A 44,391-nucleotide genomic window follows, 5' to 3' on the forward strand; every position below is an offset into this window, starting at 1 on the left:
CGCTACACCGTCTCCCTCGCCCGCGACGAGGAGGATGTCCGGGCCGCGCAGCGGCTGCGCCACGACGTGTTCGCCGGCGAGATGGGCGCCCTGCTGGCCACCCCGCAGCCGGGCCTCGACGTCGACGCCTTCGACGCCTACTGCGACCACCTGCTGGTCCGGGACACGCTCACGGACGAGGTCGTCGGCACCTACCGGCTGCTGCCGCCGGAGCGGGCCGCGATCGCCGGACGCCTCTACTCCGAGGGCGAGTTCGACCTCGACCCGCTCGCCGGGATCCGCGCCGGCCTCGTCGAGGTGGGCCGCTCCTGCGTCCACCCCGACCACCGTGACGGCGCGGTCATCAGCCTCATCTGGGCGGGTATCGCCCGCTACATGGTCGATGGCGGCCACGAATGGCTGGCCGGCTGCTGCTCCCTGCCGCTCGCCGACGGCGGGGCCCTCGCCGCGGCCACCTGGCAACGGGTCCAGGCCAAGCACCTGGCGCCCGAGGAGTTCCGGGTACGACCGCTGCTGCCCTGGGAACCGCAGATCCCGGCTCCGCAGGGGCACACCGAACTGCCTCCCCTGCTGCGCGGCTACCTCCGCCTCGGCGCCTGGGTGTGCGGGGAGCCCGCCCACGACCCGGACTTCGGCGTCGCCGACCTGTACGTGCTGCTGTCGATGCGCCGGGTCAACCCGCGCTATCTGCGGCACTTCCTCTCCCTCGTCCCCGCCTGATGGCCACCGTCGGCCCGGGCGCACTTCGGACGGCCGCGCCCAGTGTCTGGCTGCCCAGCGCACCCTGCACCCCGCAGACCTGTGTGGACGGCGCCCCCTCGTGGACATCCGCACCACGGGCGGTCGCCAGGCTGGTGACGGTGCTGACCCTGATCGTCCTGGGCGTGCTGCTGATGCCGCTCGTCGCCCGCGCGTCGATGACGGCCCGGGAGCGCCTGGTCCGATTCTGGTGCCGGGCGATCGTACGGGCCGCCGGGGTCCGGCTACGGATCACGGGTGAGACCCCGGCCACGGGCGGCGCGCTGCTCGTGGCCAACCACATCTCCTGGCTGGACGTCCCGCTGCTCGCCGCGGTCCGTCCGGCCCGGATGCTCGCCAAGACGGAGGTCGGCGACTGGCCGGTGGCGGGTGCGCTGGCCGCCCGCGGCGGCTGCCTGTTCATCGACCGCGACCGGCTGCGGGCCCTGCCGCTAACGGTGGACCGCATCGCGGAGGCGTTGCGCGCGGGCACGGCGGTCGCCGTGTTCCCCGAGGGAAGCACCTGGTGCGGCCGGGAGCAGGGGCACTTCCGGCGCGCGGTGTTCCAGGCGGCGCTCGACGCCCGCGTCCCGGTGCAGCCGGTGCGGATCCGCTACATGATGCCGGGCGGAGCGGCGGCCACCGCCCCGGCGTTCGTCGGCGAGGACACACTGCTGGCGTCGCTGTGGCGGGTCGCGACGGCGCGCGGGATCACCGCGGAGGTGGTGGTACGCCCGTCGCTCGCCCCGGGCGGCCACCCCGACCGCAAGGCGCTGGCCCGGACGGCTCAGCTGTCGGTGACGGACCCCTGACCGAGGTCCGCGACCCGGGCCAGCCGCCGGTAGGAGTCCAGCAGCGCCGCACGGTCGTGGGAACTGGTCGTGACCAGCACCTCCTGCGCCCCGGTCTCCTTGATCAGCGTCCGCAGCTCGTCGGCCACCTGCTCCTCGGTGCCGTGGATGTGCCCGCGCAGCCCGGACTCGTAGAAGTCGCGCTCCTTCGCCGTCATGACTCGCCGCTCGATCTCCTCCACGGGGGCGAGCGGCGGGAACGTGCCGTGGGTGCGGGAGTACGCCATGGCCCACGCCTCCGGCACCAGCAGCCGGCGGGCCGCCTCCGGGGTGGCGGCGACGGCGACGGTGCCCGCGACGATCACATACGGCTCCCGCGCCCAGGACGACGGCCGGAAGTCGTCACGGTAGCGGTCCACGGCGCGCAGCAGCCGCTCCCTGGTCCGCAGATCTCCGATGACCAGCGGCAGCCCGGCCCGGCCGGCGATCGTCGCGCCCTCACCGGTGGCCAGCACATACGGCGGGACCCGCAACCCCTCGGCGGGGCGGGCGTGCGCGCGGGTCGGTGAGGTTCCCTCGAACCAGCCGAGGAGTTCGTCGAGTTGACCGGCGAAGTCCTCCGCCGCGTCCTTCCCGTGCCCCAGCGCCTTGCGCACCCCGTCGGTGAACCCCACGGAGCGGCCCAGCCCCATGTCGATCCGCCCCGGGAAGAGCGACTCCAGGACGCCGAACTGCTCGGCGACCACGAGGGGCCGGTGATTGGGCAGCATCACCCCGCCGGTGCCCACCCGGATGCGGCGGGTCGCCGCGGCGACGGCGGCGGCCAGCACGGTGGGCGCGGAACCGGCGACCCCGGGCACGCCGTGGTGCTCGGAGACCCAGAACCGGTGATAACCCAACTCCTCGACCCGCTGGGCCAGCCGCACGGTGTCCCGCAGCGCATCCTGCTCACTGTGTCCCTGCCGGGTGCGGGAGCGGTCGAGGACGGAGAACCTGGTGGACGCGAAAACCGAACTCACACAGAGTTCAACACCCGGGGCGCCCCGGGATTCCCGCTGCGGTCCGGCCGCTGCGATCACCTACTGGCGAAGTTGCCCCGCCGCGTCGCGCAGCACGCGCTGTGCGGTGGTGCGCAACGCGGCGACCGTCGGACGGTCGCGGTTGCCGGGCAGCCAGGTCAGGGCGGCCGTGGTCAGCGGCAGACCGGTGACGTCGACGTAGGCCACACCGGGGCGCGGATACAGCCGGCGCGCCGCCGCGGGCAGGAAGCTCATGCCCCGGCCCCGGCCGACGAGGTGCAGCATGCTCTCGATGTCGTGCGCGACCGGACCGAAACGCACGGGTGCGCCGTCCGGACGCGGGTTGACGGTCCAGTGGTCCCACCAGATACGGGGCATCTGCGCCGGGATGTCGACGACGAGATGATCGTCGAGCTGTTCCAGTGCGATCGGCGTGTCCGTCGCCAGACGGTGGCCCGCGGGCAGACAGGCCACGCGGGGCTCGGTCGCCAGCTGCAGGCTCTGCAGACCGGACGGGAGCGGCGGGCGCAGAAACGCCGCGTCGACGTCCCCGCACGTCAGGGCCTCTATCTGGTTGGCGAAGCCGAGGGCCAGCAGATCGACGCTGATACCCGGGTGGTGGTCGTGCAGCGCGCCGAGGATGGCGTGGGTGTACGGCATGGCCACCTCACCCGCGATGAAACCGATCACCAGATGCCCGCGCACCTCACGCGCCCGCGCTCCGACACGGCGGTGCAGCCGGGCCATGCCCGCGACGATCTCCTCGGCCTCGGGCAGCAGCGCCCCGCCCGCGGCGGTGAGGCTGATGGCGCGACTGGTGCGGTCGATGAGGGTGACGCCGAGGCGCGTCTCCAGCGCGCGGAGTTGCTGGCTGAGCGCGGGCTGCGTCACATGCAGCCGGGCCGCCGCCCGACCGAAGTGCAACTCCTCGGCCAGTACGAGGAAGACCCGCAGCTGGTGAATGCTGGGGTCGTTCTGTCCGCCGGATGCCGATGGGGGCGACGAGCCGTTGGTGCCACCGTCCTGGACCATAAGGACCAGGTTAACGATCTCGTCGGAAGACTGATGGCCGATCGGTTCCGGCCGTCCTCCGGCTGGGACAGGATGAGATCGGCAACCGGGGCGTCGCGGGGGAACGACGCTCCGGTTCCTGGCCTACGGCGACCGAGGCGTTGCCGGTCGGAGCCGTCACGGGCTGCCCCACCGCCGGCGGGCCCGCACCGCCCGGTGACGAGGGTGGGGGCTCCCGAGGCAGCAGGAGGGGACTGCGACCGGGCAACAGCGCCCATGGCACCGTCGGGTTCGGCGACGGCCGAACCACGGGGACCGGCCTTCGCCGTCGGCCAGGGCGCCGCTCCCGGGTCGTCGGGAGACATCTGGCCGGCACCGGGCGCAGGCTCCGTCATCAGGCCTCCGCCGCAAGGTGCTTGAGGCTGAACCACGTTGTCTTGCCCTCGTCGGTGGGGCGCACACCCCAGTCGTCGGCGAGGGAGCGCACGAGGATCAGGCCCCGGCCGGACTCCTCGTCCTCCGCGGACCACCGGGGCTGGGGGAGATGCGGGCTGCGGTCGCTGATCTCGACGGTGAGTTCGGTGGCCGTGCGGCACAGGTGCAGTCCGATCGGCCCCTGGGCGTGCAGTACGGCGTTGGTGAGTATCTCCGACAGCAGCAGCCGTGCGTCGTCGGCCGGTTCGGCGCAGTCCCAGGCCGTGAGGGTCCGGCTGAGGAAGGCACGTCCCGCGGGCACGGACTCCGGTACCGCGGGGAGTTCGGTGCTGACGGCGGCCAACGGGGCGGCGGGCAGCTGGGTCAGCAGCAGGGTGACGTCGTCGTTGTGGCCGTCGGCGTCGGGCAGCAGCGTGGCGAGGACCAGGTCGGCGGCCGCCTCGAGGTCGGGCGCGGAGGTGAACAGCGCGCTCAACGTGTCGACCAGCCGCTCCAGTTGGTCCTGGATGTCGCTGCCCGGGGTCTCGATCAGGCCGTCGGTGTAGAGCACGAGGCTGGCACCGGGCGGGATGACCGCCCGGGACTGTTCGTAGAGGACGTCGCCCACGCCGAGGGGCGCGTTGACGGGTGCCGGCAGCGCGCGGGCGCCCTCGCCCGGGGTGGCGATGAGGGTGGGCAGGTGTCCGGCCGAGCACAGGGTCACCTCTCCGGCGTCGGAGGCGATGACCAGATAGCAGCAGGTGACGAGCTGGTCGGGGACGTCCAGGTCGGCGACGACCGTGTCCAGGGCCTGCATCAGCTGACGCGGCTGCATCCCCGTCTTCGCCAGGGCGTGTGCGGCGGACCGCAGCTGGCCCATGACGGCGGCCGCCTCCAGACCGCGCCCCATGACGTCACCGATCAGCACGCCCACGCGGCCCGCGCCCAGTGGTATGAGGTCGAACCAGTCGCCGCCCACGCCGGCGCCCTGGGTCGCGGGCCGGTAGCGGCTCGCGGTGGTCAGCCCGGGGATCGCGGGCGGTGTGCCCATCAGGCTGCGCTGCAGTGTGAGCGCGATGTGACGTTGCTGCTCGTAGAGCGCGGTGAGCTCCGCCTCGGCGCGTTTTCGGTCGCTGATGTCACGGACGATGGCACAGGCCCCGATGACCTGCCCGTCCGGAGCGTGGGTGGGCCACAGCGTCACGTCCACGTCGAGGAGTTCTCCGGAGCGGGTGACCCGAAGGGTCTCGAAGTGCTCGGCCTTCTCGCCCTTGCACAGCCGTTCCAGCAACTCCGCGATCTCGTCCTGCCGGTCCGGTGGGGCGAGCACCGACACGGGGCGCCCCATGACCTCGTCCGCGGTGTAGCCGTACAGGCGTTGGGCGGCGGCGTTCCAGTAGGTGATGACGCCGTCGAGGGTCGCGGCGAGGATCGCGTCCTGGGAGGACTCGACCAAGGTGGCGAGCTGGTTGATGCGTTCCTCGGCCCGCTTGCGGTCGCTGACGTCTCGGACGGCGGCGGAGACGAGGAGTCCGTCGGCGGTCTCCATGGGGCTGAGGCTGATCTCCACGGGGAATTCGGTGCCGTTCTTGCGCAGCCCGTGCAGTTCGAGCCCGGCACCCATGGGACGCACCTGCCGGTTGGCGCCGTAGCCGCGCCGGTGTTCGACGTGATGGGTCCCGAACCGGCCGGGCACCAGCAACTCGACCGGATGGCCGAGGAGTTCCTCGCGCCGGTAGCCGAAGAGGGCTTCGGTCTGGGCGTTGACGAGTTTGATGATGCCGGCGTCGTCGACGATGACCATCGCGTCGGGGGCGGCTTCGAGCAGCCCCCGGAACCTTTCCTCCGCGGCCTTGCGTTCGGTGACGTCTCGGACGGCGGCGGAGACGAGCAGTCCGTCGGCGGTCTCGAGAGGGCTGAGACTGATCTCGACGGGGAATTCGGTGCCGTTCTTGCGCAGCCCGTGCAGATCCAGCCCCGCGCCCATCGGCCTGACCTGACCGTTGTTGATGTAGCCCTCCCGGTGCAGATGGTGGCATTCCCGGAACCGGCCGGGTACGAGCAACTCGACCGGGCGGCCGAGGAGTTCTTCGCGCCGGTAGCCGAACAGCGCCTCCGTCTGGGCGTTGACCAGCCGGATCGTTCCGGCGCCGTCGACGATGACCATCGCGTCGGGCGCCGCTTCGAGCAGGCCCCGGAACTTGTCCTCGGCGGCTCTCGGGCCGCCTTCACGCAGCGCGGTGGCAGCACACGCGCAATGATTCTCGGTCACCGTGGCGGTGGCCCCAGTCGACGCCGTCTTGACCAAGTCGCCCATATCCGTCTCCGACACGATGGTTCCGATGAGTCGGACATCCCACCGCACCGGCCCCCCGCCCGCCGGGTCATGTCGCAAACTGGTCCCACCCTGCTCCCACAGCGGCAGAACCTGTCCGTGGAGGGCCCCTGCGTCGACCACTCCCCGGCCAGACCCGCTCACTGTGCGGAACCCACCGAGCGGGGCGGCGGTTTCGGGGCAGCGGTACGGCAGAGGCTGTGGCGGCGGCAGCGGTTACGGCATCCGCAGCGGTTACGGCATGGCGGCGGCGTCAGCGATGAGCGTGTGGCCACGGCACCGGCAGCGGCTACGGCAACAGGTCGCGGTGCGGCCGTTGTCTAGGGTGGAACCGTGACGGAGAAAAGGGAGCCCAAGAAGTCGCGCGACACCGCGGGCAGGGACCGGCCACTGGCCCTGTTCGACCTGGACAACACCCTCGCCGGCACCGCCCACCGCCAGCACTTCCTGGAGCGCAGGCCGCGGGACTGGGACGCCTTCTTCGCCGCGGCACCCCAGGATCCGCCACTCGCGGAGGGCATCGCGCTGGTGACGGAGTACGCCCGCGACTGCGAGATCGTCTACCTCACCGGACGCCCGGAACGCTGCCGCCGGGACACCGTCGCCTGGCTCGCCGCCCAGGGCCTGCCCGACGGCCAGGTGTACATGCGCCGCAACGACGACCGTCGCCCCGCCCGCCACACCAAGCTGGCGATCCTGCGGAGGCTGGCGGCCGGGCGGGAGGTCCGCGTACTCGTGGACGACGACGAACTCGTCTGCCAGGACGCGGAGCGGGCGGGTTTCCGCGTCCGACGGGCCCGCTGGGCGACCCCGTCGGACGCGCTGAAGGTGGCGCAGGAACGGGAAGGGCGCACCTGACCCGCGCCGGCGGATACTCAGTCCTCGCCCTCCAGGCGGAAACCTACCTTCAGGCCGACCTGGTAGTGCTCGATCTGACCGTTCTCGATCTGACCGCGCACCTGGGTGACCTCGAACCAGTCCAGATTGCGCAGGGTCTGCGCGGCCCGGGAGATGCCGTTGCGGATGGCCTGGTCGATGCCCTCGTGCGAGGTGCCGACGATCTCCGTCACCCGGTAGGTGTGATGTGACATAGGGGTCTTCCTTTCAGCGAGCCGTGCTCAGTGACAGTGCGAACCGCCCTCGGGTATCCGTCCACCAGTGGGTCAATTCCAATCCGGCGGTGCCCAGTTCGTCCCGCACCCCGGCCTCCCGGAACTTCGCCGAGACCTCGGTGCGCAGCTCTTCGCCCGCGCCGAAGTCGACCGCCAGATCGACCGCCGGGATCTTCACGGTCTGCACCGTCCGCGAGCGCAGCCGCATTTCGATCCACTCCCGCTCGGCGTCCCAGAGGGCCACGTGGTCGAAGGCCTCCGGGTCGAAGTCCGCGCCGAGTTCGCGGTTGACCACGGTCAGTACGTTCTTGTTGAAGTCCGCCGTCACCCCGGCCGCGTCGTCGTACGCCGCCACCAGCTCCGACTCGTCCTTGACCAGGTCCGTGCCGAGCAGCAGCGCGTCCCCGGGCGCCAGCAGGGCCCGTACGGACGCGAGGAACCGGGCCCGCTCGGCCGGCAGCAGATTGCCGATCGTGCCGCCGAGAAACGCCACCAGCCGCGGCCCCGGCGTCGGGGGAAGGGCGAGTCGGGCCGTGAAGTCGGCGATCAGCGCGTGCACCGAGAGCGACGGCCGCTCCGCGACCAGCGCCCGGCCCGCCTGCGTGAGCGCGCTCTCGCTGACGTCCACGGGCACGTACGTGTGCAGCCCCGGCAGCTCGTCCAGCAGGTGCCGGGTCTTGTCGGACGAACCGGAGCCCAGCTCGACAAGGGTGCGTGCGCCGGTGGCGGACGCGATCTCCGCGGACCGGGCGAGCAGGATCTCCCGCTCGGCGCGCGTCGGGTAGTACTCGGGCAACTCGGTGATCTGCTCGAAGAGTTCGCTGCCGTAGGCGTCGTAGAACCACTTCGGCGGAAGCGTCTTCGGCTGGGCGGTGAGACCGCCCTGGACGTCGGCGCGGAGGGCGGCTTCGGTGGCGTCCTCCGGGAGGGTGCGGGTCAGCTGGAACGGGCTCACGCGGCGGGCTCCTTGAGGGGGGTCAGCAGGACGTCGGTGCGGCTCGCCGCGAGCAGCGTGCGGTCCGGCACCTGAAGCCAGTGCGGGTCGTCGTCGTAGGGTTCCGAGGCCACGACCGTGCGTCGGCCGGGTTCGGCGAGGTACCAGAGCGTGTCGCCCCAGGCCGTCGCGGCGATCGCCTCGCCATTGCTGAGCAGCAGGTTGAGCCGGGAGCCCGGGGCCGCCGCCGCGACCTCCAGCACCGTGTCGGCGAGCGCCTGCCCCTCCTCGTCGCCGCCCCGCAGCCGGCTGAGCACCAGCGCCCAGACGAACGCCGAGTCGCAGCGCGCCTCCATCGCCAGCACCTCGGCCGGCGGCAGGGTGCGCACGAGCGGCGCCAGGGAGCCGGGCCATCCGGCGACGGCGCCGTTGTGGCTGAACAGCCAGCGACCCCAGCCGTACGGGGCCGCCGCGGCCTCCGCGTCGGCACCCGCCAGGGTGGCGTCGCGTACCGCGGCGAGCACCGCCTCGGAACGCACCACCCGGGCGAGGTCGGCGAAGGACTGGTCGGCCCAGATGGGCCCGGCGCGACGGTAACGGGCGGGCACCGGGTCACCGGCCGCGTACCAGCCGACGCCGAAACCGTCGGCGTTGACCGTCCCGTACCGCTGCCGCCGAGGCGCCCAGGACTGGCGGAACAGACTGTGGGGCGGCTCCACCAGCAGCTTGCCCAACGGTTCCGCCGGCCCCAGGAAGGCGAGATGACGACACATCAGACAGCTCCGTCCCCGGCCGACCGGGCGGTACGGAACCCGGAGAAGATCTGCCGCCTGATCGGATAGTCCCAGTTGCGGAACGTGCCCCGGCAGGCCACCGGGTCCACCGCGAAGGAACCGCCGCGCAGCACCTTGTACTCGGGACCGAAGAACACCTCGGAGTACTCCCGGTAGGGGAAAGCGGTGAAACCGGGGTACGGCGCGAAGTCACTGGCCGTCCATTCCCACACGTCCCCGATCAACTGCCTTACTCCGTAAGGGGATTCGCCCTCGGGATAGCTTCCGGCGGGCGCCGGCCGCAGATGCCGCTGACCGAGGTTTGCGTGCTCCGGAGCCGGGTCCGCGTCGCCCCACGGATAGCGCCTGGAACGTCCGGTGGCCGGGTCGTGCCGGGCGGCCTTCTCCCACTCGGCCTCGGTGGGCAGCCGCCGCCCCGCCCAGCGGGCATAGGCGTCGGCCTCGTACCAGCACACATGCACCACGGGCTCGTCGGCCGGTACGGGTTCGGTGACGCCGAAGCGCCGCCGCAGCCACTGTCCGGCCTCGCGGCGCCAGAACAGCGGAGCCGACACGGAGTTGCGGCGGATGTGGTCCCAGCCCTCCGGCGTCCACCAGCGCTCGTCGGTGTAGCCGCCGTCCTCGATGAACGCCTGGTACGCGCCGTTGGTCACCGGGGTGGTGTCCAGGTAGAACGCCGGCAACAGCCGCTCATGACCTGGGCGTTCGTTGTCCAGGGCCCAGGGCTCCGTAGAGGTGCCCATGGTGAACGGGCCCGCGGGGACGAGGACTTCGGCGGGACCGGTGAACGGCGGCGCGGGCGCCGGGTCGGGCGCGGTCAGCGCCACGGGACCCTTGCGGAGCTGATGAGTGATCAGCATCGTCTCGTCGTGCTGCTGTTCGTGCTGAGCGATCATGCCGAAGGCGAAGCCGGCGTCGGTCAGCCGGTCACCCGCGAACGGGGTCCGCTCCAGGACGTCGAGGGCGCGGCCGCGCACTTCCGCGGCGTAGTTCCGGGCCTCCACGGGCGGCAGCAGCGGCAGCGAGGGCCGCGCGGCGCGCGGATGCTCGAAGGCGTCGTACAGGCCGTCGATCTCCGGCCGCATCGCCTCGCGGCCGGCGACCGCCCGGAGCAGCCACAGCTCCTCCTGGTTGCCTATGTGCGCCAGGTCCCACACCAGCGGGGACATCAGCGGCGAGTGCTGGGCGGTGAGGTCGGGTGTGTCCACGCACGTCGTGAGCAGCGTGGTGCGCCGGCGCGCGGTGGTCAGTGCGGTCAGGGCGCGCTCCCGCAGGAGTTCGAGTTCCCTGTCGGTCATGTGCTGATGTCCTTCCCATGGTCTCGGTGGTCCTCGCCATGGATGGAGGGTTCCTGGCCGTGCCGGTGTTCCACGTGGTCGAGCAGATCGTCGGCGGGGCAGCGGCCCCGGGTCACATAACGGTCGGTGAAGTCCGCGACCGCGCTCCGCACCTCCGCCGAGGCACCGAGCCGGGGCAGTGCCTCGGCCGCCGCGGCGAAACAGACGACGGCCGCCTCGTGGAGGGCGGGGTCGGCCAGACCGTCGCGCGCCGCGGCGAGCCACAGCGGACTGCCCGGCGGGACCGCCGCACCGGCCCGCTCGGCCAGCGGCTTCGTCGTGCGGTAGGCGGTCTCCGCCGCCTCCGGGTCGTCGAACAACGCGGTCGTCACCGCGACGGGCACGATCCAGCCGTCCTCGCCGGGCTGCGCGTCGATCATGCGCAGTTCCAGGTGGCCGCGCGGCCGCACCGGCGGGAACAGCGTTGTCAGGTGGTAGTCCAGATCCGCCCGGGACGGCGGTGTCGCGGAGCGGGTCCACTCCCTGAAGCTCAGCCCCTCCGGTACGTGCCAGGGGCCGTCCTCGGCGCGCACGCACATCACCGGCGCGTCCAGCACATGCCGCGCCCAGGCGTTCCGGGGCGGGCCGCCGAGCGGCGGCGCGCTGCTGCGGCCGGGGTCCAGTGCCGCCCACAGCGACTGCCGGGTGGACCGCCAGCCCGTGTACCGCCCGCGTGCCATGGGTGAGTTGGCGAAGGCGCCGACCAGCACCGCGCCCAGCTGGTGCGCCAGCCACCAGCGTCTGGCGTGGCCCAGGGGGCCCGGCTCCTCGTATCCGGCGTCGAGACAGATCTGGACGGAGGCGGAGGTGCACATCATGGCGCGGCCCTCGGGGCCGGCGCGGTCCAGGTACCGCTCCATGGCGTCGTAGCGCGGCTCTCGCAGGAGCCGCTCGGGGGGACGCCAGGGGTCCTGGCCGAAGCCGCTGAGCCCGAGACCCGCTTCACGCAGCAGGGTGCGGACGGCGGTCAGATCGGCGGAGAGGGAGTCGATGCACTCCATCAGCGAGGCGGCGGGAGGTGAGCTGAGCTCCAGCTGGCCGCCGGGTTCGACGGTGATCGCCGAACGTACGGGCAGGGCCCGGAGTGCGGCGTAGGCCGCTCGGAGTCGTGCGGGTGGTACGGGGAGCCGTGGTTCACGCAGTTCGTGGACGAGCCATTCCACCTCGACACCGACGGTGCGGGGTGGGCCCGTCTTGAAGCAGATACCGCGTACCAACGCCTCCATCTCCGCCTCGGCGTCGGCGGTGTAGGGCTCCGTACAGTCGCTGCAGTCGCTCACCTTCGGATCGGACATGTCGGGATCCTCCTGAGACTCGACCATGCCGTCGGCCCGGTGATCGACCGGATCCGGTCGGCATCGCTCGTCCCACCCAAGACCCTTGCAGCGGCGCGCACAAGGGGGCGTATTGACGCTGTCGGGACCCGGAAAGTCTGTTGCGCCGGAAGTCCAGCATCGCTCACGATGCGTTCATGTGCACGACGGGGGAGATCTTGGGGGACGCGGTCATGGCGCGAACGGGGGGCGCGCCATGAGCGCGCGACTTCGTGCGATCGCACAGGAAACGGAAGGGATCGTCGCCGCCGGGCGCTACCGCGCGCCCGGCGGAGGCGAGGTCCCGATCGCCGCGGACGTCGAGGCCGCGCGGGACGCCACCCGCATGTTCGGACCGGAGCCGCTCGAGCTGCCGGCGGTGGCGCCGGTGAAGACGTCGTTCGAGGTCACGGGCGAGAGCAGCCTGGAGGCGGCACGCCGCATGACGACCGCCGGCCCGGCGCCGGTCGCGGTGCTGAACTTCGCCTCCGCGCGCAACCCCGGTGGCGGCTATCTGAACGGCGCCCAGGCCCAGGAAGAGGCCCTGTGCCGGGCCTCCGCGCTCTACACCTGTCTGGTGGGCGACCAGGTCTTCCGCGAGTTCTACGCCCACCACCGCGCCAACGTGGACCCCTTCTACACCGACCGGGTGATCCACTCACCCGCGGTGCCGGTCTTCCGCGACGACCGCGGCAGACTGCTCCAAACGCCTTACACCGCGGGCTTCCTCACGTCGGCGGCACCGAACGCGGGAGTGATCCGGCGCCGCACACCCGAACGGACGCCGGAGATCCCCGCCGCCCTCGCCACCCGCGCGGAACGCGTCCTGGAGACCGCAGCGAGCCAGGGCTACCGCCGTCTGGTGCTCGGCGCATGGGGCTGCGGAGTCTTCCAGAACGACCCGGCGCAGGTGGCAGGAGCCTTCCGGGCCCTGCTGACGGAGGGCCGCTTCACGGGACACTTCGCCGAGGTGGTCTTCGCGATCCTGGACCGCACCCGCGGAACCACGACAAGAGCCGCGTTCGAGCGAGCGTTCGCCGCGGAGACGTGAGGTACGGCGCGATGTCAGGGACGCGGGTGGGCGGTACCGGCAGCGGAGTGGGGGGCGGGGGCGGCCGGGCGTACCGGTAGCAGACCGGGGGCGGCCGGTATCGGCGTCGGCTGGGGCTGGCCCGGGCGGCGAAACCCGTGGAAGCGAGGCCGCGTCGCGAGGGCGGCGGGGCGGTACTGGCAGCGGAGTGGGGGCGGCCGGGCGGTACCGGCAGCGGCCGGAAACGTCAGCGGCGCGGAGGCGGGCGCCCCCGGTCAGGCGCGGGGAGCGGCGGGATCGGTCACGGACGGTCCGCGGTGTGGGGAAACCCCGGAGCGCGGCGGTGGGTGTCGGCTGGGCCGGACCCGGCCGCGCAACCCGTGGAAGCGTGCTGCGTCGTGGGGGCGGCGGGGCGGCCGGGCGGTGCCGGTAGCGGCGCGGGGGCGGGCGCCTTCCGGACGGGGAAGGCGGCCGGTGGTGCGGCGGCGTGGCGACAGGTGGCGGGGGCGCGGCGGCGTGGCGACAGGCGGCCTGAGCGCGGCGGTCGGCGTCGGCCTGGCCTGCGTCTGCCCCGCCGCGCGGCGACCCCGGCTTCGTGGCGTGGCGCCGGACGGCCGGCGCGCAACCCGTACGGCGAGCCGCGGAGCGGTCAGCTCCAGCCGTAGCGCTCGCGCAGCCGATGCACCACGGAGTTGAACCGCATCCGGTCCAGCGCGCACGCCTCGCGGCGCATCCCGTCCTCGTGCAGCCGCAGCACCCGCTCCACATCCACCCACGAGGCACGCCCCGACCGGTCCCACGGCCCGCTCCCGATCGGCACCCAGTCCCGGTCACCGTCGTGCTGCTTGCTGGAGAGCTGGACGGCGAGCAGAGTCCCACCCCGCTCCCGGGCGACGACGAGCACCGGACGGTCCTTCCCCCGGCCGTCGTTCTCCTCGAACGGCACCCAGGTCCAGACGATCTCGCCGGGGTCGGGGTCCCCGTCGTAGGCGGGGGAGTACTCGGTCCGCACCTGCCCCACCTGACGAGGGTCCGCCTCGGTCGTGGCCGACGGACCGTAACGGCCGGGGACGTGTTCTTCGGCGTACGCAGTCACCCGGGTCACGGTAGCAACACGCGTGAACCGCCGGACCGACGATGGCCACAGCGTGCGCGGCCCGTCGCTTGCGGACAGTGACTACGGGCCGACGGGCGGCTCGAACTCCCTTGCCGCACCGGCCTCCTGAGCGTCGTCGGCCCCGGACCGCTCCACCGGCGGCCACCGTTCGTGCCACGCCAGCTCCGCCTCCAGCTGCGCGGCCAGTGAGACCAGCAGCGGCTCGCTGTGCGCGGGCCCGAGGAGTTGCGCGCCGACGGGCAGGGACCCGACGAATCCGGCAGGCACGTTCACACCGGGCCAGCCCAGCACGTTCCACGGCCATGCGTACGGGCAGGCGGCGATCATCGCCCGGTCGGTGTCCAGACCGCCGAGGCGGAGCATGGAACCGATGCGCGGCGGGGGAGTGGCGGTCGTGGGTGCGAGGACGACGTCGTACGAGTCGAAGATCGCGCCGATCCGGCGGTGCAGCCGCGCCTCCGCCCGGCGGGCGACCCGCAGCGGGGCGCCGCCGAGCAGCCGGCCCAGCCGGGCGGCCTCACGGGTGCGCCGGTCCAGGAGCTCGGGGCAGGGCACCTCGGCCACCCGTTCGGCCAGGCCCGCGGTGGCGCGCGGGATGAAGGTGAGCCCGATCTGCCCGTAGGCCGGGTCCGCCTCCTCGACCTCGTGCCCGAGCAGGGACAACCGCTCGGCGAGCGCCACCACCTTCTCGCGCACCTCCGGCGCCAGCCGTGCGGGCAGCGCCGTGAACGGGGGCTTCAGCGACAGGGCGATGCGCAGCCGGCCCGGATCGCGGCCCACCGCCTCCGACATGCGCAGCGCCGGCGGCCGGTGCAGATCGCCGTCGTGGCTGCCGCTCGCCGCGTCCAGCAGCAGCGCCGCGTCCTCGACCGTGCGCGCCAGCGTGCCGTTGACGGTGATCCCCTGGAACGACTCCGGGCGCGGCCAGGTGGAGATCCGGCCGCGCTGCGGCTTGATGCCGATCAGATGGGTCCAGGCGGCGGGGATGCGCACCGAGCCCGCGCCGTCCGACCCCAGCGCGGCGGGCACGAGACCGGCCGCGACCGCGGCCGCGGAGCCGCCCGAGGAACCACCGGGCGTATGGCCGCGGTGCCAGGGATTGCGGGTGTCGCCGAAGGCCGGCCCCTCGGTGAACGGCCACTGACCCAGCTCACAGCTGTTGGTCTTGCCGACGATCACGGCCCCGGCCGCACGCAGCCGTCGTACCGCCTCGCAGTCTTCCGCCGCCGGGGGGAACTCGCCCGAGCATCCGAAGGCCGTCGGCTCGCCCGCCACGTCCATGTCGTCCTTCACGGCCAGCGGCACCCCGAGCAGCGGGCGGCGCACCCCGGCGGCCAACTCCCGGTCCGCGGCCTCCGCCTCGGCGAGCGCGGCCTCGGCGCGGACGATCCGGAAGGCGTTCAGCGAGGGTTGCGTCGCCTCGATCCGGGCCAGCGCCCGCTCCACCAGGGTCCGTGACGTGACCTCGCCGTCAGCGAGATCACGCACGGCCCGGGCAAGCCCGGGGGCACGGTCGGGAGCCATCAGGACACCTCCGGTCGCCAGTTGTCTACCGAACGGTAACCTCCGCGGGCGCCGAGTGGAAAGGTTCCCCGGAAGTGTCGCGTCCTCACTTCGGGACCATTCGCCTGACCATTGCAAACTTCCGTGAATATGCCGGAAGTTCCCCCGGGTAGGAGTGTCGTCCGACCTTTCTGCAAAGATGCCCTTCGTCATGGTGCAGATACCGAAGCAGTCCGCCCCGTCGTTGCCCGCGCAACGCCCCGTCCCCACGAGTGCCGATGTGGCACGACTGGCGGGCGTCTCGCGCGCGACCGTCTCCTACGTCCTGAACAACACCAGCGCCGTAAGGATCAGCGAGCCCACCCGGCGACGGGTGCACGCCGCGGCCAAGGAACTCGGCTACGTACCGCACGCCGCGGCACGCAGCCTGCGCGCAGGGCACAGCCGCATGGTGTTGATGCCGGCCCCCACCGTCCCGGTGAACCCGCTCTACAGCGGGTTCTTCAACGAACTCCAGTGGGCCCTCAGCCGTCTCGACTACACCGTCGTGCAGTACGGCAGTGTCGGGCTCTCCGGTGACGACATCGCCCGCGCCTGGGCCGAGTTGCGTCCGGTCGCCGTGGTGGCGCCCGGTGCCTGGCTCGGCCCGGAAGGCGTGGCCGTGCTCAAACGATCCGGCGCCCGCGCCGTCGTCACGCTCAGTCCCGAGGCCGTCGAGGGCGCGCACACGCTGATCCTGGACCACCGCGGAGTGGGCGAGAACGCGATCGCCCACCTCCTGACCAGGGGCAGACGTCGGATCGGCGTCGTCATGCCTCAGGAGTCCGGCCTCAGCGCCTTCTCCAAACCCAGGCTCGAAGGTTGCCACCGCGCCGTGCAGGGCACGGACGCGTCGCTGACCGAACTGCCGCTAGCCTACGAGGAGGAGGCCGCCGCCGCGCTCGCCGCGCGCTGGCGATCCCTCGACCTGGACGCCGTATTCGCGTACAACGACGAGTACGCGATGCTGCTCATGCGGGCGTTGCAGGACGAGGGCCTGCGGATCCCCGAGGACCTGTCGGTGGTCGGCGCCGACGACCTGATGCTCGGCCGGCTGCTGCGGCCGCGGCTGACCACCGTCCACATCCAACTGCCCGCCGGCCGCGACCTCGCGGAGCTGGTCGACCGTGCGGTCCGGGAGCCCGGCGTGATACCCGAGACACGTGGGGTCCTCTCGCTGCGGGTGGTGCACCGGGAATCCAGCTGACGGGTCGCCGGACCGCCGTGGGCCCGAAGTCCGCAGCCCGAGGCCGAAAACGGGGGCCCACGCGGTCCGTTGTGCGCCCGTATGCGCTGCTGTGCGCCGGTATGCCCACCTGTCGGTTGCGGATGTTCGGCGTGCAATTGGGGCATGCGCCGGTTCGGCGTGTCCGTCGGGCGCCGTCTTGTGTCGATCCTGTGCACCGGACCACACGTTTCGTCCACTGCATGACTAGGATGTTGCACGCTCAACCAGGTGGTGACTGCGTCGGCCACCGGTCGCTGCCCACGGGCGGGCGTGCCGAGTCGTCGCGTCCTGCCCGGCGGTCCCACCGGCCGCTTGACGCACGGGACTTCCCTCCAGCCCCTGAGAACCGCCCCTGGGTGAAGTGTCGTTGGTGGACCAGTTCGTGAAGTGTCCCATGCGCTCTGGCTCTTCGCGGGGCCAGTGACCGATCGGAGATCCGGCATGCCGCTGCTCGACCCGAAGACCTGGCAGTCCGACACCCTGTCGGGGGGTGAGTACGCCGTCACCGAGCCCGCCACCGGCGAAACGCTCGGTACCGTCACGCTCGCCTCCGCCGAAGACGTCACGACGGCCGCGCGGTCCGCCCGCGCCGCCCAGACCGAATGGGCCAGGGCCCCGCACTTCGTCCGCGCCGCCGTACTGCGCAAGGCCGGCGACCTGTTCACCGCGCACGCCGCCGAACTGCGCGACTGGATCGTGCGCGAGTCCGGCTCCATACCGGGCAAGGCGGAGTTCGAACTGCACGTCGCCGCCCAGGAGTGCTACGAGGCAGCCGCCCTCGCCTCCCGTCCCAGCGGTCAGATCCTGCCCTCCGAGGCGCCCCGGCTGTCGTACACCCGCCGGATCCCGGTCGGCGTGGTGGGCGTGATCTCCCCGTTCAACGCGCCGCTGATCCTCTCCATCCGCTCCGTCGCCCCGGCCCTCGCGCTCGGCAACGGCGTCGTACTGAAGCCGGACCCGCGAACGGCCGTCTGCGGCGGACTCTCCCTCGCCGCGGTCTTCGCCGAGGCCGGCCTGCCCGAGGGACTGCTGCACGTGCTGCCCGGCGGGGTCGAGGCCGGTCAGGCCCTCGTCGCCGACCCGCTGGTGCCGGTGATCTCCTTCACCGGGTCCACGGCGGCCGGGCGCGCCGTCGGCGAGGCCGCCGGACGCCATCTGAAGCGGGCGCACCTGGAACTGGGCGGCAACTCCGCGATGATCGTCCTGGAGGACGCCGACATCGACGCGGTGATCTCCACCGCCGCCTGGGGCTCCTTCTTCCACCAGGGCCAGATCTGCATGACCACCGGCCGCCACCTGGTGCACGCCTCCCTTTACGAGGAGTACGTGGAGCGGCTCGCCGCGAAGGCCGACTCGCTGCACGTCGGCGACCCGCACCGGGAGCAGGTCCACCTCGGCCCGATCATCGACGACGCACAACTCGCCAAGATCCACGGGCTCGTCGAGGCCAGCACGGCGAAGGGCGCGAAGCTGGCGGCCGGCGGCACCCACGACCGGCTGTACTACCGGCCGACGGTGCTCGCCGGGGTCGACGACACCACGCCCGCATACGCCGAGGAGGTCTTCGGCCCCGTGGCACCGGTGCGGTCGTTCAGCACCCTCGACGAGGCCGCGGCCCTCGCCGCCGCCGGACCGTACGGCCTCTCCCTGGGCATCGTCACCCGTGACACCGCCCGCGGCCTCGACCTCGCCGAGCGCATCCCCACCGGAATCGCCCACATCAACGACCAGACCGTCAACGACGAGGCCGTGGCACCCTTCGGTGGGATCGCCGCCTCCGGCACCGGCGCCCGGTTCGGCGGTGAGGCGAATCTGGAGGCCTTCACCGACGTGCGCTGGACGACGGTGCGCGGCGATGTGGCGGGATACCCGTTCTGAGGTTGCGGACCCCTGAGCCGGACGAACGCCGGCTCAGGCCGGTTCCGGGGCTCGGTTACTGCTGGTCCTGCTGAGCCTGCTGCTGCGGCTGCGCCTGCTGGGCCTCCTGCTCGGCGATGGACTTGCGGACCTCCTCCATGTCCAGGTTGCGGGCCTGCCCGATGACGTCCTCCAGGGCCGACTCGGGCAGCGCCCCCGGCTGGGCAAAGATCGCGACCTGGTCGCGGACGATCATCAGTGTCGGGATCGACTGGATGTTGAAGGCCGCGGCCAGCTCCGGCTGGGCCTCCGTGTCGACCTTGGCGAACACGAGGTCCGGGTTGGCAGCGGCGGCCTTCTCGTACACCGGGGCGAACTGACGGCACGGCCCGCACCAGGACGCCCAGAAGTCGATCAGGACGAACTCGTTGTCCGTGACCGTCTGGTCGAAGTTCTCCTTGGTCAGCTCCATGGTGCTGCTCATGGTGTGAATACCTCTTCTCCTGATGTCGGGCCTCGAAGGAGACCGGTGTGCACAACGCCACCCCGGGGCGGCGTATTCCGCGCGCTTACCCATGTGGCCCAGGCGCACACCAGCCAGACTGGAGCCCATGACGGAAACGGAATCCAATACGTACGACGTCGTGGTGCTCGGGGCCGGGCCGGTGGGGGAGAACGTCGCCGACCGCACCCGCGCGGCCGGCCTGTCCACCGCGGTCGTGGAGAGTGAACTCGTCGGCGGCGAGTGCTCGTACTGGGCCTGTATGCCCAGCAAGGCACTGCTGCGACCGGTGATCGCCCAGGCCGACACCCGCCGGCTCCCCGGACTGCGCCACGCAGTGCAGGGCCCCCTCGACGCCCCCGCGATCCTGGCCCGCCGTGACGCGTTCACGTCCCACTGGAAGGACGACGGCCAGATCTCCTGGCTCAATGGCACGGGAGCCGACTTCTACCGCGGGCACGGCCGGCTGGCCGGGGAGCGCCGGGTCACGGTCGACGGACCCGACGGCGAACGACACGAGATCACCGCACGGCACGCCGTCGCCGTGTGCACCGGCACCCGGGCCGTGCTGCCGGACCTGCCCGGGCTGGACCAGGTCAGGCCGTGGACCAGCCGCGAGGCCACCAGCGCGCAGTCCGTGCCCGGCCGGCTCATCGTGGTCGGCGGGGGAGTGGTGGCCACCGAGATGGCCACGGCCTGGCAGGCCCTCGGCTCGCAGGTCACGCTGCTGGTCCGCGGCAAGGGCCTGCTGCCGCGGATGGAGCCCTTCGCGGGGGAACTCGTCGCCGAGGCGCTGACGGAGGGCGGCGCGGACGTCCGCACAGCGACCTCCGTGACCTCCGTGACGCGCAGCGGCTCCACGGTCGTCGCCCTCACCGGCACCGGTGACCGCATCGAGGCCGACGAGATCCTCTTCGCCACCGGGCGCGCACCCCGCACCGACGACCTCGGCCTCGACACGGTCGGGCTGGAACCCGGCTCCTGGCTTTCGGTGGACGACTCCCTCCGGGTGACCGGCAGCAAGTGGCTCTACGGCGTGGGCGACGTCAACCACCGCGCGCTCCTCACCCATCAGGGCAAGTACCAGGCACGGGTCGCGGGCGCCGCGATCGCCGCCCGGGCGGCCGGGGTCCCCCTGCTGGAAACCGACCCCTGGGGCGCCCACTCGGCCACCGCCGACCACCGGGCGGTCCCCCAGGTCGTCTTCACCGACCCCGAGGCGGCCTCGGCCGGCCTCTCCCTGGCCGAGGCCGAGCAGTCCGGCCGCCGGGTCCGCGCCGTCGACTACGACCTCTCCGGCGTAGCCGGAGCGAGTCTCTACGCGGACGGCTACCGGGGCCGCGCCCGGATGATCGTCGACCTCGACACGGAAACGCTCCTGGGCGTCACCTTCGTCGGGCCGGGCGTCGGCGAACTGATCCACTCGGCGACGATCGCGGTGGCCGCGGAGGTACCGATCGACCGGCTGTGGCACGCGGTGCCTTCCTACCCGACGATCAGTGAGGTGTGGCTGAGGTTGCTGGAGGCATATCGGGACGGGAAGTAGCCGAGGGCGGGGCGGGGAAGGGGCGGGAGAACCGTTCTGGCGCCCCTTGCTCAGGGCTCAGAGCGAGAACCCCAACGCCTCGGCGGCAACGGCCGGCGTCGGCTGTGCCCACCGCTCCGCAACCGCCTCGCTCGACGACAACGACCGCAGTTCCGCCCGGTCCAGGTAGAGCGTGCCGTTCAGATGGTCCGTCTCGTGCTGGACGATACGGGCGGGCCAGCCCGCGAAGACTTCGTCCAGCTCGCGGCCGTGCTCGTCCTGCCCGCGCAGGCGCACCTCGAGCGGCCGGGCCACCACCGCCTGCCAGCCCGGGACACTCAGACACCCCTCGAAGAACGCGGCCCGGACCGTCCCCACCGGGTCGTACGACGGGTTGACCAGAACGCGGAACGGCTGCGGCACCCGGCCACGGACCTCACTGATCTCCGGCGGTACCGGCGCCGGATCCTCGATCACCGCGATCCGCAGCGGCACCCCGACCTGCGGCGCCGCCAGCCCCACCCCGGGAGCCGCGTGCATCGTCTCGCGCAGCGCCGCCACGAAGCGGGCGAGCAGCGCGGCGTCCAGCTGGCCGTCGAAGGGATCGGCGGGCCGGCGCAGCACGGGGTCACCGGCCGCGACGATCGGCAACGGGCCGCCCGGGGCGAGGAGTCGCGCCACGAGGTCGGCGACGCGGTCACTTGGAGATGGCATTCGGCCAGGATGCCAAGCGAGGAGCGTGACGGGCCAACAGGACCGGAAACCGGGCGAGTTGCCCGCCCCGGCGGCTGTGGCGTACGTCACTTCTCCGGCCGGGAACTTCCGGCACCGACCGCCCGACTCCTGTTCTGTCCCGGCCCTGAACCCCGCAGCGGCCCCGAGTCGAGCTCCCCGGAGAAACCCGCCGCCATGTCCACCGCTCCCACCACCGAGACGGGCGAGTCCCCCGAGGACTCCGCCGAGAACTCCCCCGAAGCGGGCGAGTCCGCGCAGTCCGGTGCCCCCACGCCGACCCGCGGCACCTGGTCCACCCTGCGCCCGCTCGTCCTGCGCCTGCACTTCTACGCGGGCGTGCTGGTCGCGCCCTTCCTGCTGGTCGCGGCCGCCACCGGTTTCCTGTACGCCGCCTCGTTCCAGGCCGAGAAGTTCGTGTACGCGCACGAGCTCACGGTCCCTTCGGTGGGGGACACCAAGCTGCCGATCTCCGAGCAGGTCGCCGCCGCCCGCAAGGCCCACCCCGAGGGCGCCGTCTCCGCGGTGCGGCCCTCTCCGGAGGCCGACGCCACGACCAGGGTGATGCTCTCCGGTGTCCCCGGCGTCGCCGAGGACCGTACGCTCGCCGTCTTCGTCGACCCGTACACCGGGAAGGTGCGCGGCGCCCTGGAGCAGTACGGATCCACCGGCGCTCTCCCGCTGCGCACCTGGATCGACGAGTTCCACCGCGATCTGCACCTCGGTGAGACCGGCCGCCTCTACAGCGAACTCGCCGCCAGCTGGCTGTGGGTGATCTCCGGCGGCGGGCTCGTGCTGTGGTTCGCGCGCCGCCGTACCCAGCGCAAGCTGCGCGGTACCAGCGGACGCCGCCGCACCCTGGGGCTGCACGGCACCGTCGGCGTATGGGCGGCGGCCGGGTTCTTCTTCCTCTCCGCGACGGGCCTGACCTGGTCGGCGTATGCCGGGGCCAGTGTCGAGGACCTGCGGACCGCCCTCGGTCAGACCACCCCGACCATCTCGGCCGCGGCGGCCGGGGACCACGCGAACCACGACGCCGCCGCCGGGTCCGGCGGCACCGAGCACGGCGTCGGCCTCGACAAGGTCCTCGCTGCCGCGCGGGCCGAGGGGCTCGACGACCCGGTGGAGATCGTCCCGCCCGCCGACGCGTCGTCCGGCTACGTGGTGAAGCAGGTCCAGCGCAGCTGGCCCGAGAAGCAGGACGCGGTCGCCGTGGACCCGACCACCGGCGAGGTCACCGACGTGCTCCGGTTCGCGGACTACCCGGTGCTCGCCAAACTGACCCGCTGGGGCATCGACGCGCACACCGGCACGCTCTTCGGGATCGCCAACCAGCTCGTGCTGATGGCCCTCGCGCTGGCGCTGATCCTGCTGATCGTGTGGGGCTACCGCATGTGGTGGCAGCGCGGACGGGGCAGGACGTTCGGCCGCCCGATCCCGCGTGGCGCCTGGCAGCAGGTGCCGCCACAGATCCTCGTGCCACTGCCGGCGGCCGTCGCCGTACTCGGCTACTTCGTGCCGCTGCTCGGGATACCGCTGGTCGCGTTCATCGCCGCCGACGTCGTCCTCGGCGAGATCGCCCACCGCAGGAAGACACGAGTATCCGCCGACTCCTGAGCCGGGGCCCGGCTCGGCTGATCGCCGGGTGACGTAGAGCCCGTGAGCGAGGCGGAATGGTCTGGCATGGTCCTACCTCCGGACCCGACGGCGGCCATCGCGGGCAGGCTTCGCCGACCGTGCTGAGGTGCGCGGGCGGCTGCTGGACGGCGAGAGCGACGTCGAGGCCCGCCCGGACCTCGACGCCGCTCTCGTCGCTCTCATCGCTCCAGCCGCCCGCCGCGGCCTCGCCTCGGTGCGTGCGGGACCGCGAGGGCCGTCCTGGCCGGCTTCGACACGGCCGTGCCGCGCACGACGGACTGCTGCGACTGCGGCTGCCGAACACTTGCCCAGTGCTCCGCCCTTCAGGGTGGAGGTGCAGGGCATCCTTGCCGTAGCGGCCCGGAGGAGAGCAGAACCAGGGCTGGGAGCGCGTCGTTCGGACAGGCGGAGCTGTCCGACCTACCGCCGGACGGGCGGAAAGTAACGCCTGTGGAGGCTCATGTAAGACCGGCTCTCGCAAGAGAGTGGGCGAGGGCCTGTGAAGCAGGAACCCATGGTCGCATCGCGTGGCGGTGCGGGCCGGAATCGCTTGCCTTCACCGCAGGCGAGGGCGTCAATGTGCCTGGGCGCCGTCTCCGGGGACGGCGCCGCGCGGTGCTCAGCGAGGGTCGAACTCGCCCGAGAGAGCCGAGGCGATCCGCAGGTGGGACTCCGCCTCCTCGTGGCGTCCCTGGCGCTGCAGCGTCCGGCCCAGCATGAGCCGGGCGTAGTGCTCCACCGGGTCGCGCTCCACGAGGAAGCGCAACTCGTCCTCGGCGCGGCGGAGTTGGGCCGAGTGGTAGTACGCGCGGGCCAGCAGCAGCCGCGGTCCGGTCTGCTCCGGCACCTCGTCGACCAGCTCGTCCAGGACCCGCGCCGCGGCGGCGTAGTCCTTGGCGTCGAAGAACATCCGCGCGCGCTCCCAGCGCTCGGCGGCTGTCCCGTGGCCGTAGTACGTCATCTCCACTCGTGACCTCCTTCGACGTCGTACGACCCCGGCTTCGACGTCGTACGACCCCGCCAACACCGAAGGTTGGTTGAATATTTCACTAACACTGGCCGGTCGTGGCTCTCGCGGCTCTGGCTCCGACTGGAGGTGGGTCGCCCGAGCTTCTCGGCCAAGTGTGCCGCGGTGGACCGGCCGGGGGACTGACGACGGGGCCCCGGCGGGGCTAGGTTGGGCGACATGAGCAATCTTGATCGCGAGGCGGTGCCCGCACTGTGCGGCGGCCGGGGGTTCGTGGTGGCCGAACCGGTGCGCGAACTTCTCAGCCCCCGCACGGTGCAGCTCGGCGAGTCCACCGAAGTCCGCCGGCTGCTGCCCAATCTGGGCCGCCGTATGGTGGGCGCCTGGTGCTTCGTCGATCACTACGGTCCCGACGACATCGCCGACGAGCCCGGCATGCAGGTTCCGCCCCACCCGCACATGGGTCTGCAGACGGTGAGCTGGCTGCACGAGGGCGAGGTGCTGCACCGCGACTCCACGGGCAGCCTGCAGACGATCCGCCCGCGCGAACTGGGCCTGATGACCTCCGGCCGGGCCATCAGCCACTCCGAGGAGAGTCCTCGGTCGCACGCCCGCTTCCTGCACGGCGCCCAGTTGTGGGTGGCCCTGCCGGACGGTCACCGCCACACCCACCCGCACTTCGAGCACCACGCGGAACTGCCGGTGGTCACCGCACCGGGCCTGCGGGCCACGCTGATCCTGGGCACCATGGACGGAGCGACCTCGCCCGGTACGACGTACACCCCGATCGTCGGCGCCGATCTCGCCCTCACGAGCGGCGCCGACGTGCGCCTCCCGCTGGATCCGGACTTCGAGTACGCGGTCCTGTCCATGTCCGGCGAGGCCAACGTCGACGGCGTCCCTCTCCTGCCCGGCTCCATGCTCTACCTCGGCTGCGGCCGCACCGGACTCCCCCTGCGCGCAGCCTCGGAAGCGGGCCTGATGCTCCTCGGCGGCGAACCGTTCGAGGAGGAGCTGATCATGTGGTGGAACTTCATCGGGCGGACGCAGGGCGAGATCGAGGAGGCGCGGAAGGGCTGGATGGAGGGCTCCCGCTTCGGCGAGGTGAAGGGCTACGACGGCGATCCGCTGCCTGCTCCGGAGCTGCCGCCGGTGGCGCTGAAACCGCGGGGGAGGGTGCGCTGAACTGCGGTGATGTGCCTCGGTGCATCCCCGTCAGGAACATTCTCCGTCCCCCTCGGCAGAGCCTGCCGAGGGGGACGATCGCGTCAGTTCACGGATCGCGTCAGTTCACGGACCCGGTGCTGAACCCTGTCCGTAGTGGCGTAGGTCTGCTTGAGCTGGGCGGCGCAGTCGCCCGCGTATAAGAACTCGCCCGCGACGAGGGCCTGATTGCCTTGTCCACTCCCACCTCGGTACGACGCCGGCCGCACTGCGCCGCGAGGGCTGACACACTCCGGGGAGCCGCGCGGCTATAGTTCCCCGGCACCGAACGAAGGGAGCGACGATGGTCGCCCGTCTGGCCGGGTTCCTTCCCGGGGACATGAGCGAGGAACAAGCCGCGGTCTACCGGTCGATCTCCGGAGGCCCGCGCGCCGCCGGTCCCCAGCTCTTCGCCCTCACCGACAGCGAGGGACGGCTTCGGGGGCCGTTCAACGCGATGCTGCTCAGTCCTCCGGTCGGAGCCGCGCTGCAGGGCGTGGGTGCGGCGGTGCGCTACCGGTCCTCTCTCAGCGACCGCGTCCGTGAAATGGCCGTCCTCCTCGTCGCCACGCACTGGGGCAGCGCGTTCGAACGCGAGGCGCACGAAGCCGTGGGGCGTGCCTGCGGTCTGACCGAGGAGGAACTCGACTCACTGCGCTCCGGTGTGCTGCCGGACGTCACCGACCCGGACGAGACGATCGCCCTGCGGACCACGGCCTCGCTGCTGCGCTCCGGCAGCCTGGACGACGACGAGTACCGCACGGCGGTGTCGGCGATCGGTGAACGCGGCCTGTTCGAGCTGACGACCCTGGTGGGCTACTACTCCACCCTCGCCCTGCAGCTCCGCGTCTTCGCGGGTGAGGAAGGCAAGCCGAGGTCCTCGGCGCCCTGAGGGCAGCCTGGTCACCCCTCCGGTGAGCGCTCTGCCATCCGTTTCGCGACGCGCGCGATGGTCTCGCGAAGCCACATGTGCGCCGCGTCGTGGGTGTGTACGGGGTGCCACCACAGGGCTTCGTGGAGGGGCACCATGCCGTGCGGCGGCTCCATGACGCGGATGCCGGCCGTTTCGCGCAGTCGCTCGGCGAGCCGGGCCTGGACGAGGGCGATCCTGCGGGTTCCGGCGACGAGGAAGCACAGTGCCTGGAAGGTGTCGGCGGAGACCTCCGAGCGGGGCTCGATACCGAGCATGCTCAGCTGCCGCGTGGACGTCGTGTCGTACAGCCGCCGATACGTCACCCAGGGCAGCCGGCTCAGATCGTGGGGCGTGAGCGCGTCCCCCACCTCCTCGTTGTCCCGTGAGACCACGAAGACCCAGCGGTCCTGGAAGACCTCGACCGCCGGGTAACCGCTGATGAAGCCGTGCGGCAGGAGCATCCCGTCAGTGGTGCTCAGCAGTGCGGCTGTCTCCTCGGTGACCGTGGCGGGGGTCAGCTCGAAATGGAGCCGGACGCCGGGCGCCTCCGCGTGGAGGACGCGGGTCAGTTCGGTGCCGAAGACCGTCACGGCGTAGTCCGAAGCGATGATCTTGAACTCGTGGCCGTCCTGGACGGGATCGAACTCGGCCTGGCTGCTGAAGACCCGTTCCGCCATGTCGCAGGCCCTGGCCGTCCGGTCCAGCAGCGCTTGGCCGAGGGCGGTCAGCTCGTAGCTGTTGCCGGTCCTGAAGAGGAGCTCGTCGTCGAAATGCCGGCGAAGTCGCGCGAGGGCGCCGCTCATGGCGGGCTGGCTGAGCCCGATGCGCTGCCCGGCCCTGGTGACGTTGCGTTCCTCCAGCAGAGCGCGCAGAGCCACCAGCAGATTCAGGTCAAGGCTGGCCAAATGCATGACACTCCCGAGCGCTGGTCGGCCGCGGAGACGAGAGACGGGACCTGAAGCTCATCGGTGAAACCGATGGGCTTCATCCGGCGAATCGATTTCCCCAATCGGATGCGGGACGGCCAGATTAGTCGCACCGCCACCGAGAGGACACATCCGTGAAACGTGATGTCGATTCACCACTCTTCTCCGGCCCCTTCGCCCTCGGCACCGTCAGCGCACCAGGTCGGACGCCCTTTCCCGCTCTGGTCCTGTCGGACGCCCGTGTGCTGGACCTGCGTACCGCGCTGGGCGCGCCGCAGCTCACCGTGCGCACACTGCTGGAGGGGTGGGACGAGGTGCTGCCCCGTCTGCGCAGTCTGGCCGCGGACACGGCCGGCGCCCTGCTGCCGCTGGACGGTCTGCGGGTACATGCCCCGGTGGAGCCGCGGCAGGTCTTCCAGTCCGGCGCCAACTACCGGCAGCACGTGATCGACCTGGCAGTCGCCCACCGCTCCCCTGACGATCCCCGCACGGTCGAGGAGGCGCGGGCGGAGTTCGCGGAGGTCATGGACCGGCGAGCGCGCGAGGACCTGCCCTACGTGTTCATCGGCCTGCCGAGCGCGATCACCGGCCCGTACGACGACATCGTGCTCCCGGCATGGGCCACACAGCCGGACTGGGAGCTGGAGCTGGCGGCCGTGATCGCCAGACCCGCCCACCAGGTCTGTGTGGAGGAGGCGCTGGAGTACGTCGCCGGCTACACCATCGCCAACGACCTCACCGACCGCGCCACCGTCTTCCGCCAGGACATGCCCGGCATCGGCACCGACTGGCTGCGCTGCAAGAACGCCCCCGGCTTCACCCCGCTCGGCCCGTGGATCGTCCCCGCCGAATCGATCGCCGACCCGGGCGACCTGCGGGTCACCCTCAGGCTCAACGGCGAGACCATGCAGGACGAGTCCACCAAGGACATGCTCTTCGGCATCGCGCGACTGGTGTCGTACATCTCCCGGACCTCCCGGCTCCTGCCCGGCGACCTGGTACTCACGGGCAGCCCGGCCGGGAACGGCATCCACTGGGGACGGCTGCTGCGCGACGGCGACGTCATGGAGGGGTCGATCACCGGACTGGGCGTCCAACGCACGCGATGCACGGCGGAGACGGCGTCATGAGCCTGGACCGCACCGATCCCGAGGGCGCGATCGCCGAGGCCGCCAAGGCGTACTCGAACTGGGGACGCTGGGGCGAGGACGACGTGCTCGGCACCCTGAACTTCCTCGACGAGGCGAAACGCCGCGAGGGTATGGCCCTGGGCCGACGCGGGGTGAGTTTCTCTCTCTCACAGCGCTTCGACATGAACGGCCCGCAGAAGGGCTGGCGCAGGCGCACCAACCCCATCCACACCATGCTGATGACCGGCACCGACGCCGCCCTCGACAACCAGGGCTCCCCGCACGGCATCGGCGGCGCCGACGACCTCATCACGATGCCGCTGCAGTGTTCCACCCAGTGGGACGGACTCGGCCACGTCTTCGACCACGGCAAGGCGTGGAACGGACGCGACGCACGAAAGGTCGTCACCGCCGAGGGCGACCTGATCACCGGCATCGAGCACATGGCCCCGCATGTGGCCGGGCGCGGCGTCCTCCTCGACGTGGGACGGGTCATGGGCACCGACGGGGAGTTGCCCGACGGCTTCGCCATCACCGAGGAGCACCTGACCGCGACCGCCGAGGCGCACGGGGTGGCCGTCGGCCGCGGGGACATCGTCCTGGTACGCACCGGCCAGCTGGCCCGCGCCCGGCGCGAGGGCTGGGGTGACTACGCCGGCGGAGACGCGCCCGGCCTGTCCTTCACCACCGCGGGCTGGCTGCACCGCACCGAGATCGCCGCCGTCGCCACCGACACCTGGGGCTTCGAAGTGCGGCCGAACGAGTTCGAGGGCGCCTTCCAGCCGCTGCACCAGGTCGTCATCCCCAACATGGGTCTGCTGGTCGGCGAGATGTGGGACCTGGAAGCGCTCGCGGCGGACTGTGCGGACGACGGCGTCTACGCGTTCTGGCTCACCGCGGCGCCCCTGCCCATCACCGGCGCCGTCGGCTCACCCGTCAACCCCATCGCCGTCAAGTAGCACACCGACCCGGCAGCCCCGAAACAGCCGATCGCCGTGAAGCAGCAAGAGGGACAAAGGAGTTCCCATGACCGACCCCCGCACCGTCCTCGTCGTCGGCGGCGGCACCGCAGGAAACGGTCTGACCGTCCTGCTCCGCAAGGCCGGCATCGACGTCGACCTCGTCGAATGCAAGGCCGACTGGAACGTCCACGGCTCAGGCATCACCACCCAGGGCAACGCCCTGCGCGTGCTGCGCGAGATCGGCGTCTGGGAGGGGGCCGAGAAGCACGGCTTCGGGTTCGACGACCTCGGTATCACCGCCCCCGACGGGACGGTGCTCCACGTCGAGTCCCACTACCGCACCGGCGGCCCCGACCTGCCCGCGATCGTCGGCATGCGGCGGGCCGACCTCCAGCACATCCTCATCGAAGCGGTACGAAGATCAGGCGCCCGAGTCCGGCTCGGCACCACCGTCCAGCGGCTGGAACAGGATGCCGCAGGAGTCGACGTCACCTTCAGCGACGGCACCACGGGCCGGTACGACCTGGTCGTCGCCGCCGACGGACTCAACTCCGCCACCCGCGCCATGATCGGCATCAGTGAGCGGCCCGAACCCGTCGGCATGGGCATCTGGCGCGTCCGCGCCCCTCGCCCCGAGAGCGTCCGGCGCACCGACCTCACCTACGGCGGGCCCTGTTACATCGCCGGCTACTGCCCCACCGGTCAGGACTCGCTCTACGCCTACCTCGTCGAACCCCAGCGGGACCGCGCGAACCTCGATCCCCACACCTACGCCGACGAGATGCGCCGTCTCGCCGAGCCGTACGGCGGGGCCTGGAACGAGATCCGCGCGTCCATCACCGATCCCGAGCAGGTCAACTACACGGTGTTCACCCGGCATCTGGTCGAGGGCTCCTGGCACCGGGGCCGCGTGGTGCTCGTCGGCGACGCCGCACACAGCTGTCCTCCCACCCTCGCCCAGGGCGCCGCCATGTCCCTGGAGGACGCCCTCGTCCTCGCGGAGCTGCTCGCCGGCCACGACGACTGGGACGACGAACTGCTCACGGCGTACTACGAGCGGCGTGTCCCCCGGGTCCGGCTGGTCGTGGACGGCGCCGTCCAGATCTGCCGATGGCAACTGGACGGGGTACGCGACGCCGACGTGCCCGGCCTGATCGACCGCACGATGACCGTTCTGACGGAGCTGCCGTGACGGCGCCCACCCGTCTCCCACCACCGCCCTTCCAAGGAAGCGCTGCGCGCCCTTTGACTGTCGACGTGCACGCCCACGTCGTCCTCCCCGAGCTGGAGGAGGCCGTCGCCGGACGGCCCGAACGCGCCGCCGCCCGCGCACTGGAGGCCCGCCGCAACGGGCCCGAGGCCCAGGCCGTCAGCGGCCCGATGATCCGCGACCGCATGGCGAAGCTCACCGACGTGGGGGCCCGCCTGGCCGCGATGGACGCCGGCGGTGTCGACGTACAGCTGGTCTCCCCTGTCCCGGACTACCACTACTGGGCCGACGAAGACCTGGCCCGGACCGTGTGGGAGCTGGCCAACACCGGCACCGCGGCCCACTGCGGCGAGGCCCCGGACCGGCTGCGCGGCCTCGGACTGGTCCCGCTGCAGCACCCGCACCTGACGGTCGAAGCCCTCGAACACGCCCTGGAGCAGGGTTTGCGGGGCGTCGAGATCTCCTCGCACGCGCCCGGCATCGAAGTGTCGGACCCCGCGTACGAGCCGCTCTGGAGCCGCGCCGAGGAGACCGGGGCGGTGCTGTTCCTGCATCCCTACGGCTGCACCCTCGACGAGCGGCTGGACCGCTGGTACCTGTCCAACACCGTCGGCCAGCCCACCGAGAACGCCGTCGCCCTCTCCCACCTGATCTTCTCCGGCGTCCTGGACAGGCATCCCGAGCTGAAGCTCATCGCCGCCCATGGCGGCGGGTACCTGCCCACCCACATCGGCCGCTCCGACCACGCCTGGCGGGTCCGCCCCGACGCCAGGGGCTGCGCCCGGGAGCCGAGCAGCTACCTGAAACAGCTCTACTTCGACTCCCTCGTCCACGACCCGTACGTGCTGCGCGAGTTGGTTCGCGTCGTCGGCGCCGACCGCGTGCTGCTCGGCTCCGACTTCCCCTTCGACATGGGCACCGAGGACCCGGTCACCGCTCTGCGCGCCGCCCGGCTGCCCGAGCCGGACTTCCACGCCATACGCGGCACAAACGCCGCCGCCCTTCTCAACCTCGCCTGAGAGGAACCCCATGAGCCATCGTCTGCTCACCCACCTGAGGCACGTCGACCTCGCCGTCCCCGACTACGACAAGCAACTCGACTTCTACTCCGGCATCTGGGGCCTGACCAAGGTCGCCGAGGACTCCGGCATCTCCTTCCTCGCCGCCGAGGGCAGCCCCGAGCAGTACATCGTGCGGCTGCGCAAGGCCGACCAGAAGCGCCTCGACCTGATCTCCTACGGGGCCGCGAGCCCGGCCGACGTCGACACCCTCGCCGAACGACTCCTTGCCGGGGGCGTGCGGTTGATCTCCCAGCCGGGCAAGGTCGACACACCCGGCGGCGGCTACGGCTTCCGCTTCTTCGACTTCGACGGGCGCACCATCGAGGTCTCCGCGGACGTCGCCGTACGGCAGCACCGCAAGATCGAGGAGAAGGAGTCGATCCCGGTCAAGCTGTCGCACGTCGTCATCAACTCCCCCGATCTGAACGCCACCAAGGAGTGGTACGAGCGCCACCTCGGGTTCCGCCTCTCCGACACCCTCTGGCACCCCAAGATGGGTGAGGCCATGCACTTCATGCGGATCAGCTCCCAGCACCACTCCATGGCCATCGCCCAGGGACCGCACACCTCCCTGCACCACATCTCCTTCGAGATGCGCGGCATCGACGAGTACATGCGCGGCACCGGCCGTCTGCTGCGCGCCGGAGTGCACAAGGTCTGGGGCCCCGGCCGCCACTTGGCGGGCGACAACACCTTCTCCTACTTCCACGACCCGCACGGCAACACCCTCGAATACACCACCGAGCTGGAGCAGCTGGACGAGGACACCTGGCACCCCCACGTCTACGACTTCTCCACCGACCAGGTCTCGGACCAGTGGGGGACCGCCAACCCCGTGAACGAACTGGTCGCCAAAGAGTCCTTCAACGACCCCGACCGCGGCTGCTTCACCGCCCCGCCGGTCTGATCCTCTCCCGCTCCGGGAGCGCGGCGACGCCCCGCTCATGGCCCTGAGTGCCCGCCGCGCCCCCGGGCCGACCCAACCCCCTGGAGCCCCCATGCGCTTCGCCACGTACGAGCACGGAGGCCGCCGTCACTGCGGCGTGGTCGACGGTGCCGCCGTACACCCCTTCCCCGACGGCACGACGCTGCTCGGCCTGATCCACTACGGTCTCCCACAAGCAGCCACAGAGCTCCCAGCCCTGTCGGACCCGGTCCCGCTAGACGACGTACGGCTGTTGCCGCCCCTCGAACCGCCGTCGGTGAGAGACTTCGTCACCTTCGAAGAACACATCGAGGGCGTACGGCGTTCCGGAGAACGCACACGGGGCGTACCGGAGGTGTGGTACGACGCACCCACCTTCTACTTCAGCAACCCGCATGCCGTCATCGGTGCCCACGACGACGTGCCGTACCCGCCCGGCAGCGGGGTTCTGGACTTCGAACTCGAGGTCGCGGTCGTCATCGGCCGTGAGGGGCGCGATCTGACCCCCGAGCAGGCACGTGACCACATCGCCGGATACACCCTGTTCAATGACTGGTCGGCCCGCGACCTCCAGATCCGCGAGATGCAGGTCGGACTCGGCCCCTGCAAGGGCAAGGACACCGCCACCACCCTCGGCCCCTACCTCGTGACCCCGGACGAGGTGGAACCGTACCGGGACGCCGGCGGGTTCCTGCGACTCGCCCTGACCTCGGAGATCAACGGCGAGGTCGTCGGCAAGGACCTGCTGTCCAACATGAGCTGGACCTTCGAGGAGATGGTCGCCTACGCCTCGCGCGGCACCGTCGTCCGCCCCGGCGACGTACTCGGCTCGGGCACCTGCGGCAACGGCGGCTGCCTGGCCGAACTGTGGGGCGTACGCGGCGAACAGGTCCCGCCTCCGCTCAAGCCCGGCGACACCGTCACCCTCACCGCGGACGTCCTCGGCTCCGTCCGCAACACCGTCGTCCCCGGCCCCGAGCCGGTACCCCTGCCGACCGGCCGCCGACGTCCCCGCAGCCGCCCCTGAGCGGATCCGGACGCAGCTGGTCGGGGCCCGGTCTGTGCCCGGCCCCGACGCACGTGCCCTTCGCGTCCCGGCGTTTCGGGCTCCGGAACCGCTCACATGTCACAGCCCGACCTGCTCAGGCCGCCACACCCCATTCGTTGCGCGGATGCGCCACATCCGAAATACCGATCGCACGGAGGGTGGGCGGCGGCCCTCAAAGACCGCATAGTCGTCCCACCCGCACGTCATGTCCCCGATCCCGCGTCGTGTGACGTCCTCCGCTGCATGCCGAGCGCCGCCCGCGCCTGTGCGGCATGCCCGCTCCCACACATCGTCCCCTGGAGTCAGTCACCATGCCCGCTTCCGTGCCCTTGCCCTCCGCCGTGATCGATGACTCCGCCCCGCCGCCTGTGAGCGTGTCGGGCCCAGCACACCTGTTGCGGGTAACGGCGCTGATGGCGGGCAGTTGTCTGCCCGTGCTGGGGGCGGTGTTGATCGCTCCTGTGCTGCCGAAGATGCAGGACCACTTCGCGTCGATCCCCGGCGCCAAGGCGCTGGTTCCGCTGGCGCTGACCGTTCCTGCCTTGGCGCTGGCGCTGCTGGCCCCGTTCGCAGGGGTGATCGTCGACCGCCTGGGCCGCAAGCGTCTGCTGCTGGTGGCGACCGTCCTGTACGCGCTGTTCGGCACAGCACCGCTCTGGCTGGACTCGCTGGGCGCGATCATCGCCAGCCGCGCCTTGGTCGGCGTCGCCGAGGCCGCCATCATGACCTGCTGCACCACCCTGATCGGGGACTACTACTCCGGTCACCGGCGGGTGAAATACCTAGCCCTGCAGACCATGTGCGCCTCCGCGTCCGCCACTGCCTTCTTCGTGCTCGGGGGCGCTGCCGGCGCGGCGGGCTGGCGAGTCCCGTTCTGGGTCTACGCGGTGAGCCTGCTGCTCGCCCCGGTGCTGGCCCTCGCCCTCCCCAGTCCGGCGGTGCGCGAGGCCACAAAGAGAGCCACGGAGGGTGTCCGGCCCGCACGTCGCCCGTTCCCCTGGCGGCAGATGGCGGGCATCTGCGCCCTGACCTTCTTCGGGGCGATGGTCTTCTACACCGTTCCGGTGGAGATGGCGTACCTGCTCGACGGCCTCGGAGTGGAGAACACCGGTGTGATCGGTCTGGCCACCGCGGTCGCGAGCGCCGCCACGGTGGCCGGAGCAATCACCTTCGCGCGTCTGAAGCGCTCCCCGGACCCGATGCTGCCCACCGTCTTCGCCATCTGCGCGGCCGGCTTCGGCGTGATGTTCCTCGCCGGCGGTGTCCCCCTGCTGGTGATCGGTGCGGTGATCAACTGCCTGGGTACGGGGATGCTGTTGCCGGCGCTCCTCACCAGTGCCATGTCCCGGCTGGAGTACGAGGACCGCGGCCGGGGCACGGGCCTGTGGACGGCGGCCTTCTTCGGCGGCGCGTTCGTGTGCCCGCTGGTGCTGCTCGCCGTGGAGTCGGCGGTCGGCACTCTGGTCGGCGCCGTGGGACTGCTGGGGCTGGCAACCGCGGCGGTCGCGCTCGGACTGCTGGTGGCCCGGTGGCGGGCCTGGAACCCGGCCCGCACGGCATCCGCCTGAACTCCCCTCCACCCCAGCCACACCGAGACCGACATGACCGGATCCGCCGCGCCCGCCTTGCGCAGGGCGGGCGCCCGCAAGCCGCTGCTCGGCCGCACCGGCACGGTGGACGCGGTCACCCCCACATCGAGCATCAGCAACCTGACACAGAAAGGGCCCTCCTGCCATGGACAAGGTCTGTGCGAGCGCCGCCGAGGCGGTCGCCGACATCACCGACCGCGCCTCGCTGGCCGTCGGCGGCTTCGGCCTCAGTGGCATCCCGGCCGTCCTCATCCAAGCCCTGTACGACCAGGGCGCGACCGGCCTGAGTGTCGTGTCCAACAACTGCGGCGTGGACGGACAGGGTCTGGGCATCCTGCTCGCCGCGGGCCGGATTGCTCGCGTCACCGGCTCCTACGTGGGCGAGAACAAGGAGTTCGCCCGCCAGTACCTGTCCGGCGAACTGGAGGTCGAACTCGTCCCGCAGGGCACGCTCGCCGAACGCCTGCGCGCCGGCGGCGCCGGCATCCCCGCCTTCTACACCCCGGCGGGCGTGGGCACCCAGGTCGCCCGCGGCGGGCTGCCCTGGCGCTACGCCGCTGGGGGCACCTCCCGGACGGAGTCTGGGGGAGGTACGGTCGCCGTGGCCTCCCCTCCCAAGGAGACCCGCGAATTCGCCGGCCGCCGTTACGTCCTGGAGCACGGCCTCACCACCGACTTCGCTCTCGTACGCGCCTGGCGCGGCGACCGCCACGGCAACCTCGTCTTCCGCAAGGCGTCGGCCAACTTCAACCCGCTCGCTGCGATGGCCGGCCGCATCACCATCGCCGAGGTCGAAGAACTGGTGGAGCCGGGCGAGTTGAACCCCGACGCCGTGCACACGCCGGGCGTCTTCGTCCAGCGGGTGGTGGAGCTGACCGGCGAACAGGCCGCGGACAAGCAGATCGAACACGTTCGCATTTCCGCGTCTTCGACACGAGGGGCCACACACGCATGACCACACTCATCGGCTGGACGCGGAACCAGATGGCCGCCCGCGCCGCCGCCGAACTCGCCGACGGCTCCTACGTCAACCTCGGCATCGGCCTGCCCACCCTCATCCCCGGCCACCTCCCGCCCGGCATCCACGTCGTCCTGCACTCCGAGAACGGCATCCTCGGCACCGGCCCGTACCCGACCGAGGACGAGGTCGACCCCGACCTGATCAACGCGGGCAAGGAGACCGTCACCGTCCTGCCCGGAGCCTCCTTCTTCGACTCCGCGCTCTCCTTCGGCATGATCCGCGGCGGTCACATCGACACCGCGGTCCTGGGAGCCATGCAGGTGTCGGCCCACGGCGACCTGGCCAACTGGATGATCCCCGGCAAGATGGTCAAGGGCATGGGCGGCGCCATGGACCTCGTCCACGGCGCCCGCCGCGTCATCGTCCTGATGGAACACACCGCCAAGGACGGCAGCCCCAAGATTCTCACCGAATGCACTCTGCCCCTCACCGGCGAGCGCTGCGTCCACCGGATCATCACCGATCTCGGCGTCCTCGACGTCACCGAACACGGCCTCGCCCTCGTCGAGACAGCCCCGCACGTGACCATCGAGGACATCGCGGCTCGCACCGGCGCTCCCCTGCGCCTGGACAGCTTCACGGCTGCCTGCTGAACCGCTCCTGACGACTGACGGTTCCGGATCGTGCCGACGACCACGACAACAGGAGCATTCATGATCATCGCGATGGGCAGTGCCCGAGCTCTCCCCGGACGCAGGGAGGACCTGACGTCCGCCGCCCGCGAGATGGCCGCGGCCACCCGCGTCGAAGACGGATGCCACTCCTACGGCTTCTTCTCCGACATCGACGACGAGAACACGATCGTCAGCCTGGAGACCTGGCGGGATCAGGACGCACTCGACGCACACATGGCCCACCCGCGCACCCAGGAATTCCTGGCGCACACCGCACAGCTGGTCGAGGGCACCCCCAGCCTCACCATCCACCGGGTGCCCGACTCCGGCTGACACACCGGCGCCCCAGGCCGACTCCCACCGCCCTGGCCACACCGCAGCAGGCCGGGCCCGGCGAAATCCCACCGAGGAGCCCCCTATGAGCACCGCCCCCGTCAAGCCCGGTCGCGTCGCCGTCATCGGCGCCGGCCCGGCCGGTATGGCCACCGCCCTGTCGGTGCACCAGGCCGGCCATGACGTGATCCTGCTGGAGCGCTATCCGCAGGCCCGGCCGGCCGGCAACATCCTCAACCTGTGGCCGGCGCCCATCAAGGCGCTCGGCCTGCTCGGCGTGGACACCACTGATCTCGGCGCGCCCTGCCACTCGGAGTTCCGCTCCGCGGCCGGCCGCACCCGGGCGACGGTGAAACTCCCCGAAGACGTGGTGCAGAGATATGGCGGCGGGTTCATCGGTCTGCTCCGGCCGGGACTCTACGAACGGCTGCTCGCCGCACTGCCGCCGGGCATGCTGCAGGTCAACCGCGCGGTGGACGGCTTCGAGCAGGACGAGGCCGGCGTACGGCTGCACATGGCCGACGGCGATGTCATCGAGGTCGACGTCGTGGTGGGCGCGGACGGCATCGACTCTCTCGTCCGGCGCACCCTGTGGGGCGATACACCCAAGCGCGAGCACAACCTGCACATCTTCGGCGGGTACACCTTCGCCGAGGACGTCCGGGCGGAGAGAGGACTGTGCGTCATCTCCCACAACCGGACCGTGCAGGGCAGTTGGACCGACATCCGGCACAAGGGTCGTGACGGATTCCAGTGGTGGGTCCTCAGCGCTCACGACGCCCGCCAGGAGTTCACGGGAGACCGGCACGCCACCGCCACAGCGATGGGCGCCGACTTCGCTGCCCCGCTGCCGCAGCTGATCGCCGCCACCGACCCGGAGAACGTGCAGCACTGGGTCCTGCGCGACCGCAAGCCGATCAAGCAGTGGTCGAAGGGCCGGGCCACGCTCGTCGGCGACGCCGCCCACGCCACCTCGCCCTACGCCGCCTACGGTGCCGGCATGGCCACCGAGGACGGCTACTTCCTCGGCCGCCGCCTGGCCGGAGTGGACCTGTCCGACTACACCGCCGTACGGGCCGCACTGGACGCGTTCGAGGCACCGCGCAAGCCGCACACCGCCCGCCAGGTCCAGCAGGCATGGATGCTGGGCAAGGTGTTCCACCACGCACCGGCACCACTGCGGCCCGTACGCGATGCCCTCCTCGACCGCACACCGTTCCTGCAGAAGGTCATCGGGGATTCCTCGGGAGAAATCCTCGCCCAGCTCACTGCCCTCGACGAGGCCGAGCAACGCTTCACGGCCGTCCGCAGCCCGAATGCACAGTGACGACCACATCCGGCTCCCAGCCGGAGAAAGCGACATCCACACACTGCCGACCCAGAGATCACCGCGATGCCGGCCGGCCCCATCGCCGTTTCACCGCCGGCCTCGGCACCTGCACCGACTCGTCACCCATCGAAGGTGTGTTTCGTGCTCGGCCTGGCGTCCGGCTCCGTATCCGGATGTGATGCGGCACCTGGTCGAGGGCTTGCGGGGTGCGGGACTGCTGGGCAACTGGCGTGTTCCCGGCGAAGTCGTGTACCGAGCTGTCAGGAAGTGGGGCGCAACACCCATCCCGTGGCGCGGTCGAGTCCCAACAAGCCCTCGAAAGACGGAGTCCGTTGGACTGCGAAAACGCCGGCCAAGTTCGAGCCGTGTTGGAGAAACAGGGAAGGGTGTGAGTACCCCTCCCTCAGCGGTCCGCCGAGCAGGTCGAGCACCTGCTTCACCGCAGTCGCCAACGCCATGGGGTCGGCCCGTTCAGCCACCGCCTGATGACCGTCCAGGAGAGACTTACCCCGTTCCGGGTCCGCGCTCAGCAGTCTGCGCGGAAGCCATTTACCGATACCCGTCCACGCACTGTGGTGGGCGGACAGCAGGTGTGCTGCCTCGCGCAGGGTGTGGTCGGCGATGGACAGCTGCTCGTACCGATCAGCGGGCGAGGTATCGAGCAGATCGTCCATGTAGCAGGTGAGCACGTAACGGCCGTGCTCCCACTCCGCCGGGGTCAGGGCGGGAGGGCCGGCCGCGAGTACCGCTCGCGCCTTATCGCGGGTACGGGCCAAATAGCCGTGTGGGTCGGTCAGGGGCAAGCCCTCGGCATAGATGAACAGAACGGTCCCGCGGCGACGGGCACGGTCCCACTGGAAGAACTCGGGCACGTCCGTGACGGTGTGCAAGAACAACTCGGCCAGGCGGCCGTCGTGGCGGATGATCTCGCGGCGGCTGCTGTCCGAGTCTGGTAGGAGGATGGCCACGTCCAGATCACTGGCCGAGGTGGCGCGGCCCTGGACGGCCGAGCCACCGAGCACGGCGCCCAGGGCGTGCGGGGCCTGCTGGACCTCGCCGCCGACGACCGGGCTGCCGCCGACGTCCACTTGCGTGCGGCGCAGCGGAGCATCGACGAACACGGCTGGCACGGCCTGCCGCCCCAACTGCGAACCGCTCTCTCGACGCTGCCCCGGCTGCCCCGGCCGACCTGTTCCTAGCGCCCCGACAGGCGACGTCCGCCCCGTCGCGACGCCCGGAACGCCCTTTCAGCAGAGTCTCGCGAGGGACACCGGGGCTTCAGCCTCATATCAGGCGTCGTAGGTGTAGAAGCCGCGGCCGCTCTTGCGGCCGAGGTGGCCGGCGGCGACCATGCGGCGCAGCAGGGCGGGCGGCGCGTACAGCGGCTCCTTGAACTCCTCGTACATGGACTCGGCGACCGCCTGGGCGGTGTCCAGGCCGATGAGGTCGAGCAGACGCAGCGGGCCCATCGGGTGGGCGCAGCCGAGTTCCATGCCCTGGTCGATGTCGTCGGGGCGTGCCGCACCGGACTCCACCATCCGTACCGCGCTGAGCAGGTAGGGCACGAGCAGGGCGTTGACGACGAAGCCGGAGCGGTCAGGCGCCTGGATGGCCTGTTTGCCCAGCCGGCCGACGAGGTCGCGGGTGAGCTGGACGGTCTCCTGGCTGGTGGTGAGGGCGGGGATGACCTCGACCAGTTGCTGAACCGGCACCGGGTTGAAGAAGTGCATTCCGATGAGCCGGCCCGGTCGCTCGGTGGCGACGGCGAGGTCGACGATGGGGATGGAGGAGGTGTTGGTGGCCAGGATCGCCGCAGGGTCTTCGACCGCCTTGTCCAGGGTGCGCAGGACGTCGGTCTTGATGTCGCGGTTCTCGGCGACGGCCTCGATGACGAACTGGCGGTCGGCCATGTCACTGAGGTCGTGGGTGAAGGAGAGCCGGGCGAGGGCCTGGTCGCGCTGTTCCTCACTGAGTTTGCCGCGCCGCACCCCCGTGTCGAGGGATGCGGTGAGCCGGCGGCGGCCGGCCTCGACGGCGTCCGGGGTGGCCTCGGCCACCCGGACGTCGATGCCGCTGCGGGCGGCGACCTCGGCGATGCCGGAGCCCATGAGGCCGCAGCCGACGACGCCGAGACGGGTAACGGGATTCATCTGATGTCCTGTCCGATGAGTGGGTGCGGTGTGGTTCTGTGAGGTGCCTCAGACGTTGCGGCGGTATTGGCCGCCCACCTCGAAGAAGGCCTCGGTGATCTGCTGGAGCGAGCAGACCCGGGCCGCGTCCATGAGGACGGCGAAGACGTTCTGGCCGCTGACCGCCGCGTCCTTGAGAGCAGCCAGGGCGGCGTGGGCCGGGTCTCGGTGGCGGGCCTGGAAGTCCCGTACGCGGTCCAACTGGGACACCTTCTCCTCTTCGGTGGCGCGGGCCAGCTCGATGGCGCCGGGTTCCGCGGTGTCGGCGTGGGGGGCGCGAAAGGTGTTGACGCCGATGATGGGCAGGGTGCCGTCGTGCTTGCGCTGCTCGTAGAGCATCGACTCGTCCTGGATGCGACCGCGCTGATAGCCGGTCTCCATGGCGCCGAGCACACCACCGCGTTCGCTGATCCGCTCGAATTCCTGCATGACGGCCTCTTCGACCAGGTCGGTGAGTTCGTCGATGATGAACGAGCCTTGCAGCGGGTTCTCGTTCATGGCCAGCCCCCACTCCCGGTTGATGATCAGCTGGATGGCCAGGGCCCGGCGGACGGAGTCCTCGGTGGGGGTGGTGACGGCCTCGTCGTAGGCGTTGGTGTGCAGGCTGTTGCAGTTGTCGTAGATGGCGATGAGCGCCTGCAGGGTGGTGCGGATGTCGTTGAAGTCCATCTCCTGGGCGTGCAGGGAGCGTCCGGAGGTCTGGACGTGGTACTTCAGCTTCTGGCTGCGTTCGTTGGCGCCGTACTTGTCCTTCATCGCGACGGCCCAGATGCGGCGGGCCACGCGGCCGAGGACGGAGTATTCGGGGTCCATGCCGTTGGAGAAGAAGAACGACAGGTTGGGGGCGAAGTCATCGATGTGCATGCCCCGGGCGAGGTACGCCTCGACGTAGGTGAAGCCGTTGGCCAGCGTGAAGGCGAGCTGACTGATGGGATTCGCGCCGGCCTCCGCGATGTGGTAGCCGGAGATGGACACCGAGTAGAAGTTGCGGACCTTGTTGGCGATGAACCACTCCTGGATGTCGGCCATCATCCGCAGGCTGAACTCCGTGGAGAACAAGCAGGTGTTCTGGCCCTGGTCCTCCTTCAGGATGTCGGCCTGCACCGTGCCGCGCACGTTCGCCAGCGCGTGCGCCCGCAGCTCGGCCGTCTCCTCGGGTGAGGGGTCGCGGCCCTCGGCGGCCCGGAAGCGGTCGATCTGCTGGTCGATCGCGGTGTTGAGGAAGAAGGCCAGGATGGTCGGCGCGGGCCCGTTGATGGTCATGGAGACCGAGGTGGTCGGGGCGACCAGGTCGAAGCCGTCGTAGAGCGCCTTCATGTCGTCCAGCGTGGCCACCGAGACGCCGGAGGTGCCGACCTTGCCGTAGATGTCCGGGCGTTCGTCCGGGTCGCGGCCGTAGAGGGTGACCGAGTCGAAGGCGGTGGACAGCCGGGTGGCCGACTGGCCGTCGGAGAGCAGCTTGAAACGCCGGTTGGTGCGGAACGGATCTCCCTCGCCGGCGAACATCCGCGCCGGGTCCTCGCCGTCGCGCTTGAAGGGGAAAACCCCGGAAGTGAAGGGGAAGTGGCCGGGCAGGTTCTCCCGACGCCAGAAACGCACGAGCTCACCGTGGTCGGTGAAGCGTGGCAGGGCGACGCGGGGGATCCTGTTGCCCGAGAGGGACTCGCGGGTCAGCTTGGTGCGGATCTCCTTGTCCCGGACCTTCACGACCTGTTCGTCGCCGGAGTAGGACTTCACTACGGCGGGCCAGTTCTCGATCTGCTCCGTGACCTCATGCGGGAGACGTTTGCGGGCGTCCGCCAGCAGCGACGACACGTTCCCGGCGTCGGAGCCCGCCTCGGCGAGCTCGCCCTCGACTGCTGCCAGGCGCTGCACCCGCCGGGCCGCCTCGGCCAGCCGCTCGGTCTCGCTGTGGTACACCCGGACCGTGTCGGTGATCTCGGCGAGGTAGCGCACCCGGTCCGCGGGCACCACCTGCCGGATGCCGGAGGAATGGCGGACGTCGACCGGCGCCAGCGTGCCCTCCGACAAGGGCAGACCCTTGTCCGCCAGAGCCGTCTTCAGGTGCTGGTGGAGCGCGGTGACCCCGTCGTCGTTGAAGGTGGCCGCCGAGGTTCCGTACACCGGCATGTCGTCGGGCTTCATGCCGAACGCCTCGCGGTTGCGGACCAGTTGGCGACCCACATCGCGCAGCGCGTCCTTGGCGCCGCGGCGCTCGAACTTGTTGATCGCCACGACGTCGGCGAAGTCGAGCATGTCGATCTTCTCCAGCTGCGAGGCTGCGCCGAACTCCGGCGTCATCACGTACAGCGAAGTGTCGACGAACGGCACGATCGCCGCGTCGCCCTGGCCGATGCCCGGCGTTTCCACGATCACCAGATCGAACCCGGCGGCCTTCACCACGTCGATCACGTCGGACAGGTGCTCGGGCAGCTCGCGGCTGCCGCGGGTGGCCAGGCTCCGGAAAAAGACCCCCTTGCCGTCCAGGGAGTTCATACGGATGCGGTCGCCGAGCAACGCACCGCCGCCCCGGCGCCGGGTCGGGTCGACCGCGATCACCGCGATCCGCAGCTTGTCCTGCTGGTCGACGCGGAAGCGGCGCACCAACTCATCGGTCAGTGACGACTTCCCGGAGCCGCCGGTGCCGGTGATACCGAGCACCGGAACCGGGCCGGCGGCGGCAGCGGAACGCAACTGCCGCAGGAAGTCCGGGGGCAGCTTGCCGAGTTCCGCACCGGTGATGGCGCGGGCGACCGCGAACCGGTCGCCGGCGAGTACGGCGGCGGCGTCGGCCGGCTTGCCGTCCCACAGGTCGAAGTCGCAGTCCTTCACGACCGAGTTGACCATCCCGGCGAGACCCATCCGCTGGCCGTCCTCCGGGGAGAAGATGGTCACTCCGCTGTTGCGCAGCCGGGAGATCTCCTCGGGCACGATGACGCCGCCTCCGCCGCCCACGACGCGGACATGGTCCGCTCCCTGCGTGCGCAGCGACTGCACCAGGTATTCGAAGTACTCGACGTGCCCGCCCTGGTAGGACGAGATCGCCACCCCGTGCGCGTCCTCCTCCAGCGCCGCGTCCACGACCTCCTGCACCGAGCGGTTGTGTCCCAGGTGGATCACCTCGGTGCCCTGGGACTGGAAGATCCGCCGCATGATGTTGATCGACGCGTCGTGCCCGTCGAACAGGGCGGAAGCCGTGACCAGGCGGACGGGATGCACGGGGCGGTGCAGATCACTCATGGGGGGCCTTCCCGGGCTAGATCGGCGACGCTGGCTCTAGAGATACTAGGATGTCCTAGTAAATTGCTGGAGGCGAGGGCGGTGTGAACAGCAGCACAGAGGAAGCCCCACCTTTCTCATCGACACCGGCCGGCGCCCGGTCGAGATCTGGGCGCCTCGGGCAGAGCACGGCAGGCCGGAGCAGACCGAGCCTTCCCCTACCGCCACAAGGACCTGCTCGCCGAAGTCCACGCAGCCGGCGCCGACCACCCGGCACGACCCCGGCGCACTCGTCAGCAGGGCCTCACTCCAGCCGACCTGGTACACGCCCCGGACCACAGCAACCGGCTCGCTGCCCGCATGCGACACCTGGAGACCGAACTCTCGGCTTGCATCTCGAGCAATCCGTCGGACCTCTACGGGCGAGCAGGCCGTGGCTGCCCTGAAGGCGTGGCACCTGCTGCGGAAGCTCCGGTGCAGCACCACCCGCATCACCAGCCTCGTTCAGGCGATACTCGTCCTCCACCTCAACGCATCGAGCGGAGGTTGGGAAGGCTCAGGGTTTCCGATGCGGGATCGCATCAACGGCCACTCCTTCACTTTGCACCCGGTGAACGTTTGCGGTCACAGCAATAGCGCGGTGGGAGACCCGTTCGCTGGTGAAGTCGGCCCGGGGCGCGGTTCCGGTCTTTCGACCGGCCCGTTTCCCCGGAGCCGCTTCCCGAACCGGGCATGCGACTTGGCACCGCACCCGGCTCTCCACAAGCCCCGAGGGGACCCGT

General features: G+C 71.2%; 38 protein-coding genes and 1 pseudogene (1 of these 39 running past the window's edge). 22 read left to right on the plus strand and 17 right to left on the minus strand.

Features of this window, described 5'->3' with window-relative positions:
• Positions 1-720, plus strand: partial view of a GNAT family N-acetyltransferase gene (locus EF387_RS35515; protein WP_128380716.1) — the 3' portion only. It extends 51 nt beyond the left edge of the window; 720 of the gene's 771 nt are visible here — the last part of the coding sequence; its start codon lies off the left edge, out of view; the stop codon is at positions 718-720.
• Positions 720-1,550, plus strand: a complete 831-nt coding sequence (locus EF387_RS35520) for a lysophospholipid acyltransferase family protein (protein WP_128380717.1) — start codon at positions 720-722, stop codon at positions 1,548-1,550. Before EF387_RS35515 ends, EF387_RS35520 begins: the two co-directional genes overlap by 1 nt.
• Here EF387_RS35520 and EF387_RS35525 read toward each other — a convergent pair.
• The 3 genes from EF387_RS35525 to EF387_RS35535 form a co-directional block, all read right to left on the minus strand.
• Positions 1,526-2,548 (minus strand): LLM class flavin-dependent oxidoreductase, encoded by a 1,023-nt coding sequence (locus tag EF387_RS35525; protein ID WP_128380718.1) that lies wholly within the window; start codon positions 2,546-2,548, stop codon positions 1,526-1,528. The two genes, EF387_RS35520 and EF387_RS35525, sit on opposite strands and share 25 nt — an antisense overlap.
• A 60-nt stretch (positions 2,549-2,608) precedes the next feature.
• Positions 2,609-3,580, minus strand: coding sequence for a LysR family transcriptional regulator (locus tag EF387_RS35530; RefSeq protein ID WP_128380719.1), 972 nt, complete (start codon positions 3,578-3,580; stop codon positions 2,609-2,611).
• Positions 3,581-3,953: 373 nt separating this feature from the next.
• Positions 3,954-6,290 carry a SpoIIE family protein phosphatase gene (locus tag EF387_RS35535; protein WP_128380760.1) on the minus strand — a complete coding sequence of 779 codons (2,337 nt, stop codon included), beginning with the start codon at positions 6,288-6,290 and terminating at the stop codon, positions 3,954-3,956.
• A gap of 351 nt (positions 6,291-6,641) precedes the next feature.
• On the opposite strand from EF387_RS35535, the gene EF387_RS35540 reads away from it, so the two are divergent.
• The gene (locus EF387_RS35540; protein ID WP_128380720.1) at positions 6,642-7,166 is read left to right on the plus strand and encodes a phosphatase domain-containing protein; all 525 of its coding nucleotides are present in this window, start codon (positions 6,642-6,644) and stop codon (positions 7,164-7,166) included.
• Positions 7,167-7,183: 17 nt separating this feature from the next.
• Here EF387_RS35540 and EF387_RS35545 read toward each other — a convergent pair whose 3' ends face one another.
• Genes EF387_RS35545 through egtA form a run of 5 tightly spaced genes read right to left on the minus strand, consistent with a single transcriptional unit; the run spans position 7,184 to position 11,780 of the window.
• Positions 7,184-7,399, minus strand: a complete 216-nt coding sequence (locus tag EF387_RS35545) for a dodecin (protein WP_128380721.1) — start codon at positions 7,397-7,399, stop codon at positions 7,184-7,186.
• A gap of 13 nt (positions 7,400-7,412) precedes the next feature.
• Positions 7,413-8,375, minus strand: a complete 963-nt coding sequence (gene egtD, locus EF387_RS35550) for an L-histidine N(alpha)-methyltransferase (RefSeq protein WP_128380722.1) — start codon at positions 8,373-8,375, stop codon at positions 7,413-7,415.
• A complete protein-coding gene (gene egtC / locus EF387_RS35555) occupies positions 8,372-9,127 on the minus strand; it encodes an ergothioneine biosynthesis protein EgtC (RefSeq protein ID WP_128380723.1) in 756 nt (251 codons plus the stop codon). The genes egtD and egtC overlap by 4 nt, the downstream gene beginning before the upstream one ends.
• Entirely contained in the window at positions 9,127-10,446 is a 1,320-nt protein-coding gene (egtB, locus tag EF387_RS35560; RefSeq protein ID WP_128380724.1) for an ergothioneine biosynthesis protein EgtB, read from the minus strand. The genes egtC and egtB overlap by 1 nt, the downstream gene beginning before the upstream one ends.
• Positions 10,443-11,780 (minus strand): ergothioneine biosynthesis glutamate--cysteine ligase EgtA, encoded by a 1,338-nt coding sequence (gene egtA, locus EF387_RS35565; protein WP_128380725.1) that lies wholly within the window; start codon positions 11,778-11,780, stop codon positions 10,443-10,445. The genes egtB and egtA overlap by 4 nt, the downstream gene beginning before the upstream one ends.
• 235 nt (positions 11,781-12,015) lie before the next feature.
• On the opposite strand from egtA, the gene EF387_RS35570 reads away from it, so the two are divergent.
• Complete coding sequence (locus EF387_RS35570) at positions 12,016-12,849, plus strand: TIGR02452 family protein (RefSeq protein WP_128380726.1); 834 nt, start codon at positions 12,016-12,018, stop codon at positions 12,847-12,849.
• A 628-nt stretch (positions 12,850-13,477) separates the two neighbouring features.
• Here EF387_RS35570 and EF387_RS35575 read toward each other — a convergent pair.
• Both EF387_RS35575 and EF387_RS35580 read right to left on the minus strand, forming a co-directional pair.
• Complete coding sequence (locus EF387_RS35575; protein WP_128380727.1) at positions 13,478-13,924, minus strand: type II toxin-antitoxin system PemK/MazF family toxin; 447 nt, start codon at positions 13,922-13,924, stop codon at positions 13,478-13,480.
• An 81-nt stretch (positions 13,925-14,005) separates the two neighbouring features.
• Positions 14,006-15,469, minus strand: a complete 1,464-nt coding sequence (locus EF387_RS35580) for an amidase (RefSeq protein WP_128380728.1) — start codon at positions 15,467-15,469, stop codon at positions 14,006-14,008.
• Between the two features lie 190 nt (positions 15,470-15,659).
• Between EF387_RS35580 and EF387_RS35585 the strand changes: the two genes are divergently transcribed.
• Together EF387_RS35585 and EF387_RS35590 are read left to right on the plus strand one after the other, a co-directional pair.
• A complete protein-coding gene (locus EF387_RS35585) occupies positions 15,660-16,694 on the plus strand; it encodes a LacI family DNA-binding transcriptional regulator (protein ID WP_128380729.1) in 1,035 nt (344 codons plus the stop codon).
• 462 nt (positions 16,695-17,156) lie between these two features.
• Positions 17,157-18,593 carry a benzaldehyde dehydrogenase gene (locus EF387_RS35590; RefSeq protein ID WP_128380730.1) on the plus strand — a complete coding sequence of 479 codons (1,437 nt, stop codon included), beginning with the start codon at positions 17,157-17,159 and terminating at the stop codon, positions 18,591-18,593.
• Between the two features lie 55 nt (positions 18,594-18,648).
• On the opposite strand, the gene trxA is transcribed toward EF387_RS35590, so the two are convergent.
• Positions 18,649-19,056 carry a thioredoxin gene (gene trxA / locus EF387_RS35595; RefSeq protein ID WP_128380731.1) on the minus strand — a complete coding sequence of 136 codons (408 nt, stop codon included), beginning with the start codon at positions 19,054-19,056 and terminating at the stop codon, positions 18,649-18,651.
• Positions 19,057-19,183: 127 nt separating this feature from the next.
• Between trxA and EF387_RS35600 the strand changes: the two genes are divergently transcribed.
• Positions 19,184-20,620 (plus strand): dihydrolipoyl dehydrogenase family protein, encoded by a 1,437-nt coding sequence (locus EF387_RS35600; protein WP_128380732.1) that lies wholly within the window; start codon positions 19,184-19,186, stop codon positions 20,618-20,620.
• 57 nt (positions 20,621-20,677) lie between these two features.
• Here EF387_RS35600 and EF387_RS35605 read toward each other — a convergent pair whose 3' ends face one another.
• Entirely contained in the window at positions 20,678-21,313 is a 636-nt protein-coding gene (locus EF387_RS35605) for a peptide deformylase (protein ID WP_128380733.1), read from the minus strand.
• Between the two features lie 195 nt (positions 21,314-21,508).
• On the opposite strand from EF387_RS35605, the gene EF387_RS35610 reads away from it, so the two are divergent.
• A complete protein-coding gene (locus EF387_RS35610) occupies positions 21,509-22,948 on the plus strand; it encodes a PepSY-associated TM helix domain-containing protein (RefSeq protein WP_128380734.1) in 1,440 nt (479 codons plus the stop codon).
• Between the two features lie 640 nt (positions 22,949-23,588).
• Here the strand turns inward: EF387_RS35610 and EF387_RS35615 are convergent.
• The gene (locus EF387_RS35615; protein ID WP_128380761.1) at positions 23,589-23,930 is read right to left on the minus strand and encodes a tetratricopeptide repeat protein; all 342 of its coding nucleotides are present in this window, start codon (positions 23,928-23,930) and stop codon (positions 23,589-23,591) included.
• 225 nt (positions 23,931-24,155) lie between these two features.
• On the opposite strand from EF387_RS35615, the gene EF387_RS35620 reads away from it, so the two are divergent.
• Positions 24,156-25,121 carry a pirin family protein gene (locus EF387_RS35620; RefSeq protein ID WP_128380735.1) on the plus strand — a complete coding sequence of 322 codons (966 nt, stop codon included), beginning with the start codon at positions 24,156-24,158 and terminating at the stop codon, positions 25,119-25,121.
• Positions 25,122-25,443: 322 nt separating this feature from the next.
• Positions 25,444-26,031 carry a carboxymuconolactone decarboxylase family protein gene (locus tag EF387_RS35625; protein WP_128380736.1) on the plus strand — a complete coding sequence of 196 codons (588 nt, stop codon included), beginning with the start codon at positions 25,444-25,446 and terminating at the stop codon, positions 26,029-26,031.
• An 11-nt stretch (positions 26,032-26,042) separates the two neighbouring features.
• Here the strand turns inward: EF387_RS35625 and EF387_RS35630 are convergent, their stop codons facing one another.
• Entirely contained in the window at positions 26,043-26,963 is a 921-nt protein-coding gene (locus EF387_RS35630) for a LysR family transcriptional regulator (protein ID WP_128380737.1), read from the minus strand.
• 149 nt (positions 26,964-27,112) lie between these two features.
• Between EF387_RS35630 and EF387_RS35635 the strand changes: the two genes are divergently transcribed.
• The 11 genes from EF387_RS35635 to EF387_RS35685 all read left to right on the plus strand — a co-directional run bounded on the left by EF387_RS35635 (position 27,113) and on the right by EF387_RS35685 (position 38,198).
• Positions 27,113-28,108, plus strand: coding sequence for a fumarylacetoacetate hydrolase family protein (locus tag EF387_RS35635; protein WP_128380738.1), 996 nt, complete (start codon positions 27,113-27,115; stop codon positions 28,106-28,108).
• Entirely contained in the window at positions 28,105-29,067 is a 963-nt protein-coding gene (locus EF387_RS35640) for a cyclase family protein (protein ID WP_128380739.1), read from the plus strand. The genes EF387_RS35635 and EF387_RS35640 overlap by 4 nt, the downstream gene beginning before the upstream one ends.
• A gap of 67 nt (positions 29,068-29,134) precedes the next feature.
• Entirely contained in the window at positions 29,135-30,262 is a 1,128-nt protein-coding gene (locus EF387_RS35645; RefSeq protein WP_128380740.1) for an FAD-dependent oxidoreductase, read from the plus strand.
• Between the two features lie 53 nt (positions 30,263-30,315).
• A complete protein-coding gene (locus EF387_RS35650; protein WP_238431879.1) occupies positions 30,316-31,299 on the plus strand; it encodes an amidohydrolase family protein in 984 nt (327 codons plus the stop codon).
• 10 nt (positions 31,300-31,309) lie between these two features.
• Positions 31,310-32,248, plus strand: coding sequence for a VOC family protein (locus EF387_RS35655; protein ID WP_128380742.1), 939 nt, complete (start codon positions 31,310-31,312; stop codon positions 32,246-32,248).
• Positions 32,249-32,339: 91 nt separating this feature from the next.
• On the plus strand, positions 32,340-33,293 hold the full coding sequence (locus tag EF387_RS35660) for a fumarylacetoacetate hydrolase family protein (RefSeq protein ID WP_128380743.1): 954 nt from the start codon (positions 32,340-32,342) through the stop codon (positions 33,291-33,293).
• A gap of 332 nt (positions 33,294-33,625) precedes the next feature.
• Positions 33,626-34,882 carry an MFS transporter gene (locus EF387_RS35665; protein WP_128380744.1) on the plus strand — a complete coding sequence of 419 codons (1,257 nt, stop codon included), beginning with the start codon at positions 33,626-33,628 and terminating at the stop codon, positions 34,880-34,882.
• 166 nt (positions 34,883-35,048) lie between these two features.
• Positions 35,049-35,858 (plus strand): CoA transferase subunit A, encoded by an 810-nt coding sequence (locus EF387_RS35670; RefSeq protein ID WP_128380745.1) that lies wholly within the window; start codon positions 35,049-35,051, stop codon positions 35,856-35,858.
• A gap of 8 nt (positions 35,859-35,866) precedes the next feature.
• Positions 35,867-36,517: a CoA transferase subunit B gene (locus tag EF387_RS35675; RefSeq protein WP_128380762.1), complete on the plus strand. Its 651-nt coding sequence runs from the start codon at positions 35,867-35,869 to the stop codon at positions 36,515-36,517.
• A gap of 60 nt (positions 36,518-36,577) precedes the next feature.
• On the plus strand, positions 36,578-36,871 hold the full coding sequence (locus tag EF387_RS35680; protein ID WP_128380746.1) for a putative quinol monooxygenase: 294 nt from the start codon (positions 36,578-36,580) through the stop codon (positions 36,869-36,871).
• Between the two features lie 85 nt (positions 36,872-36,956).
• Entirely contained in the window at positions 36,957-38,198 is a 1,242-nt protein-coding gene (locus tag EF387_RS35685) for an FAD-dependent oxidoreductase (RefSeq protein ID WP_128380747.1), read from the plus strand.
• A gap of 263 nt (positions 38,199-38,461) precedes the next feature.
• Here the strand turns inward: EF387_RS35685 and EF387_RS35690 are convergent, their stop codons facing one another.
• The 3 genes from EF387_RS35690 to icmF all read right to left on the minus strand — a co-directional run bounded on the left by EF387_RS35690 (position 38,462) and on the right by icmF (position 43,630).
• On the minus strand, positions 38,462-39,322 hold the full coding sequence (locus EF387_RS35690; RefSeq protein WP_238431880.1) for a nucleotidyltransferase domain-containing protein: 861 nt from the start codon (positions 39,320-39,322) through the stop codon (positions 38,462-38,464).
• A 168-nt stretch (positions 39,323-39,490) separates the two neighbouring features.
• Positions 39,491-40,351 carry a 3-hydroxybutyryl-CoA dehydrogenase gene (locus EF387_RS35695; RefSeq protein WP_128380748.1) on the minus strand — a complete coding sequence of 287 codons (861 nt, stop codon included), beginning with the start codon at positions 40,349-40,351 and terminating at the stop codon, positions 39,491-39,493.
• 48 nt (positions 40,352-40,399) lie between these two features.
• Positions 40,400-43,630, minus strand: a complete 3,231-nt coding sequence (gene icmF / locus EF387_RS35700; protein ID WP_128380749.1) for a fused isobutyryl-CoA mutase/GTPase IcmF — start codon at positions 43,628-43,630, stop codon at positions 40,400-40,402.
• A gap of 403 nt (positions 43,631-44,033) precedes the next feature.
• On the opposite strand from icmF, the pseudogene EF387_RS35705 reads away from it, so the two are divergent.
• Positions 44,034-44,147 (plus strand): annotated as a pseudogene (locus tag EF387_RS35705) (IS5/IS1182 family transposase); the annotation flags it as partial.
• Positions 44,148-44,391 lie beyond the last annotated feature (244 nt).

Origin of the sequence: Streptomyces cavernae, assembly GCF_004023625.1 — a bacterium.
Taxonomy (GTDB): domain Bacteria; phylum Actinomycetota; class Actinomycetes; order Streptomycetales; family Streptomycetaceae; genus Streptomyces; species Streptomyces cavernae.

What these genes read in the sequence shown, in the direction of transcription:
- EF387_RS35645 (WP_128380740.1), top strand. Translation starts at nt 29,135, where the DNA reads ATGACCGACCCCCGCACCGTCCTCGTCGTCGGCGGCGGCACCGCAGGA.
- EF387_RS35685 (WP_128380747.1), top strand. Translation starts at nt 36,957, where the DNA reads ATGAGCACCGCCCCCGTCAAGCCCGGTCGCGTCGCCGTCATCGGCGCC.
- EF387_RS35570 (WP_128380726.1), top strand. Translation starts at nt 12,016, where the DNA reads ATGAGCGCGCGACTTCGTGCGATCGCACAGGAAACGGAAGGGATCGTC.
- EF387_RS35620 (WP_128380735.1), top strand. Translation starts at nt 24,156, where the DNA reads ATGAGCAATCTTGATCGCGAGGCGGTGCCCGCACTGTGCGGCGGCCGG.
- EF387_RS35590 (WP_128380730.1), top strand. Translation starts at nt 17,157, where the DNA reads ATGCCGCTGCTCGACCCGAAGACCTGGCAGTCCGACACCCTGTCGGGG.
- EF387_RS35670 (WP_128380745.1), top strand. Translation starts at nt 35,049, where the DNA reads ATGGACAAGGTCTGTGCGAGCGCCGCCGAGGCGGTCGCCGACATCACC.
- EF387_RS35695 (WP_128380748.1), bottom strand. Translation starts at nt 40,351, where the DNA reads ATGAATCCCGTTACCCGTCTCGGCGTCGTCGGCTGCGGCCTCATGGGC.
- EF387_RS35610 (WP_128380734.1), top strand. Translation starts at nt 21,509, where the DNA reads ATGTCCACCGCTCCCACCACCGAGACGGGCGAGTCCCCCGAGGACTCC.
- EF387_RS35655 (WP_128380742.1), top strand. Translation starts at nt 31,310, where the DNA reads ATGAGCCATCGTCTGCTCACCCACCTGAGGCACGTCGACCTCGCCGTC.
- EF387_RS35600 (WP_128380732.1), top strand. Translation starts at nt 19,184, where the DNA reads ATGACGGAAACGGAATCCAATACGTACGACGTCGTGGTGCTCGGGGCC.
- EF387_RS35535 (WP_128380760.1), bottom strand. Translation starts at nt 6,290, where the DNA reads ATGGGCGACTTGGTCAAGACGGCGTCGACTGGGGCCACCGCCACGGTG.
- EF387_RS35660 (WP_128380743.1), top strand. Translation starts at nt 32,340, where the DNA reads ATGCGCTTCGCCACGTACGAGCACGGAGGCCGCCGTCACTGCGGCGTG.
- icmF (WP_128380749.1), bottom strand. Translation starts at nt 43,630, where the DNA reads ATGAGTGATCTGCACCGCCCCGTGCATCCCGTCCGCCTGGTCACGGCT.
- EF387_RS35585 (WP_128380729.1), top strand. Translation starts at nt 15,660, where the DNA reads ATGGTGCAGATACCGAAGCAGTCCGCCCCGTCGTTGCCCGCGCAACGC.
- EF387_RS35665 (WP_128380744.1), top strand. Translation starts at nt 33,626, where the DNA reads ATGCCCGCTTCCGTGCCCTTGCCCTCCGCCGTGATCGATGACTCCGCC.
- egtB (WP_128380724.1), bottom strand. Translation starts at nt 10,446, where the DNA reads ATGACCGACAGGGAACTCGAACTCCTGCGGGAGCGCGCCCTGACCGCA.
- EF387_RS35625 (WP_128380736.1), top strand. Translation starts at nt 25,444, where the DNA reads ATGGTCGCCCGTCTGGCCGGGTTCCTTCCCGGGGACATGAGCGAGGAA.
- EF387_RS35615 (WP_128380761.1), bottom strand. Translation starts at nt 23,930, where the DNA reads ATGACGTACTACGGCCACGGGACAGCCGCCGAGCGCTGGGAGCGCGCG.
- EF387_RS35530 (WP_128380719.1), bottom strand. Translation starts at nt 3,580, where the DNA reads ATGGTCCAGGACGGTGGCACCAACGGCTCGTCGCCCCCATCGGCATCC.
- EF387_RS35580 (WP_128380728.1), bottom strand. Translation starts at nt 15,469, where the DNA reads ATGGCTCCCGACCGTGCCCCCGGGCTTGCCCGGGCCGTGCGTGATCTC.
- EF387_RS35680 (WP_128380746.1), top strand. Translation starts at nt 36,578, where the DNA reads ATGATCATCGCGATGGGCAGTGCCCGAGCTCTCCCCGGACGCAGGGAG.
- egtC (WP_128380723.1), bottom strand. Translation starts at nt 9,127, where the DNA reads ATGTGTCGTCATCTCGCCTTCCTGGGGCCGGCGGAACCGTTGGGCAAG.
- trxA (WP_128380731.1), bottom strand. Translation starts at nt 19,056, where the DNA reads ATGAGCAGCACCATGGAGCTGACCAAGGAGAACTTCGACCAGACGGTC.
- EF387_RS35640 (WP_128380739.1), top strand. Translation starts at nt 28,105, where the DNA reads ATGAGCCTGGACCGCACCGATCCCGAGGGCGCGATCGCCGAGGCCGCC.
- EF387_RS35605 (WP_128380733.1), bottom strand. Translation starts at nt 21,313, where the DNA reads ATGCCATCTCCAAGTGACCGCGTCGCCGACCTCGTGGCGCGACTCCTC.
- EF387_RS35520 (WP_128380717.1), top strand. Translation starts at nt 720, where the DNA reads ATGGCCACCGTCGGCCCGGGCGCACTTCGGACGGCCGCGCCCAGTGTC.
- egtA (WP_128380725.1), bottom strand. Translation starts at nt 11,780, where the DNA reads ATGTCCGATCCGAAGGTGAGCGACTGCAGCGACTGTACGGAGCCCTAC.
- EF387_RS35630 (WP_128380737.1), bottom strand. Translation starts at nt 26,963, where the DNA reads ATGCATTTGGCCAGCCTTGACCTGAATCTGCTGGTGGCTCTGCGCGCT.
- EF387_RS35545 (WP_128380721.1), bottom strand. Translation starts at nt 7,399, where the DNA reads ATGTCACATCACACCTACCGGGTGACGGAGATCGTCGGCACCTCGCAC.